Source organism: Mycobacterium sp. 852002-10029_SCH5224772 (assembly GCF_001667315.1).
Taxonomy (GTDB): Bacteria; Actinomycetota; Actinomycetes; order Mycobacteriales; family Mycobacteriaceae; genus Mycobacterium.
Genome location: NZ_LZHT01000094.1, coordinates 56,986 through 113,673, shown reverse-complemented (window position 1 = coordinate 113,673; position 56,688 = coordinate 56,986). Strand labels below are relative to the sequence as shown.

Below are 56,688 nucleotides of genomic sequence, written 5' to 3'. Positions count from 1 at the left end.
GATCCGGGCCGGGGGGTTACAACCTGCTGGAACAGCAGGAGCCCCTGCCGTACGTCCAGCCGAATTCGGCCGCGCGGCACGCGGCGCCGGAGTCCACCGAGATCGACGAGGACGAGCACGACGACCGGTTGCACGACGTCGGCCGGCGCGGAACGCAGCATCTGGGTTTGCTGGTGTTGCGGGTCGGGCTGGGAGTGGTGCTCGGCGCCCACGGGCTGCAGAAGCTGTTCGGTTGGTGGGGCGGCTCGGGAGTGACCGGATTCAGGAATTCGCTGACCGACGTCGGCTACCAGCACGCCGACATCCTGGCCTACGTGAGCGCCGGCGGCGAGCTCGTCGCGGGTGTGCTGCTGATCCTGGGCTTGTTCACGCCGCTGGCCGCGGCCGGCGCGCTGGCGTTCCTGATCAACGGCCTGCTGGCCAGCGTCTCGGTGCGGCCACACACACACAACTTCTCGTTCTTCCTGCCCGAGGGGCACGAATACCAGATCAGCCTCATCGCCATGGCCGCCGCGGTCATCTTGTGCGGACCCGGCCGCTACGGTCTCGACGCGCGCCGGGGCTGGGCCCATCGACCCTTCATCGGGTCCTTCGTCGCCCTGGTGGCCGGGATCGCCGCCGGTATCGGGGTGTGGGTGGCGCTCAACGGCGTGAACCCGATCGGCTGAACCGCGCCCGTTTCACTGGTAGGGGTTGGGAACCCGCCCCGAGCTGGCCTCGGTCAGCTCCGGCAGCGTCGCGAAGGTGACTGCCGGTAACCGCAGCTCGGCGCCGCTCTTGAGGCGCGCACGTGCCCAGGAACCGCGGTGGAAACGCAGCCCGTCGATGTCGTCCCAGTCCACGGTCTGGCTGCCCAGCAGTGTCCGGACGGTGACGCCGTGGTCGTCGGCGACTGTGCGTAGCCGGATGATCATCGCCGACAGCACCACCGGAACGATCAGCAGCGGGGCGGACGGCGGCCACAGCATCACCGGGATCAGCAATCCCAGCACCAAGAATCCGACGGCCAGGTGCGCGATGGGGGACACCTTGATCACCAGAGGTGTGTGGGAAGACGAACCGGTAGCCACCCGACCATCATTTCATCCGGTGCGCCCCGGCGACTCCTCGAGCGCTCACGCGGCGGCGCTGCGGCAAACCCGGCTGGTGACGGTGACGGATTTGACTGCTGAGCTGTGCGAAGACTACCGTCGAGCGCTATGGATACCGCCGGAAAGCCCGGGATGCTCGTAGTAATTAGGCGCGTTGGTGCCTGACTTGCCCGTCAGCATTTGAAGCAATCCAGCACCAACGCGCAACCCTCGTGCAGCAGATGAGCTGTCGGGGGTTTTTTGTTGCCCCCGCGAGACTCCCAGAGTGAATAAGGACTGAACGACAGTGAGCGCTCCCACCAGGCGGCCCGCCCCCGACACACCGGGCGCGGCCGACATCGCCACCGACGCGGTGAAGCCGGCCGCGAAGTCTGCGAATGGCAAGCCGAAACGCATTGGGCCCGAGCAACTTACCGGCGCGCAGTCGGTGATCCGATCGCTGGAGGAACTGGACGTCGAAGTCATCTTCGGCATTCCCGGCGGCGCGGTGCTGCCGGTCTATGACCCGCTGTTCGACTCGCAGAAGCTGCGCCACGTGCTGGTCCGCCACGAGCAGGGTGCCGGTCACGCCGCCAGCGGTTACGCGCACGCCACCGGCAAGGTCGGTGTCTGCATGGCGACGTCCGGGCCCGGGGCCACCAACCTGGTCACCGCGCTGGCCGACGCCCAGATGGACTCGATCCCGGTGGTCGCCGTCACCGGCCAGGTCGGGCGCGCGCTGATCGGCACCGACGCCTTCCAGGAAGCCGACATCTCGGGCATCACGATGCCGATCACCAAGCACAACTTCCTGGTCCGCTCCGGTAACGAGATCCCGCAGGTGCTCGCCGAGGCGTTCCACATCGCCTCCTCGGGCCGCCCCGGCGCGGTCCTCGTCGATATCCCCAAGGACGTGCTGCAGGGCCAGTGCACGTTCAGCTGGCCGCCGCGCATCGACCTGCCCGGATACAAGCCGAACACCAAACCGCACAACCGGCAGATCCGGGAGGCCGCCAAGCTGATCGCAGCCGCGCGCAAGCCGGTGCTGTACGTGGGTGGCGGCGTCATCCGCGGGGACGCGACCGAGCAGCTGGCCGAGCTGGCCGAGCTGACCGGCATCCCGGTGGTGACCACGCTGATGGCGCGCGGCGCGTTCCCGGACAGCCATCGTCAGCACATGGGCATGCCCGGCATGCACGGCACCGTCGCCGCGGTGGCGGCGCTGCAGCGCAGCGACCTGCTGATCGCGCTGGGTACCCGCTTCGATGACCGGGTGACCGGGAAGCTGGACACCTTCGCGCCCGAAGCCAAGGTCATCCACGCCGACATCGACCCGGCCGAGATCGGCAAGAACCGCCATGCTGACGTGCCGATCGTCGGCGACGTCAAAGCCGTGATCATCGAGCTGCTCGAGCAGCTGCGCCACGACGGCGTGCCCGGCAGGATCGACATGACCGAATGGTGGACCTACCTGGACGAGGTTCGGTCCACCTATCCGCTGAGCTACGGCCCGCAGAGCGACGGCAGCCTCGGCCCGGAATACGTCATCGAGAAGCTGGGCCAGATCGCCGGCCCGGACGCGGTGTACGTCGCCGGCGTCGGTCAGCACCAGATGTGGGCGGCCCAATTCATCTCCTACGAGAAGCCGCGCACCTGGCTCAACTCCGGCGGCCTGGGCACCATGGGGTTCGCCATCCCGGCCGCCATGGGTGCCAAGATGGCGCGCCCGGACGCGGAGGTGTGGGCGATCGACGGCGACGGCTGTTTCCAGATGACCAACCAGGAATTGGCCACCTGCGCAATCGAAGGCGTGCCGATCAAGGTGGCGCTGATCAACAACGGCAACCTGGGCATGGTCCGCCAGTGGCAGACGCTGTTCTACCAAGAGCGTTACTCGCAAACGGATCTGGCCACGCACTCACACCGCATCCCGGACTTCGTGAAGCTGGCCGAGGCGTTGGGCTGCGTCGGATTGCGTTGCGAGCGTGAGGAAGACGTCGCCGACGTGATCAAGGCGGCGCGTGCGATCAACGACCGCCCCGTGGTGATCGACTTCATCGTCGGCGCGGACGCGCAGGTGTGGCCGATGGTGGCCGCCGGCACCAGCAATGACGAGATCCAGGCGGCCCGCGGGATCCGCCCGCTGTTCGATGACGAGAGTGAAGGGCACGCCTGATGAGTCCGCAAACGCACACGCTCTCGGTGCTGGTCGAAGACACACCCGGTGTGCTCGCCCGCGTGGCCGCGCTGTTCTCGCGGCGCGGGTTCAACATCGAGTCGCTGGCGGTCGGCGCGACCGAGCAGAAGGACATGTCCCGGATGACGATCGTGGTCTCCGCCGAGGAGACCCCGCTCGAACAGATCACCAAACAGCTCAACAAGCTGATCAATGTCATCAAGATTGTCGAGCTGGACGACGGAAACTCGGTGTCGCGGGAATTGGCGATGATCAAGGTGCGCGCCGACGCCGGTACCCGCAGCCAGGTGATCGAAGCGGTGAACCTGTTCCGTGCCAAGGTGATTGATGTTTCAACGGAGGCGCTGACGATCGAGGCGACGGGCGACCGCGGCAAGATCGAGGCGCTGCTGCGGATCCTGGAACCATTCGGCATCCGTGAAATCGTCCAATCGGGAGTGGTGTCGTTGTCCCGCGGTTCGCGCGGGATCGGCACGGCCAAGTAAGTTTTCAGCGCAAAACAAGAAGGAGATAGTGAAGTGGCTAACCCGTCTGGGGAGACATTGCCGATGTTCTACGACGACGATGCGGACCTGACCATCATCCAGGGTCGCAAAGTCGGGGTCATCGGATACGGCAGCCAAGGGCACGCGCACTCGCTGAGCCTGCGCGACTCCGGCGTGCAGGTGAAGGTGGGTCTGAAGGAGGGTTCGAAGTCCCGCGCCAAGGTTTCCGAGCAGGGCCTGGACGTCGACACCCCGGCCGAAGTCGCCAAGTGGGCCGACGTGATCATGCTGCTGGCGCCCGACACCGCGCAGGCCGACATCTTCGCAGGCGACATCGAGCCCAACCTGAAGCCCGGTGACGCATTATTTTTCGGCCACGGCCTCAACATCCACTTCGACCTGATCAAGCCGCCCGCCGACGTCACCATCGCGATGGTCGCCCCCAAGGGCCCCGGCCACCTGGTGCGTCGCCAGTTCGTCGACGGCAAGGGCGTGCCCTGCCTGATCGCGGTCGACCAGGACCCGTCGGGCAAGGGTGAGGCGCTCGCCTTGTCCTACGCCAAGGCCATCGGCGGTACCCGCGCCGGCGTCATCAAGACCACCTTCAAGGACGAGACCGAAACCGACCTTTTCGGTGAGCAGGCCGTCTTATGCGGTGGCACAGAGGAATTGGTGAAGACCGGCTTCGACGTGATGGTCGAGGCGGGCTACCCGCCGGAGATGGCGTACTTCGAGGTGCTGCACGAGCTCAAGCTGATCGTCGACCTGATGTATGAAGGTGGTATCGCCCGGATGAACTACTCGGTGTCCGACACCGCGGAGTTCGGCGGGTACCTGTCGGGGCCGCGCGTCATCGACGCCGGCACCAAGGACCGGATGCGGGAGATCCTGCGCGACATCCAGAACGGCGACTTCGTCAAGAAGCTGGTCGCCAACGTCGAGGGCGGCAACAAGCAACTCGAGCAGCTGCGCAAGGAGAACGCCGAGCACCCCATCGAGGTCACCGGCAAGAAGCTGCGCGACCTGATGAGCTGGGTCGACCGGCCGATCACCGAGACGGCCTAGGTTCTTCGCGCCGAGCGTGCACTCAGGGCGAACTTTCGGCGATTTTTTCGCCGTGAGTGCACGCTCGGTGGTTCAGGACAGCAAGTGGTTCAGGACGCCGTGAGGCGGTCGGCCGTCGCGACCACCCGGCGGGCCAGGTGCTCCAGCGCGGCTGCAGTAGGCTCGTCGAATTCGTGGATGTTGTCGTGGGTGGCCACCAGACTGACCCCGTACGGATTGCCGTCGATGAACTTGCACGGATCGGTGTAGCCCGGGGGCACGATGATGCCGCCGAAATGGATCAGCGTGATGTACAGCGAGAGCAGGGTGGTTTCCTGACCGCCGTGCACGGTGTTGGACGACGTGAAGCCCGCGTACACCTTGTCGGCGAGCTTGCCCTGCGCCCACAGCCCGCCCAGCGAGTCGAGGAACGCGCGCAATTGCGCTGCCGGAGAGCCGAACCGGGTCGGTGAACCGAAGATCACCGCGTCGGCCCAGACGATGTCGTCGCCACTGGCCACCGGAAGGTCCTTGGTCGCCTCGTAGTTCGCCGTCCACGCCGGGTTGTGGGCGAATGAGGCGGGGTCCTGGGTTTCGGCGACGTGGCGCAGGCGGACGTCGGCCCCCGCGGATTCGGCCGCCGCGGCGACGCGCTGCGCCATCGTGGTGTTATGGCCGGTGGCCGAGTAGTAGATGATCGCAAGCTTGGTCACGGTGCCAGCTTAGGCATGCCGAGGCCGAATTCGCGGCGCAACAACGTACGCGCGGCGTAGTAGCCGGCCATGCCGTGCACGCCGCCGCCCGGCGGCGTGGCCGCCGAACACAGGTACACCTTGGGAATGGGTGTGCGCCAAGGGTTTAGCCGCGGCGTCGGTCCGGCGATCGCCCGCCAGGCCGAATTGCCGCCCATCCCGATGTCGCCGCCCACATAGTTGGCGTTGTGCTCGCACAACCGCGCGGCGGGTATCGCGCGCGCCGCCACCACGACGTCGCGGAAGCCGGGCGCGAACCGCTCCACGACCGCGGTCACCGCTTCCGTCGGATCGACGGTGGAGCCCGACGGCACGTGGGCGTAGCTCCAGAACGGGCGGCGTCCGGCGGCGTCGATGCGGCCCGGGTCCGCAATGTGCGGGGAGGCGGCCAGCACCATCGGCCACTGCGCGTGCCGGCCGGCGGCGATGTCGGCCTCGGCGCGAGCCATCTGCGCTCGGGTGCCCCCGAGGTGCAGGGTCGAGGCCTGCCGCAGCCGGGGATCCGACCACGGGATCTCGTCGCCCAGCACGAAGTCGACCTTGGCGACACCGGGCCCAAACGTGTAGCGCCGCAACGCTTTGGCATAGCGCGCCGGGAGGTGCTCGCCGTAGATCGGCAGCAGTGCGGTCGGCGCCGTGTCGAAAGCGACCACTCCGCTCGGCGGTTCGGTGACCTCGGTGCCCGCCGTCAGCTCACCGCCGTGCGCGCGCAGGTCGGCGATCAGCGCGTCGGTGATCGCCTGGCTGCCGCCCACCGGAATCGGCCAGCCCACCGAGTGCGCGAGAGTGGCCAGCATCATCCCGGCACCGGCCGCCGTCAATGACGGCATCCGCGAAATGATATGGGCGGCAACGCCGGTGAACAGGGCGCGGGCATCTTCGCCGGCCAGCGACCCCCATGCCGGGGTGCCTTGGGCCAGCATCCGCAGCCCGAGGTGCAGCGCCGACGGCACAGAGTTCGGCACCGACCGTTTGTCGCCCAGCAGCAGGCCCACCACTTCGTCGGAGCGCTCGACCAACGGGCCGAGCAGGCGTTTGAAGGAGGCGCCGCGCTCCAATTCGGCACAGGTGCGGTCCAGGTCGCGGTAGGCGATGGCCGCCGGGCGACCCGGTAGCGGGTTGGCGTAGGAAATGTCGGGCACCGCCAATCGCACGCCGCGCGCGGGCAGGTCGAATTCGGCGAAGAACGGCGACGCCAGCGCCAACGGGTGCACCGCCGAGCAGATGTCGTGCAAGACTCCCGCAGAATCCGGGTCGGGTGCGGTGCGCGCACCCCCGCCAAACGTCGGTTGAGCTTCGACGACCTGCACTTTCAGGCCGGCCCGGGCGCAGATTACGGCAGCGGTCAGCCCGTTGGGTCCGCTGCCGACGATGGTGACGTCCACCCGTCAATTACAGCCGATAGGCTGGCCGGGTGAATCTGCCTGTTGTACTTATTGCCGACAAGCTCGCTGAATCAACCGTCGCGGCCCTGGGCGACCAGGTCGAGGTGCGCTGGGTAGACGGGCCCGATCGGGAGAAGCTGCTGGCGGCCGTGCCGGAGGCTGACGCGCTGCTGGTGCGCTCGGCCACCACCGTCGACGCCGAGGTCCTGGCGGCGGCGCCCAAGCTGAAGATCGTCGCCCGCGCCGGGGTAGGCCTGGACAACGTCGACGTGAACGCCGCCACCGAGCGCGGCGTGCTGGTGGTCAACGCGCCGACGTCGAACATCCACAGTGCCGCCGAACACGCGCTGGCGCTGATGCTGTCCGCGGCCCGCCAGATCCCGGCCGCCGATGCCTCGCTACACGAGCGCACCTGGAAGCGGTCGTCGTTCTCGGGCACCGAGATTTTCGGCAAGACGGTCGGCGTCGTCGGGCTGGGCAGGATCGGGCAGCTGGTTGCCCAGCGGCTCAGCGCCTTCGGCACGCACCTGGTCGCCTACGACCCCTACGTGTCGCCGGCCCGCGCCGCACAGCTGGGCATCGAGTTGTTGACATTGGACGAACTGCTGGCCCGCGCCGATTTCATCTCGGTGCACCTGCCGAAGACGCCCGAAACGGCCGGGCTGATCGGCAAGGACGCGCTGGCGAAGACCAAGCCGGGCGTCATCATCGTCAACGCCGCCCGCGGGGGCCTGGTGGACGAGGCGGCGCTGGCCGACGCGGTGCGCAGCGGCCATGTGCGTGCGGCCGGCCTCGACGTGTTCTCCAAAGAGCCCTGCACCGACAGCCCGCTGTTCGAGCTGCCGCAGGTGGTGGTCACACCCCACCTGGGGGCGTCCACCGAGGAGGCCCAGGATCGGGCCGGCACCGACGTCGCGGCGAGCGTGAAGCTGGCGCTGGCCGGGGAATTCGTTCCCGATGCCGTCAACGTCGGCGGCGGGGTGGTCAACGAAGAGGTGGCGCCGTGGCTGGATTTGGTGCGCAAGCTGGGGGTGCTGGCCGCCACGCTGTCCGACGGCCCGCCGGTGTCGTTGTCCGTGCAGGTGCGCGGCGAGCTGGCCTCCGAAGACGTTGAGGTGCTGAAGCTTTCGGCTCTGCGCGGTTTGTTCTCGGCCGTCGTCGAGGGCCCGGTGACGTTCGTCAACGCACCCGCGCTGGCCGAAGAACGCGGCATCACCGCCGAACTCGGCACGGCTTCGGAAAGCCCGAATCACCGCAGCGTGGTCGACGTGCGCGCGGTGGCGCCCGACGGCTCCGCGGTCAACGTCGCCGGCACGTTGTCCGGGCCGCAGCTGGTGGAGAAGATCGTGCAGATCAACGGCCGCAACTTCGATTTGCGCGCCCGGGGCATCAATCTGGTGATCAACTATGCCGACCAGCCCGGCGCGCTGGGCAAGATCGGTACCCTGCTGGGCTCGGCCGGGGTGAATATCCAAGCCGCGCAACTCTCCGAGGATGCCGAGGGCCCGGGTGCGACGATCCTGCTGCGGCTGGACCGCGACGTGCCGGGTGACGTGCGGTCGGAGATCGGCGCTGCCGTCGGCGCGAACAAGCTTGAGGTGGTTGACCTCTCGTGACCGCCGGCGCACACCGAAACAACGAGGAGCGGCGCCGATGAAGCTGGCGGTGATCGAGGGCGACGGTATCGGGCCGGAGGTCGTGTCCGAGGCCATCAAGATCCTGGACGCGGTGCTGCCCGGGGTGGAGAAGACCAGCTACGACCTGGGTGCGCGGCGCTACCACGCCACCGGTGAGCTACTGCCAGACTCGGCGATCGACGAGCTGCGCGCACACGATGCCATCCTGCTCGGTGCCATCGGTGACCCGTCGGTGCCCAGCGGCGTGCTGGAGCGAGGTTTGTTGCTGCGCTTGCGTTTCGAGCTCGATCATCACGTCAACCTGCGGCCCGGGCGGCTGTATCCGGGCGTCAACAGCCCGCTGGCCGGCAACCCTGACATCGATTTCGTGGTGGTGCGCGAGGGAACCGAAGGTCCCTACACCGGCACCGGCGGCGCCATCCGGGTCGGTACGCCCAACGAGGTCGCCACCGAGGTAAGCCAGAACACCGCCTTCGGTGTGCGCCGCGTCGTCGCCGACGCGTTCGAGCGCGCGCAGCGGCGCCGAAAGCACTTGACCCTGGTGCACAAAACCAACGTGCTGACGTTCGCCGGCAGGTTGTGGTCGCGCATCGTGGCCGAGGTCGGTCGGGACTATCCCGACGTCGAGGTGGCGTATCAACACATCGACGCGGCCACCATCTTCATGGTCACCGACCCAGGGCGCTTCGACGTGATCGTCACCGACAACCTGTTCGGCGACATCATCACCGACCTGTCGGCGGCGGTATGTGGCGGAATTGGCTTGGCCGCCAGTGGAAATATCGACGCCACCCGGACCAATCCCTCGATGTTCGAGCCCGTCCACGGCAGCGCGCCCGACATCGCCGGGCAGGGCATCGCCGATCCGACGGCGGCGATCATGTCGGTGGCGTTGCTGCTCGCCCATCTCGGCGAGGACGCCGCCGCCGCCCGGGTGGATCGGGCCGTGGAGCGGCACCTGGCAACCCGCGGCAACGAACGGCTCGCCACCCGCGAAGTCGGCGAACGGATTGCCGGCGGCCTCTAGCCTCCGGTGGCGACGCGCGAGCGCGCCTCCGACGGCACCACCGGCAAGGCCAGCAGCGCAAACAGCCCGCACACCGCGAAGGCCAGCGGGTACCCGGTCGCGTCGATCACCTCGCCGAATACCGGCGGCCCGACCGCGGCTGTGAGCCGCTGGCTGGTGTTCTGAGCGCCCATCGCGCGCCCGCTCCAAAAGCGCCCGGCCACTTCCGGAATGGCGGTGAACGCCAAACCATTGTCCAGCACGGTGATTACCGACGCGGTGACCATCAGCGTCACCGCCAATGTCGAGTGCGCGTGATCGGCGATCGCCAGCAACATCATCACCGCGGCGGCGGCCACCGCGATGATGCGGATCGGGCGCATTCGCGATCCCAGGCGGTCGGACCATCTGCCGACGGCGATGCGACCCAGTGCGCTCAACAGTTGCGAGAAGCTCACCAAGATGCCGGCCGTGCCGATCGACCAATGCTGGCTCTTCATCAACCAGACCAGCATGAACGTCAAGACCACGGTCTGCGGCACCATCAGAAGCGCCGACGCGAAGTGAATTCGCCACAGCACCGCCGTACCGCGGTACGGGCTGGCCAACTCACTCTTGTCGGCACTCGACCGTTCGGGGCGTGCGGGGTCGCGCACCCAAACGGCGCAGAGCACCGCCGACACCGCGCACACCGTCGCCGGGAACAACATCGCAACCGAGATGCTGCGTTCGCCGAGCTCGGGAAGTACCAAGGCGGCCAACGCGATTCCCAGCGGTTGTGCCGTCTGTCGAATCCCCATCGCCAGGCCGCGCTGCTGCGCGGGAAACCACCCGGTTACCAGCCGGCCGCTGGCGGTATTGGCGCTCGCCGCGGCCATGCCGCCACCGAACAGGGCCGCCCCTTCCATCAGCATGGATTCGGGCACGGCCGCCGCGGCAAGTGCTGCCGTCGCGGTGAGGGCTAAGCCCGCCGTGAGCACGATTCGCTCACCGACGATGTCGAGTATGTATCCCCAGGCGATCAGCGTGACCACCATGCCGAAGCTGGGCATGGCTGAGAGCAGCGCCGCTTCGGCCAGGTTGATGCCGCGTACGTCGTTGAGGGCCGGGATCAGAAAGGCGATGCCGTTGATCAAGACTGTCGCGCTCAGCGTCGCGATCAGCCCCGTTCCCAGCATCAACCATCGTCGCGTCGATGTCGTCCGCACCTATTGATAGTTCTCACCGGATCGTTGCGGCAAACCTCGCTCCGCCTTGTTGGGCAATCCGTGGGATCGAACGGCCCGCCACCAACGAACTCGACGAACGGTTTGCCGCCGGGCCCGCGTCTCCAAACCGGGCGGAAGCAACCGCGTCGGCACCAGCGGCACCGCCGCCAACGGGAACAAAGCGCACAACATCCATGCCGGTGGATATTTCGCGGCCGAGATCAAGGCACCGAACAACGGGGGGCCGGCGGCCGCCATCATGCGCTGGGTGGTGTTCTGAATGCCCAGGGCGCGTCCGCTCCAGTACGGCCCTGCGAATTCCGTGATGGCAGTGGCCTCCAGCCCGTTGTCGAGGACGGCGATCACCGCGACGACCACCATCAGTCCCGCCTGCCACCGCGAATTCATGTAGTCGGCCCACGCCAGCAGGAGAAGCGTCAACACCGCGACCGCCGCGATGTAGCGGACGGGTCGCATCCGTGAGCCGACCCGATCGGACAAGCGGCCCACGGCAACCCGGCCGAGCGCGCCCAGCAGCTGGGCCAGCGTGACCAATGCGCCGGCGCCCGCAACTGACCAATGCAGATTTCTGATCAGCCACACCAGCATGAACGTCACCGTCACCGTTTGGGGCATCATCATCAGGCCCGCCACTGCGTGAATCCGCCATAGCGTGAACGACTTTCGATACGGGCTGGCGAGCTCTTGATGGCTCGCGCTCGCGCGCGGTTTCCGCGGCGGGTCGACGATTCCGACCACGCTCGCTATCGCCCCGACCGCGCATGCCAGCGCGGTGAACCTGAGGCCGTGCTGCGGTCCGTGCTCGGCGAGTTCGGGGATTACCATCGCGCCCAAGGCGATTCCCAAGGGCTGCGCGGTCTGGCGGATACCCATTGCCAGGCCGCGCTGATGCGGCGGAAACCAGGCGGACACCAGTCGCCCGCCAGCGGTGTTGCAACTGGCGGCGGCCATGCCGCCGAGAAACAGATACACGGAAATCAGCACCATTGAATCCGCGGATGCCGCGGCGTAGGCCGCTGCTGCGGTCAGCGCCGAGCCTGTGGCCATCACCACCCGTTCGCCCACCCGGTCCAGCACATAACCCCACATCAAAAGCGTCACCACCATGCCCCAGCTCGGCATCGAGGCCAGCAGCGCCGCTTCGTCCAGCCGGATTCCGCGCGAGGCTCTCAGCGACGGGATCAAAAACGCGACGCCGTTGATGAAGAGGAACGAACTCGCCGTTGCCAGCAGCGAAACGATCATGATCGACCAACGCGCGCCCGCCCCGATTTCGGGCGTTGCGGTCGAGTCGGTCTGCATCCCCCATGCTCGCATACCGCCGGGAAATTTAGTGGCAGGACCTGTGCCGTTGCTGGATATCGAAGCCTCCTCTTCGGGCCGTCCCGGCCCGAATCGTCGCCAGAGGGGGTTGGAGCGTGACGGCCCGCCACGCCCGGCTACGCCGCGCTCGCGACCGTCACGGGGGTGGAGCGTGACGGCCCGCCACGCCCGGCTACGCCGCGCTCGCGGCCGTCACTAGGCTCAACCAAATGCGCCTTGGTCGAATCGCCAGCCCGGACGGTGTCGCCTTCGTCAGTATCGAAGGCCCACTCGACGACCCAGCCGAGATGATCGCCCGTGAGATCGCCGAGCATCCGTTCGGCACGCCGAACTTCACCGGCCGGTCCTGGCCGTTGGCCGATGTCCGGCTGCTCGCCCCGATACTCGCCAGCAAGGTGGTGTGCGTCGGGAAGAACTACGCCGATCACATCGCCGAGATGAAAGACATGACGGGCCCCGCGCCGGCGGAGCCGGTGATATTTCTCAAGCCGAATACCGCCATCATCGGGCCCAACGTACCGATTCGCTTGCCGGCCAACGCATCACCGGTGCATTTCGAGGGTGAGCTGGCGGTGGTGATCGGCCGGCCCTGCAAGGACATCTCGGCCGCTCAGGCGGTGGAGAACATCCTCGGCTACACCGTCGGCAACGACGTGTCGGCGCGCGATCAACAAAAATCCGACGGCCAATGGACCAGGGCCAAGGGGCATGACACCTTCTGCCCGGTCGGGCCGTGGATCGTCACCGACCTCAAGCCGCTGGACCCGGGCGATCTCGAATTGCGCACCGAGGTCAACGGTGACGTCAAGCAACGCAGCCGCACGTCGTTGCTGATCCACGACATCGGCTCGATCGTCGAGTTCATTTCGGCAGTGATGACCTTGCTGCCCGGCGATATCATCCTCACCGGAACCCCGGCGGGCGTCGGTCCCATCGAGGACGGCGACACCGTGTCCATCACCATCGAGGGCATCGGCACCCTCACCAATCCCGTGGTCCGCAAAGGAAAATCGTGACTGCACCAGCCAAAGTCCGCGTCCGATTCTGCCCGTCGCCCACCGGCACTCCGCACGTCGGAATGGTCCGCACCGCCCTGTTCAACTGGGCCTACGCCCGACACACCGGCGGCACCTTCGTCTTTCGCATCGAGGACACCGACGCGCAGCGCGACAGCGAGGAAAGCTATCTGGCGCTGCTGGACGCGCTGCGCTGGCTCGGCCTGGACTGGGACGAGGGGCCCGAGGTGGGCGGGCCCTACGAACCGTACCGCCAGTCACAACGCAGCGAGATCTACCGCGACGTGGTGGCCAAGCTGGTCGAGGCGGGCGAGGCCTACTACGCCTTCTCGACGCCGGAGGAGGTCGAGGCGCGCCACGTGGCCGCGGGGCGTAATCCCAAGCTGGGATACGACAATTTCGACCGGCAGCTGACCGACTCCCAGCGCGCCGCGTTCCTCGCGGAGGGCCGTCAGCCGGTGGTGCGACTGCGGATGCCCGACCACGATCTCGGCTGGGACGATCTGGTGCGCGGCACCACCACCTTCACGGCCGGGTCCGTGCCCGACTTCGCGTTGACCCGCGCCAACGGAGATCCGTTGTACACCTTGGTCAACCCCTGTGACGACGCGCTGATGAAGATCACCCATGTGCTGCGCGGCGAAGACCTGCTGCCGTCGACACCGCGCCAGCTCGCGCTGTATCAGGCCCTGATCCGGATCGGTGTCGCCGAGCGCGTTCCGCAGTTCGCGCACCTTCCAACGGTATTGGGCGAGGGCACCAAAAAGCTGTCCAAGCGTGACCCGCAGTCGAATCTGTTCGCCCACCGTGACCGCGGCTTCATCCCCGAAGGGCTGCTCAATTACCTGGCGTTGTTGGGCTGGGCTATCGCCGACGACCACGATGTGTTCAGCCTCGAGGAGATGGTGGCCGCGTTCGACGTGGTCGACGTCAACTCCAATCCGGCCCGCTTCGACCAGAAGAAGGCCGATGCGCTCAACGCCGAGCACATTCGGATGCTGACCGTCGAGGACTTCACCACCCGACTGCGCGACTATTTCGGCGTCCACGGTCATCGCCTCGAATTGGATGACGCCAGATTCGCCACCGCCGCCGATTTGGTGCAGACCCGGATCGTGGTGCTCGGTGACGCCTGGGACCTGCTGAAGTTCCTCAACGACGACGAGTACGCGATCGACCCCAAGGCCGCCGCCAAGGAGCTGCGACCGGACGGGGCGACGGTGCTCGACGCGGCGCTGGCCGCGCTGGACGGCGTCGCGGACTGGACGGCGCCCCAGATCGAGGCCGCCCTCAAGGCCGCGCTGATCGACAAGCTGGGCCTCAAACCGCGCAAGGCGTTCGGTCCGATCCGGGTGGGGGCCACCGGGACGACAATCAGCCCGCCGTTGTTCGAGTCGCTGGAGCTGCTGGGCCGGGACCGCAGCGTGCAGCGGCTGCGGGCGGCGCGCGCGACGGCCGGCTAGTGCAAGACCACGTGTGCGGACTGCCCCGCCAGACTTTGGTAGTCTGCACTGCGGTTTACCAACGCCGACAACGACTGGCAGCGGCGGTCCCCAAAGAGCTTGTAAAGGCCCGCAATCGACGCTGACCAGCAGTTTTAGGCAGCCAATGGGGTATGGTGTAATTGGCAACACAGCTGATTCTGGTTCAGCCATTCTAGGTTCGAGTCCTGGTACCCCAGCAAAACTCTCGCCGCCTCAAGCGATTAGGTGGGCCTAGCGCGGTGAGCTATGCTGACTGCTCGGATCGTGTCTGGCCCCGTCGTCTAGCGGCCTAGGACGCCGCCCTCTCACGGCGGTAGCGTGGGTTCGAATCCCATCGGGGCTACAAACTAAAACCGCAGTTACTGGTCGGTCCCCAGGACGGTCGGCGCTGTCGATCCGCCCACCGGCATGTGCGTCAAGCCGAGTTTGCGGTGATCCCACGAACGAGCCCGGCGGGCCACGATGCGAACGCAGACCCGCTTGTTCATCATCTGCTCGACGAAGGGCAACATGTCGTCGGTGTAAGGGCCGGTGTAGCGCTCCCAAACGCTGACCCCCACCCGGTGTGCGACGTCGGGATCGTCCACGATCTCCGCGACCCCTTCGAAGGACACCCCGCGAAGCGTGTCGTAGGTGTGGCCGTCCTCGATCAGGAAGCTCACCCGCGGGTCCCGCTTGAGGTTGACGGCCTTCTGCGACTTGGCCTTGGTCTCCAGCCAGATCTCGCCGTCGACCACGGCGTACCACATGGCGGTCAGATGAGGATGCCCGTCGGGGCCGATGGTGGCCAGCGTTCCGGTTCGGCTCTTGACCACGAAATCCGCGATCTCGTCTTCCGACATGACGATGCTCGCGCGCTGATTGGTTCCCATGCCGGTCAGTCTGTCAGGCCCGTTGCCGCGCCTTGCTGCAACACCCCGCCCAGGAACTAGAGCCGACGGGCGAGTGCGTCGGCGGCGGACAGAAGATCGGCGGCCCAACGCGCTCCGGGCCGCCGGCCGATCCGATCAATCGGGCCCGACACCGAGATGGCCGCGACGACGGCGCCGCGGCTGTCGCGCACCGGCGCGGACACACTCGCCACTCCTGGCTCACGCTCGGCCACGCTTTGGGCCCAGCCACGCCGGCGCACTTCGGCCAGCGTTCGCTCGGTGAATTTCGCGGTCGCCAGCACCGCCTTCTGGGTGGCCGCGTCGCTATGGGCCAGTAGCACTTTGGCGCCCGATCCGGCCGTCATCGGCAGCCGCGCCCCGACCGGAACCGTATCGCGAAGGCCCGCAGCGGGTTCCAGGGCGGCCACACAGACCCGGTCGGTGCCCTCCCGGCGGTACAGCTGCACGCTTTCGCCGGTGGTCTCGCGTAACAGGGGCAGCACCGCGCTGCCGGCCGCCAGCAGCGGATCGTTGACGTGGGCCGCGAGTTCGGTAACGGCCGGGCCGAGCCGCCAGCGCCCTTCGTCATCGCGCGCCAGCAGGCGATGGACTTCGAGGGCGGCCGCCAACCGGTATGCGGTGGCTCGGGGCAGTGCGGTCCGTTCACACAGTTCGGCTAACCCACAGGGGGATTGGGCGACGGTGTGCAGGACACCCACGGCTTTGTCCAGGACGCCGATACCGCTATGCTGTCTCACAAGGACATACTAGCGTCTCGTATTCTGAGATCACAGCCCGAATGATCAGCGAGCCGCAGATGACGCGAATTGAGGCGAGTTCGATATGGGGATCGACACAGAGGCGGTCGCCAAGCCGCGCACTCTGGCCGAAAAAGTCTGGGCCGACCATGTTGTGGTGTCCGGGGGTGCCTCGGGGCAGGCGGCGGCACCTGACTTGATCTACATCGATTTGCACCTGGTGCATGAAGTCACCAGCCCGCAGGCGTTTGACGGCCTGCGCCTGGCCGGCCGGCCGGTGCGGCGCCCCGATTTGACGCTGGCCACCGAGGACCACAACGTCCCGACCATCGACATCGACAAGCCGATCGCCGACCCCGTGTCACGCACGCAGGTCGAGACATTGCGGCGAAATTGTGCCGAATTCGGTGTGCGGCTATATCCAATGGGCAACCTCGAGCAGGGCATCGTCCACGTCGTCGGCCCGCAGCTGGGTCTCACCCAGCCGGGCATGACCATCGTCTGTGGGGACAGTCACACCTCGACGCACGGCGCATTCGGCGCGCTGGCCATGGGAATTGGCACCTCGGAGGTCGAGCACGTGCTGGCGACTCAGACGTTGCCGCTGCGGCCGTTCAAGACGATGGCGGTCAATGTCGATGGGCCGTTGCCCCCGGGCGTGACGTCCAAGGACATCATCCTCGCGCTGATCGCCAAGATCGGCACCGGCGGCGGGCAGGGGCACGTCATCGAATACCGCGGCAGCGCCATCGAATCGCTGTCGATGGAAGGACGGATGACGGTCTGCAACATGAGCATCGAAGCCGGTGCCCGAGCGGGGATGGTGGCTCCCGACGAAATCACTTACGAGTTCCTGCGCGACCGCCCGCACGCCCCGAAAGGGGCGCAATGGGATGCGGCCATGCATTATTGGCAGCAGTTGCGTACCGACCCGGGCGCCGAATTCGACACCGAGGTCTACCTCGACGCGGAGTCGCTGAGCCCGTTCGTGACGTGGGGCACAAACCCCGCCCAGGGCGTGCCGCTGGCCGCCGCCGTTCCCGATCCCGAGCTGATGACCGACGACGGGCAGCGCGAGGCCGCCGAGAAAGCGTTGGCATACATGGACCTTCGACCGGGTACGCCGATGCGTGACGTCGCCGTTGACGCGGTATTCGTGGGCTCTTGTACCAACGGTCGTATCGAAGATCTGCGGGTCGTGGCCGACATTCTGCGCGGCCGCAAGGTCGCTCCGGGGGTGCGGATGCTCGTCGTGCCGGGATCCATGCGGGTGCGCGCGCAGGCCGAAGCCGAAGGGCTGGGCGAGGTTTTCACCGCTGCCGGCGCCGAATGGCGCCAGGCGGGCTGCTCGATGTGCCTGGGGATGAATCCCGACCAGCTGGCACCGGGCGAGCGCTGCGCGGCGACATCCAACCGCAACTTCGAAGGGCGCCAGGGGAAAGGCGGCCGCACGCATTTGGTGTCTCCGGCCGTTGCCGCGGCGACAGCAGTTCGCGGCACATTGTCCGCTCAGGCCGATTTGAGCTGACGCATTCGACGTCTGAAGGGATGAGCATGGAAGCATTTCACACCCACACCGGTATCGGTGTGCCGCTGCGGCGCTCGAACGTCGACACCGATCAGATCATTCCGGCGGTGTATTTGAAGCGTGTCACCCGAACCGGTTTCGAGGATGGCTTGTTCGCGAGCTGGAGGTCAGATCCGTCATTCGTGCTCAACCTCAGCCCCTTTGACCGGGGGTCGGTCCTCGTCGCCGGCCCCGATTTCGGGACGGGTTCGTCCCGCGAGCACGCGGTGTGGGCACTGATGGACTACGGGTTCCGAGTAGTCATCTCGTCTCGATTCGGCGACATTTTCCGGGGCAACGCCGGCAAGGCCGGTCTGTTGGCGGCCGAAGTTTCCCAAGACGGGGTGGAGCTGCTCTGGAAGCTGATCGAGCAGAGCCCCGGCTTGGAAATCACTGCCAATCTTCAAGATCGAAATATCACCGCGGGAACGACGGTGCTGCCGTTCAAGATTGACGACCACACCGCGTGGCGATTGCTCGAAGGCCTTGACGATATAGCCCTTACGCTGCGGAAACTCGACGAAATCGAGTCTTTCGAGGCGGCCTATCCGGACTGGAAACCGCGCACTCTGTCCACTTCCTGAACGGTCGAACGGAGCCGAATTTCTGCTCGATCGGCTAACTAAACCGGGCCGATTTCAAGATCCTCCACCGGTCAAGGGCGGCAACCGGATTGCGAAATCGCCGTACGCTTTGCCGTGAAATTGCGCGTGGCTCTTGGAAATTTGCTGGGTGAGGGTTTACCGTGTCCACTAGTTGGTTCAAATCGAGGACCACTAGTGTCGGAGGGATTGATGAATAAGGCAGAGCTCATTGATGTGCTCACACAGAAATTGAACACGGACCGTCGGCAGGCGACCGCAGCGGTCGAGAATGTTGTCGACACCATCGTGCGTGCGGTACACAAGGGCGACAGCGTCACGATTACCGGGTTCGGTGTGTTCGAGCAGCGGCGCCGCGCAGCGCGTGTGGCCCGCAACCCGCGTACCGGTGAGACGGTGAAGGTGAAGCCGACTTCCGTCCCCGCGTTCCGTCCCGGTGCCCAATTCAAAGCGGTTGTGGCTGGCGCACAGCGTCTCCCGTCTGACGGCCCGGCCGTCAAGCGTGGCGTGGTAGGCGGCACTGCCGCCAAGAAGACCGCGGCCAAGAAGTCTCCCGCCAAGAAGGCCGCGGCCAAGAAGGCTCCGGCCAAGAAGGCCGCGGCCAAGAAGGCTCCGGCCAAGAAAGCCGCGGCCAAGAAGGCTCCGGCCAAGAAAGCCGCAGTGAAGAAGGCTCCGGCCCGCAAGACCGCGGCGAAGAAGGCTCCGGCCAAGAAGACCGCGGCCAAGAAGGCTCCGGCCCGCAAGGCCGCGGCCAAGAAGGCTCCGGCCAAGAAGGCCCCGAGCAAGTCGACGGCCCGCAAGGCTCCTGCCAAGAAGACGACCGCACGTCGCGGCCGCCGCTAGGCAGAGCACGTTCTAGACACGAATACCCTTCGGGCGGCAGCGATGCCCCCGGAGGGTTTTCGTGCTAGCGGCGGTCGCAAGCGCGGCGAAGCCGGGCGTAGCGGGCCGTCGCCATCGTGCTACGCGCGTACGTTGGCGGCCAGCGCGGCGCCGATGTGGTCGGCGGCCACCAGCCGGCCGCCTGACAACGACAGCACCCAGGTGCTGCCTTTGTGGTTGCGTGATTTGTCCGGTCGCACTCCATCGCGAGCACACCACCACGCGATCAGGTCCGGAATCACCTTGCCCTGCGTGCAGACAACCGGTGTGCCTTGCTCCTTGGCGATATCCAGCATCCGGTGGCGGGCGCGTTTGGCGTTCTTGGCGTAGGCCTCTTCGGTGAGGGTGGGCTCGTTGTGCACGGCCAAGCCGAGATACTCGGCGAGTGGTTCCACGGTCTGGTGGCAGCGGACCCGGTCGGCCGCATACACCCGCGAGCCGCCGAACGCCAGCAGCTGCGGAACCAGCGCCTCGGCCTGCCCACGTCCGCGTTTGTCCAGCGGCCGCTTGGTGTCATCGCCGGAGAAGCGCGATTTGCGCCCGGCGGTGGCGTGCCGGACGACCAGCACTGTGCTTGTGTCAGCCGGCTTTTTGTTGAAGCGACGCAACACTTTTCGGTCTTGCGGATAGCCAAGTTTGCGCATGGCCTCGGCAACCGGCAACCAGAGCAACCGGTCGACCTCGTCGCCGGGGACGAATTCGCCGCCCATGGCGCGCGCGGCCCAGTAGAAGACTTTTTTGACGCCCCCCTCGATTGGATAGCTCACCGTGTTGAGCCGCCTGCCGAGGACGGCGTGCTGACCGGTCTCCTCGCACACCTCCCGCACCGCGGCCACGGGCGCGGTCTCGCCGGGGTCCACTTTGCCTTTGGGCAGTGACCAGTCGTCATAGCGGGGGCGGTGGATGACAGCGATCTCGACGCCGGGATCGGCGGTGTCGGCGTTGACCGGTCGCCACAGGACCGCTCCGGCGGCATGGACGATTCGGCTTCCAGAGCGCCGAGCGGTAGACGAGTTCGGGGGCGGCACCTCAACTCCTGCAGGTCAATTCGGTCAGAGTCGCACGTCGGATCACGCTGCGGCCCGGAAACAACCGGAAATCACCGCACAGGCCTAGGGACTGCGATGCCGCTCCATCAACGATACTTGGTGGTCGCGCACGGTATGTCCCTCCTGTGGCGACGCGGTCCACTGCCCGTCGGACCCGAGTTCCCAGCAGCGCGTGGACGGATCCAGTGCGGACTCGAACAATTCATCCAGCTGCGCGGTGAGCTTGGGGTCCTTGACCTGAGCCATCACCTCCACGCGCCGATCGAGGTTGCGGTGCATCATGTCGGCGCTGCCGATCCAGAATTCGTTGATGTTGCGGAAATGGATGATCCGCGAGTGTTCCAGGAAACGCCCGAGAATCGAGCGCACAACGATGTTTTCGGAGTAGCCCTGGGCACCAGGGCGCAGCGCGCAGATGCCGCGCACCACGACCTCGACCCGCACGCCCGCCTGTGACGCCCGGTACAGCGCGTCGATGACCTGCTCGTCCACCAGCGCATTCATCTTGAGACGAATTCGGCCCTGCCCGTTTTGGGGGCCGGGTTCGCGGTGCGCGGCGATCTCGCGGTCGACGCGTTCGATGAGGCCAGAGCGAATTCCGTGCGGCGCCACCAGCAGATTGCGGTAGGAGACCTTACGCGAATAGCCGGTAAGCGAATTGAACAGATCGGTGACGTCCGCGCCGATGTCGGGGGCCGCCGTCAGCAGACCGACATCCTCATAGAGACGGGCGGTCTTGCTGTTGTAGTTGCCGGTCCCGATGTGGCAGTACCGCCGGATCGCCGAGCCTTCGCGGCGCACCACCAGGCACGTCTTGCAGTGCGTCTTGAGTCCGACAAGGCCGTAAACCACGTGCACGCCCGCTTGTTCGAGGGCGCGCGCCCAGCGGATGTTGGCCTGTTCGTCGAAGCGCGCCTTGATCTCGACGAGCGCCACGGCCTGCTTTCCGGCCTCGGCCGCTTCGATCAGCGCACGCACGATCGGCGAATCACCGGACGTGCGGTACAGCGTCTGTTTGATCGCCAGCACATTGGGGTCGGCGGCGGCCTGCTGGATGAATCGCTGCACGCTGGTGGAAAAGGAGTCGTACGGGTGGTGCACCAGCACGTCGCCCTCACGCAGCGTCGCGAAGATGCTCTTGGGAGATTCGCGGTCGACGAAGGCGGGATGGGTGTCCGGGACGAACGCGCGATCCTTCAGCGCCGGGCGGTCCAGGTCGTAGATCTGCCACAAGGACGAAAGGTCGAGAAGGCCGGGGACTTCGATGACGTCACCGGGATGCACGTCGAGCTCGCGCAGCAGCAATTCCAGCATGCCATCGGTCATGTCGTCGGCGATCTCGAGTCGCACCGGCGGACCGAACCTCCGGCGTGCCAATTCCCGTTCCAGCGCCTGCAGCAGGTCTTCGTCGCGGTCCTCTTCGACCTCCATGTCGGCGTTGCGGGTAATGCGGAAGGCGTGATGTTCGACGATTTCCATGCCCGGGAAGAGAAGAGGAAGGAACGCCGCGATCAGTTCTTCGAGCGGCAGATAGCGCGCGATGGACCGTGTTTCGCCCGCGGCGGTGTCCCGGCCCGACTTGGGGGCGGCGAGTTCGACGAAGCGATCGACGTTGTTGGGCACCTTGACTCGGGCGAAGTGCTGGCCGCCATCCTCGGGCTGCCGCACCATGACCGCGAGATTGAGGCTCAGCCCGCTGACGAACGGGAACGGGTGCGCGGGGTCGACGGCCAGCGGTGTCAGGACGGGAAAGACCTGTTCGGCGAAATAGGTCGAGAGTTCGTCGCGCTCGGCCTGATCGAGATCGGCCCACGTGACGATGTGGATGCCCTCTTCGGCGAGCGCGGGCCGCACCGAATCGAGGAACACCCGCGCGTGCCGGGTGGCGATCCGCTGGGTCTGTTCCCCGATGAGGGCCAGTTGCTTGCGCGGCGTCAAGCCGTCGGCCGAGCGCACCGAAAGGCCCATCTCGTCGCGGCGCTTGAGGCCGGCGACCCGCACCATGTAGAACTCGTCGAGGTTGGAGGCGAAGATCGCCAGGAACTTGGCCCGTTCCAGCAGCGGCAACGAGTTGTCGTCGGCCAGGGCCAGCACGCGGGCGTTGAAGTCCAGCCAGCTCAGTTCCCGGTTGAGGTAGCGCTCCTCCGGCAGATCGGTCATCGCGGTGGGGGTCGCAGCCGGGGGTGCCGCCACGGCTGAGTCGCCTGGATGCCACAAATTCTCGTCCGGTCGCGCCTCAGCTTCGATTTCAGTCACCCTGCGATCATCGCTCATCACGCGCGGGTGCTGCTAGTGGTGATCGCGAGCACCGCGGAGCCGGGCGAAGCGGGTCGCCACCATCGGGGCCGGCGCTCGCGGGATTTCCATTCGCCATCGGGCCGACGTTCACTTTCCGGACAGGACCGAAATCAGTGCGCGCCGATGGCACGGGCCGTCGCGGCCCCCACCCCGAGGCGGCGGGCGGCAGCCAGGTCGGTCGGCGTGTCGACGTCACAGCGCAGACCGGGCCACGCGCCGGTCAGCTCGATGGCACCCGAACTGCGGTGCCGCGCCGACGAATCGGAACCGAACCGGGGATCGAGCGGGCTCCCGAACGCGAAGAGCGCCGCGGTTCCCGTCGCCAGCCGGTCGGCGACGAAGCTGCGCCGGTGCTGGCGCGCGGCGGCGACGGCCTCGCTCAGCTCCTGCGTTTGCAGCGCCGGCAGATCTCCTTGCAGCGCAACGACATTGGAAAAAGAAGCCCCCACCGCGCGCTCCGCGGTGGTGATCGCGTTGTTCAGTGGATCGGGATGGCCCTCGGGTGTCGGATCGGCCAGCACATCGGCACCCAGCTCGGCGGCCGCGGCAGCCGCCGCGTCGTCGGGGGTGATCACGGTGATCGAGCCCAGGGAACCGACGCGGCTCGCGGCGCCCAGGGTGTCCATCAACATGGCCAGCACCACGCTCTCGCGAGTGCGCGCCGAGAAAACCGGCGCCAGTCGGGTCTTGGCCGCGGCCAACCTCTTGACCGCGATGATCAACGCGACATCGCCCGCATTGCCCGCGCCGCTGTGTGCGCCGTCGGCTCGTATGCCGCTCATGAGATGTCATCCTGCCAGCGACGCCGCGCGCGGGGACACGCTGGCGCGCGTGACGCCTGGTCCGTCGCTGATCTAGGGTGTAGCGGCTGCACGCGCCGCGTGAGCAACACCGACCACCGGCAGGGGGTGACACATGACCGGCACGCATGCCGCGTCGACGGGCGCCGTCACGGTCATGGGCGCGGGGGCGTGGGGCACGGCGCTGGCCAAGGTGCTCATCGAGGCAGGGGGTCCGCAAACAGAGGTCACGCTGTGGGCCCGCAGGCCCGAGCTCGCCGAGCGGATCAACGCCACCCGGTCTAACCCGGACTATCTGCCGGGGACGTCGCTGCCGTCGGGCATCCGCGCCACCGCCGACGCCGCCGAAGCGCTGCGGGACGCGTCGACGGTGCTGCTCGGCGTGCCGGCGCAGACGATGCGGAGCAACCTCGAGCGCTGGGCGCCGCTGCTGCGCCAGGGCGCGACGCTGGTCAGCCTGGCCAAGGGCATCGAACTGGGCACCCTGATGCGGATGAGTCAGGTGATCGTCTCGGTGACCGGCGTCGACCCGGCCCAGGTCGCGGTGATCTCGGGACCGAATCTGGCCAGCGAGATCGCCGCATCCCAGCCGGCCGCGACCGTGGTCGCGTGCAATGACTCGGGCCGGGCCGTCGCCCTGCAGCGCATGCTGAACAGTGCATACTTTCGTCCCTACACCAACAGCGATGTGGTCGGCACCGAGGTCGGCGGGGCGTGCAAGAACGTGATCGCATTGGCCTGCGGGATGGCCGCCGGTGTGGGGCTCGGCGAAAACACCGCGGCGGCGATCATCACCCGGGGACTGGCCGAGATCATGCGGCTGGGGATCGCGCTCGGCGCCAAGGGCGCGACGCTGGCCGGGCTGGCCGGGGTGGGCGACCTGGTGGCCACCTGCAGCTCGCCGCACTCGCGCAACCGGTCGTTCGGTGAACGGCTCGGGCGCGGAGCACCCATCGAGTCGGTGCTTTCCGGCACGCCCGACGGCGGCGACGGCCACGTCGTGGAGGGCGTGACGTCCTGCGAGTCGGTGCTGGCGCTGGCGGCCAGTTACGACGTCGAAATGCCGCTGACCGACGCCGTGCACCGGGTCTGCCACAGGGGACTGTCGGTCGACGAGGCGATGGCGCTGCTGCTGGGCCGCCGCACCAAGCCCGAATGAGTCGCCACTTACCCGGTAGCCTCTTGTGATTGTGAATGCCAGCGATCGGTCGACGCCGCACCCCGGCTCAGGGGGTGGCCAGCGGGCGCGGGTGGCCGTCGTCTTCGGCGGTCGCAGCAACGAGCACGCCATCTCGTGCGTCTCGGCGGGCAGCATTCTGCGCAACCTCGACCCTGGGCGTTTCGAGGTCGTCGCGATCGGCATCACCCCGGAAGGTTCCTGGGTGCTCACCGCCGGTGACCCGGCCGCGCTGGCGATCACCGACCGGCGACTGCCCGAAGTCACCGTCGAATCGGGAACCGAGCTGGCGCTGCCGGCCGATCCGCGGCGCAGTGGCCAATTGATTTCCCTGCCACCCGGTGCGAGTGAGGTGTTGGCGTCGGTCGACGTGGTATTCCCCGTGCTGCACGGCCCCTACGGTGAGGACGGCACGATCCAGGGTCTGCTCGAACTCGCCGGTGTGCCCTATGTGGGGGCCGGGGTGTTGGCCAGCGCCGCCGGCATGGACAAGGAGTTCACCAAGAAGCTGTTCGCCGCCGAGGGATTGCCGATCGGTGACTACGCGGTGCTGCGGCCGTCGCGCGCGAGGCTGCGGCCCGAGGAATGCCAGCGGCTGGGGTTGCCGGTGTTCGTCAAACCGGCCCGAGGTGGTTCCTCGATCGGAGTGAGCCGGGTATCGAGCTGGGACCAGCTGGACGTCGCCGTCGCCGATGCGCGCCGCCACGATCCCAAAGTCATCGTCGAGGCCGCGATCGTTGGCCGTGAGCTGGAGTGCGGTGTGCTCGAAATGCCCGACGGCACAGTCGAAGCCAGCGCGTTGGGCGAGATACGGGTGGCCGGCGTGCGGGGCCGCGAGGATGCGTTCTACGACTTCGCCACCAAATACCTCGACGACGCGGCCGAATTGGATGTGCCCGCAAAGGTCGACGACGAGATCGCCGACGCCGTGCGCCAATTGGCGATCCGTGCGTTCAAGGCCATCGACTGCCAGGGGCTGGCCCGGGTGGATTTCTTCCTCACCGACGACGGGCCCGTACTCAACGAGATCAACACGATGCCGGGATTCACCACCATCTCGATGTATCCGCGGATGTGGGCGGCCAGCGGCGTGGACTACGCGACCTTGCTGGCCACGATGGTCGAGACGGCGTTGGCCCGCGGGGTGGGTCTGCGCTAACGGGGCTGCCCGGGGTTGATGGGCGCGGCCGCGATGTGCTGATCGATGACATCGGAAAGCTGCTGGATCGGTGCCGGGCCCGACCCGGTCGGCAGCGTGAGCGCCACATAGACCCCGCGATCCACCGCGTACCAGGTGGACCTGCCGGCGTCGCCGGCGGATTGCTGATCCGAGCGCACCTGGAACCACTGCACCCGATCGACCACCTGGATCGGAGCGCCCAGGACGAACTCGGCCGGGCGGTCCAGCCCGCAGCGCAGCACCACCGGGCTGCCCCGGCCCGTCCGCCACGCCGCCGCGCCCACCGGTTCCGGTTGCTCGAGGGTCGCGCGCTGGTAGTCGCCCAGGCGCTGCGGCAGCGCGTCCATCAGTGCCCGGCATTCGGCGCTGTCGGCCTGCGGCGCCGGGACGCCCGCAATGGCGACCGGCGGCGGTGGCGCCTCGCGGGTCGCCGCGATGGCCAGGATCACGCCGATCGTCGCGACCGCCAGCGCGACCGCGACCATGATCACCGCACGCGGCGGCCCGCCGTCGGCGTCCGATTCGGTTGCCACCGCGCGCACCTCCTGTCTGCTCATCACTATCCCTTCGCCCCACCCGGTTGGCTAATTATTCCTACGCCGTGGGCCCTATCGTGGGTTGCGTGCGGGACGAATCGACGCTGCAACAACTCGGCGAGTTCGCCGTCATCGACCGCCTGGTGGCCGGTCGCCGGCAGCCGGCCGCGGTCATGCTCGGGCCGGGTGACGACGCGGCGCTGGTGGCGGCCGGCGACGGCCGCGCCGTGGTGTCGACCGACATGCTGGTGCAGGACCGGCACTTCCGGCTGGACTGGTCGTCGCCCCACGACATCGGCCGCAAGGCGATCGCCCAGAATGCCGCGGATGTCGAGGCGATGGGCGCGCGGCCGACGGCGTTCGTGGTTGCCTTCGGCGCGCCCGGTCAGACGCCGGCGGCGGCGGTGGACGCGTTGGTCGACGGGATGTGGGACGAGGCACAGCGCGTCGGTGCCGGCATCGCCGGCGGTGATCTGGTCAGCTGCCCGCAGTGGGTGATCTCGGTGACGGTACTGGGCGACCTCGGCGGGCGCGAGCCGGTGCGGCGATCGGGCGCCAAGCCCGGCTCGCTGATCGCCGTCGCCGGGGACCTGGGCCGCTCGGCGGCAGGGTTTGCCTTGTGGCACAACGGGGTTAGTGGATTCGATGAGCTGCGGCGCCGGCATGTGGTGCCCGAGCCGCCGTACGGTCAGGGCGCGGTGGCGGCGGCCGGGGGAGCGCAGGCGATGATCGACGTGTCCGACGGCCTCATCGCCGACCTACGGCATGTCGCCGACGCGTCGGGGGTGGGCATCGACCTGTCCACGGCGGCGCTGGCCGCGGACCGCGACGCGCTGGCCGCGGCGGCGGCCGCCGTGGGCGCCGACCCCTGGCCGTGGGTGCTGGGCGGCGGCGAAGACCACGCCCTGGTGGCGTCTTTCGCCGGACCCGCGCCGGCCGGATGGCGCATCATCGGGCGGGTTCTCGACGGCCCGGCCCGGGTGCTCGTCGACGATCAGGAGTGGAGCGGCCACGCCGGCTGGCAGTCGTACTAGGGTGACGCGGTGACCGTTTACCCGATCGCGAAGGGCCGATGATGACCGCGCGGCCGCTGAGTGAACTGGTCGAGCCGGGCTGGGCGAGCGCGCTGGAGCCGGTGGCCGGGCAGGTCGCCCAGATGGGGCAGTTCCTGCGGGACGAGATCGCGGCCGGGCGCAGGTATCTGCCCGCCGGACCGAATGTGTTGCGCGCCTTCACCTACCCCTTCGACCAGGTCAGGGTGTTGATCGTCGGGCAGGATCCCTACCCGACGCCCGGACACGCTGTGGGGCTGAGCTTTTCGGTGGCACCCGAGGTGCGGCCGCTGCCCCGCAGCCTGGCCAACATCTTTCAGGAGTACGCCGCGGACCTGGGCCACCCCCCGCCGTCGTGCGGTGACCTGACGCCCTGGGCGCAGCGCGGCGTGCTGCTGCTGAACAGGGTGCTCACGGTGCGTCCCAGCAATCCGGCGTCGCATCGTGGCAGGGGCTGGGAAGCGGTGACCGAGTGCGCCATCCGGGCGCTGACCGCACGGTCGCTGCCCCTGGTGGCCATCCTGTGGGGCCGTGACGCGTCAACGCTCAAACCGATTCTCGCCCAAGGGAACTGCGTGGCCATCGAGTCACCCCACCCCTCGCCACTGTCCGCCTCGCGGGGCTTCTTCGGCTCCCGTCCGTTCAGCCGTGCCAACGAGCTGCTGGCCGAAATGGGCGCGGACGCGATCGATTGGCGGCTGCCGTGAACGAGATGACCGCGCTGCGGGCGCACCGGCGCGGCGGCCCCGAACAGCTGGTGATCGAGCGGGCGCCCGTGCCGGTGGCGGCCGCCGGCGAGGCCTTGGTGGCCGTACATGCGGCTGCCATCACCTTCGACGAGCTGACGTGGGAGGAAACCTGGACCCGCGGCGGCGTCAGCCGGACCCCGGTGATCCCGTCGCACGAGGTTTCCGGCGTGGTGTCCGCGGTGGCCGACGGCGTCACGGATTTCGTGCCCGGCGACGAGGTCTATGGGCTGATCGCGTTCGACCGCGACGGCGCGGCGGCCGATTTCGTCGCCGTGCCCGCGACCGACCTGGCCGCCAAGCCGTCGACGGTCTCCCACACCGTCGCCGCGGCGCTGCCGCTGGCCGGCCTGACGGCGCTGCAGGCTCTGGTCGATCACGCCGCGGTGCAACCGGGAGAGGCCGTGCTGGTGCACGGCGGCGCCGGGGGAGTGGGCCTGTTGACCGTCCAGCTGGCCGCCCTGCTCGGCGCGCAGGTGGCCGCGACCGTGCGCAGCGACACCGCCAACCTTCTTCGTGGTTGCGGCGCGCAGCGGGTGATCGACACGCGCACCGAGGCATTCGACGAAACCGGCGCCGCCTACGACGTCGTCGTCGACACCGTCGGCGGCCAGACGCTGGAAAGGTCATACGGCGTGCTGCGCCGCGGTGGCCGGCTGGTCACGTTGTCGGCACCGCCACCGGATGGCAAGGCCGACGAATTCGGTATCAGCGCAACCTTCTTCGTCGTCACGCCGAATCGCGATCAGCTGACCGAGCTCGCCGCGCTTGTCGACGGCGACCGGTTGCACGTCGCGATCGCCCAGACGTTCCCGCTCGACGAGGGTCGGGAGGCGTTCGAAAGCCGCGAGCGCGGCGGCCGCGCCGGCAAGACCGTCCTCATCGTGCGGGACTGAGGGCCATGCACCCCGTCGGCGGCACAGCTTCACCAAGCGCCTACGAAGCGCCTATGAAGCGGGGAAGTTCACGTCCTTGGTGACGGCTTCCCACTCGTCGATCGACGCCGACAGCGCCGCGATCTTGTCCCGCATGGCCTTGAGCACGTCGCGGCCCAGCAGCAGCCGCAGCGGCGGATCGTCGAGTTTGGCCACCATCAGCACCGCCTCGGCCACCTTGCGCGGGTCGCCGGGCAGGTGATCGGCGAACTGCTTGATCAGGTCCTTGCGCGCCGCCACGTCGCCGTAATCGGCTATCGGAGCATCGGATTCCTTCATGGACCGGGTCGCCCAATCGGTGCGGAACGCACCGGGTTCGATGGCGGTCACCTTGATGCCCAGCGGGCGGACCTCGGTGGCCAGCGCTTCGGTCACGGCCTCGAGCGCGAACTTGGTCGACGAGTAGTAGGCGTTGGGTGGGTTGGCCACCAGGCCGGTCATCGAGGAGATGTTGATGATGTGGCCCGACCCGCGGTCGCGCATGCCCGGCAGCACCGCCTTGATCATGTCGACGGCGCCGAAGTAGTTGACGTCGAACAGCTTTCGGACTTCGGCGTCCTCACCCTCTTCCACCGCGGACAGGTAGCCGTGTCCGGCGTTGTTGACCAGCACATCGATTCCGCCGAAAGCCTTTTCGGTCGCCGCCACCGCGGCGGCGACCTGGCCGGTGTCGGTCACATCGAGCGCGGCGGCCAGCGCCCGGTCGCCGAACTGGTCGGCGAAGTCCTGCACGGCCTCGGCCCGCCGCGCCGTCACCACCACGCTGTGGCCGGCTTCCAGGGCCGCGCGGGCGATTTCGCGGCCGAAGCCGGTGGAGCATCCCGTGATCAGCCAGCGTGACATCGCTAGATCGTCCCTTCCGGTAGGCGCCGCAGATAGCCCTTTCGCCGGTCGGCGAGCTGGGCCGCCCGCTGCTGCGGGCTCACCCGCGCCAGGTGCGGCACCTCGGCGTCGAGCTGGTCCAGCTTGATGACGCGGCCCCGCGCACCGAGGTCTTCGCGGGGACCGTTGTCGCCGAATTCCGCCATGCGCAGCGTCAGGATGGCTTCGCGCAGGCCGTCGGAGTCGATCCAATTGGCTACGCCGGGGTCGACCGGTGAGATCACGTAGGTGTGGCTGCCGTCCTCGTTGGCGACGGACTGCGCCTTGTTGAGGCTGCCGGTGCGGTCGACGAGTTCGAGCGTGGTGCCCCAGATATTGCTGAGCGGAACGGTGAAATATTCGGCGCCACCGTCGTTCAGGTCGACGACGAACGCCTCGCCGGGGGCGAGATCGAACCGGCCCATCACGTACACCTGGTTGCGCATGGCGCCGGCCTTGTCGGCGGACCAGGCCAGGTTGAAATGGTTGGCCGGCATCTTGTACACGCCATGACTGAGCTTGCCGGTGAAGTTGGCGAAGTAGTCCATCATCGCCGCGGTCGCCTCGGCCTGCTCGTCGAGCGTGCGCGCCGGCGTCTGCGGGGGGCCGCCGAGCCGTTGCACCTCAAGGTGATTGGGGTCGTCGCGGCCCCAGTCCAGCAGCACGTCGCGAATGTAGAACTCGTGGGCGGCCGGGGAGGTCCGCACGTGATTGGGCCGGCCGTTGGCGGGGTCGGAGTCGACGGTGATGGTGAAGCTGCCGTCGGAGTCGACCCGCATGGTGCGACCGTTGAGCACGTCGACCGTGCCCATGTTCGCGTCCCAGAGGGTGAAGTAGTTTTCGGTCATCCGGTGTTCACCGACCCGGCCGTGGATCTCGTAACGCTCGTCGCCGGAGATTGGGATCACCCGGTACACGCTGTCGGGATTGTCGATGCCCCAACGTGATCCAGGAATCCGGCGGCCGTCCACCGGGTGCGCCAGCCGGGTGATGCAACTGACCTTCGGTCGCAGCTTGTCCTGGTTGGACGACCACACCGCCGCCGAGAACATCACCTCGGCGAACGCGTCGTCGAACCGTTCGCGCATCGCCTCCGACGCCTTGGCCCGGCCCAGCCAGGTCTGCGCCACGCTCCGGTAGGCGGCCTTGACGGTGGGATGCTCGATCAGGTCGAGGGCCGCCAGTTCCTGTTCGTGCTGGGATACCGTCGCGACCGGGTCATCAGGCATGTGCTGTTCCTCCGATGAATTGTGCAAAACGCTTGTTGTACACCCTGAATCGCTCGTCAACCTGCTCGGGAAGCAGGCCGTAGTTCTCCAGCCCGTACGGCGCGCGCGCCACCTCGCGCGGACGCTCACGCAGCCAGCGCCGCATCGCGTCCTCGGCCTGGGCGGTCAGCGGCAGCCCGATCGCGTCGTAGACGCGGGCCACCTGTCCGATCGGGTCGGCCACCGCCTCGTCGAACCCGATGTCGGTGACGCGGGCACCGTCGTCGGACCAGCCGTCGCGGGTCGCCATCGCGCGGTCATTGGTCCAGCCCATCCGCTCCAGCCACTGCGCGCCCACCCGGTGCGCGTCCACGGTATCGGCGTGCATCGCGTGCAGGGTGGCGTTCAGACTGGCCCCCGACGCGATCGTGGTGCGTGGATCACGATGCAGGTGCACGAGGTGCAGATCGGGGAACTGTGCGCGCAGCAGGCCCAAATACCCCAGGTGCGCCGGCGATTTGAGCACCCATCGCCGGCCCCGCTGGCCCCGCCGGTGTTTTTGCCATTGCAGGAACTGCAGCATGCGGTGCAGGTAGGCATAGGCGGGGGAGAAGTCCTGATCGTCGAGCCACGACCGGTAGTGCGGCAGGTGCGCGCCCGACTCGGGGACGTGCGACAAGAACGCGTCGGCCAAAAAGACGATCTCCTCCTCGGCTTCGGTGGCGTACATCGGGTGGATGGCGAACAGCTCGGGCGCCAGTTCGCGCGATTTCGCTTCTCGCGCTTGGCTGATGGCGATGCGCGGATCGACCCCGGTGAACCCGTGATTCAACTTCGGCGCGACCTCGACGACCTCCCACCCGTGCGCGCAGGCGAAGCGCGGGTCGGCCGCCAGCAGCCGCTGCAACAACGTGGTCCCGCTGCGCATCATCCCGACGACGACGATCGGGGCGGCCACGCGCTCGTCGAGGATCTCCGGATGGCGGCGGATCCACTCCTGCGTGCGCAGCCGCATCCGCAGGCTGTGCACGATCCCCGAGCGCAGGATGTGGGCGCCGATAGCGTTGAGGTCGGCGCCCGCATAGTCGCGTAGCAGCACGGCCAGCGGCTCTGCGAACTCGCCCGGGCCCCAGTCGGTGAGATCTTCCTTGCGTTGCGCGTCGGCCAGGACGCCGGCCGGCTCGAAGACGCTGGCGAATGTCACGGGGTCAGAACTTCAGGTGCTGGCTGACGTCGCCGACCTGGTCGACGAACATGGTGCGGCTGTCGAAACACCACACGCCGTCCACCCGGTGAAAGGTGTCCTTGTAGTGCCCGGTCACGATGACCTGCAGCGGCAGGTCGGGGGTGGCCTGCGTGACGCAGTAGTAGGACGTGCTCGTCGCGGTGCCAACCGCCTCGTCGATGTGCAGCTGCACGTTGGTGGTGTTGTGCTTGGTCTTCGGGGTGCCGTCTTCGTAGATGCGCGTGGCCATGTCGTACATCTCGCGGACCCGGGCCGAGCCGGCGAACACGGTCTCCGGCGGGCCGTCCTCCACGCCGCAGATGCGGCCGTGCTCGAAAAGCCGGGCCACCCCGTCCAGGTCGCCGCCGTCGAGGAGCTGTGCATAGGTGTAGATGAGGTTGGTGATCTCGGTGGCGCTGTCACTCATGTCGAACCGCCTCGGGAAAGTCCGTCCGCTGTGCTTCCGCGACCAATGTTGGCAGAACCGGCCCAACTTACATAGAAGCGACGATTACTCTTAGTCGCCGTGACCTTACCGTGGACGCCGAGCCGGCTCGGCAACCTGACCGGCAAGCGCGTGATCGTGACCGGCGCGACCAACGGGGTGGGCCTGGGCACGGCCCGCGCGCTCGCCAAGGCCGGCGCGCACGTGATCCTCGCGGTGCGCAACACCGAACTCGGCGAGCGACGCGCAGCGGAGATTTCTGCGATGGGTGGCGCCACCACATCGGTAGTCAAGCTCGACCTGGCTGACCTGTCGTCGGTGCGGGCGTTCTGCGACCTGATCGACGGGCCGGTCGACATCCTGATCAACAACGCCGGCGCCCTGACCGACCGCCGCACCGACACGGTCGACGGATTCGAGATGACGCTGGGCACCAACCTGCTCGGACCGTTCGCCCTGACCAACCTGCTGCTGCCCACGGTGCGTGCGCAGATCATCAACGTCGGCTCCGACGCGCACCGGTCGGCGACGTTGCACCTCGACGACCTGCACCTGCGCCGGCACAAGTGGACGAGGCTGGGCGCCTACGCGCAGTCCAAGCTCGCGGTCATGCTGTGGGGCCTCGAGCTGGACCGCAGGCTGCGCGCGGCCGGCTCGCCGCTCATCACCCACCTCACGCACCCGGGGTGGGTGGCCTCGAACCTGTCGAACGTGGGCGACTCGCCCCTGATGTCGCTGGCCCACAAGGCGGTCAAGATGGTGGCCGACCGGCTGGCCAACGGCATCGACGAGGGCGCGGCGCCCACGCTCTACTGCATCAGCGAACCCGTGCCGCCGGGCAGCTACGTCGGGGTCAGCGGCAGGTTCGGGCTGCGCGGCGGGCCGGTGCTCATCGGCCGGACGCCGCTGGCGTGCGATTACGACGCCGCCGCCCAGCTGGTGGCCTTCGCTGAACGCGAGACCGGCACGAAACTGGAGGTCTGACCATGGGTGAATTCGACAACATGATCGCCGTCGTGACCGGCGCCGCGCGCGGCCAGGGCCGCAGCCACGCCGTCGCACTGGCCGAACAGGGCGCCGACATCATCGCCGTCGACATCTGCGCCGACCTCGAGGCGATTCCCTACGCCCTGGGCACCGAAGCCGAGCTCGCCGAAACCGTGCAGCTGGTCGGGTCCGCGGGACGCAAAGCGGTTTCGGTGATCGCCGACGTCCGCGACCTCGCGGGCCTGCAAGCCGGGGTGCAGGCGGGTATCGACGAACTCGGCGATGTCGACGTCGTCATCGCCAACGCCGGGGTGGTGGCGATCGGCGTCACCGAGCCCGAGTCCGAACCGGTGTTCGACACGATCGTCGACACCAACCTCAAGGGCGTGTGGCACACGCTGCTGGCGACGGTTCCCTCGATCGTGCGCAAGGGCAGGGGCGGCTCGGTCGTCCTGGTCAGTTCGTCGCAGGGCCTGACCGGCCGCGGCGGTGACGGCAGCGCCGCGATGTTCGCCTACGCCGCATCCAAGCACGGTGTCGTGGGTCTGATGCGCTCGGCAGCGAATGCCTATGCGCCGCACAAGATTCGAGTCAACTCGGTACACCCCAGCGGGGTCGCGACGCCGATGATTCTGAACGACTTCGTGGTGACGCGGATGACGGAGAATCCGAACCCGGCCGTCTCACAGATGCTGCTGCCCGGGGTGCCGTTGGTGGAGGCGCAGGACGTCACCGAGGCGGTGCTGTGGCTGGCCGGCGCGCGATCGCGCTACGTGACCGGCGTGTCGATACCGGTCGACGCCGGCCACGTCGTCATGTAGAGGGCGGGCCAACGATGTACGACCTCGACGAGACAATCCGGCAGCGGCGCTCGACGCGCATGTACCTGCCCACCCCGGTGCCGCGGCACCTGGTCGACGAATCGCTGGAGCTGGCCATGCGGGCGCCGTCGAACTCCAACGTCCAGCCGTGGCGCGTGGTGTTCGCCTCCGGAGCGGCGCGCGAGCGGCTGGTGGCGGCCATGCTGGCGAAGGCGGGGGCCGAATCGCCGAACGTGCCGCAGCTGCCCGAAGCGTTCGCTCACCTGCGGCGCCAACTGGGCGCGCAGGTGTACGGCTCGATGGGCATCGTGCGCAGCGATACCGAGGCCCGGCGCGTCGCGGTGCTGCGCAACTGGGAATTCTTCCGCGCCCCGCTGGGTGGCGTGGTGTCGATGCATCAGGACTTCGGCCTGGTTGACAGCCTGGGCGTCGGGATGTTCCTGCAGACGCTGCTACTGGCGTTGACCGCCCGCGGTCTGAGCACCTGCGTGCAGGTATCGATAGCAGGCTATCCCGACATCGTGCGGGAGCAACTCGGCATCCCATCCGAGATGACGTTGTTGTGTGGCCTTGCCGTCGGCTACCCCGACCCCGATTTTCCCGGCAACTCGCTGCGCGTCGGCCGCGAGAGCGTGGACAAGCACGTGGTGTTTTTGGACGACTGACGACGCCGAAAAGCCCGGGGCCGCTGACCGAGCCGCTACACCCGCGACGCGTCGCTAGCCGCGAACGACCTTGCCGGCCTTGATGCAGGACGTGCAGACGTTGAGGCGCTGCTTGTTGCCGCCCGGACGCGTGACGACGTGCACGGTCTGGACGTTGGGATCCCACCGGCGGCTGGTGCGGCGGTGGGAGTGCGACACCGACTTGCCGAAGCCGGGGCCTTTCCCGCAGATCTCGCACACAGCGGCCATTGTTCAAGCTCCTCAGTTCTCGGGGGTCCGGCTCGGGCGGTCTGAACGCGGCCGGGACAGCCCGGGTTCACCCGGGCCCCACTGAGGATACCGATTGTCATGGCAACCACCAAAACAGTCACCCTCTCTGTCGCCCCCTCTGGCTAGGCTCAATGGGCCGGTTCGGCCCGCCGGCGGGTGGTGGTCACCGGCGGCCGTGGCGCGTGTCGCCCGGCTACGCTGGCGCCCACCGGGTGCCGGGCACCGAAGACATCGACGAGGCACCGACGGGCGCAGAGGAGGTGGGTAACCCTGGCCACTTCGTGGACATCGCCGGACCGTCAATTAGACGCGATGACACTGCGGGATTGGGCGCACACGGCCGTCAGCGACCTGATCACCCACATCGACGAGATCAACCGGCTCAACGTCTTCCCCGTCGCCGACTCCGATACCGGCGCCAACATGCTGTTCACCATGCGTTCGGCGCTGGCGGAGCTGAACGCGCAGGGCGGCTCGGCCTGCGCCGCGCGGGCCGCTGCGGCGCTGTCGGCCGGCGCGCTGAACGGCGCCCGCGGCAACTCCGGGGTGATCTTGTCGCAGATCCTGCGCGGCGTCGCCGACGTCACCGCGACCGCCGCAACGGACGTCGGCGGCGACCTGTCCCACATCGAGGCCGCCGTGCTGGGCGCCGCGCTGCAGCGCGGCGTCGAACTGGTCATCACCTCGATGGGCGGCGAGGAAGTCCCGGGGACCATCGTCTCGGTGTTGCGGGCCGCCGCCACCGCCGTCCAGCAGTGCGCCCGGGCCGGGGACGGGCTCGCGCCCGCGATCATCGCCGCCGGTGACGCGGCGGTGGTCGCCCTGGAAAAGACCCCCGAGCAGCTCGCCGTGCTCGCCGACGCCGGAGCCGTGGACGCCGGCGGGCGGGGTCTGCTGGTCCTGTTGGACGCGTTGCGGACCACCATCACGGGGCAGGCGCCCGCCCGGACGGTCTACGAGCTCTCGCCGCGGGCGCAGCAACCCGAAGCCTCCGCGCCACGCCCCGCACCCCAATTCGAGGTGATGTACCGGCTGGACGGCTGCGAACCCGCGGCGGCGGACGCGCTGCGCGACCGGCTGGCGGACCTGGGCGATTCGGTGGGCATCGCCTCCGCGCCGTCGTCGGCCCGGCGCACCTACTCCGTGCACGTGCACACCGATGACGCCGGCGCCGCCGTCGAGGCAGGGTTGGCGGCCGGGCGGCTCAGCCGCATCGTCATCTCGGCCCTGAGCTCCGGCGCGCCCGGGTTGCCTGCGGGCGGCTGGACGCGGGAACGGGCGGTGCTGGCCGTCGTCGACGGCGGCGGCGCCGCCGACCTGTTCGCCGGGGAAGGCGCCTGCGTGCTGCAACGCGACCCCGCCGCGCACGATCCCGTAACCAACATCAGCGCGCACCAGCTGATGCGGGCCGTCGTCGACACCGGCGCCGCGCAGGTGATGCTGCTGCCCAACGGCTACGTGGCCGCCGAGGAGCTGGTTGCCGGATGCACCGCGGCCATCGGCTGGGGGATCGACGTGGTGCCGATTCCGACCGGGTCGATGGTGCAGGGGCTGGCCGCGCTGGCCGTGCACGAAATTGGCAGGCAGGCCGTCGACGACGGCTACACGATGGCCCGGGCCGCCGGCGCGGCGCGGCACGGATCGGTGCGCATCGCCACCGAGAGCGCGTTGACCTGGGCGGGTCGCTGCCACCCGGGGGACGGCCTGGGGATCGCGGGCGACGAGGTGCTGATCGTGGCCGCCGACGCGGTCGGGGCCGCGATCGGTCTGCTCGATCTGCTGCTGGCCTCCGGCGGCGACCTGGTCACGGTGCTGCTGGGCGTCGGCATCGATACGGACGGCGACGCCGGCGCGGTCGGCGACATCCTGGAAGAGCACATGCACGACCACCACCCCGGAACCGAACTGGTCACCTACCGCACCGGCCACCACGGTGACGCGCTGCTGATCGGGGTCGAATAGCGATGGTGTCGCTGAGCGACCGGCTGGACTACGCCGTTGGTGGCAAGGTGGTGGAGCTCCTCGACGAGGTGTTCGGCATCCGGACCGTCGACGACCTGTTGCGCCACTACCCCCGCAGCTACACCGAGGGCGCCAGCCGGTGGGACGCCGACGACGAACGGCCGCCGGCCGGTGAGCACATCACCATCATCGACACGATCGCCGACACCGAGACGTTTCCGATGAAGAAGACCCCGAAGAAGGTGTGCCACCGCATCACGCTCGGCTCCGGGCGCGCCAAGGTGACCGCCACATTCTTCAACGCGAACTACATCAAAAAGGACCTGACCAAGGGCGCCAAGGTGATGCTTTCGGGTGAGGTCGGGTTCTTCAGGAATGTCATGCAGCTCACCCATCCCGCGTTTCTCCTTCTCGACACGCCGGACGGGAAGAACCGTGGCACCGTGTCCCTCAAGAGCATCGCCAACGCCTCGCACGCCACCACCGGCGAAGATATCGCGGACGCGTACCAGCGCCACTTCTTCCCGATCTATGCCGCCAGCGCCAAGCTGCAGAGCTGGAACATCTTCGCCGCGGTGCGCCAGGTGCTCGACGTCCTCGACCCGGTGCCCGATCCGTTGCCCGAGGACCTGCGCGCGAAATTCGGCCTGGTCTCCGAAGATCAGGCGTTGCGCGACATCCACCTCGCCGAAAGCGAGTCTCGCCGCCAGCGGGCGCGCGAACGGCTGACCTTCGACGAGGCCGTCGGGCTGCAGTGGGCCCTGGTGGCCCGCCGGCACGGCGAGCTTTCGGAATCGGGGCCCCCGGCACCGCCGCGCACGGACGGTTTGGCCGCGGAACTGTTGGGGCGGTTGCCTTTCGAGCTGACGGCAGGGCAGCGTGACGTGCTCGGCGTGCTGTCCGGCGGGCTGGCGTCGAATCGCCCGTTGAACCGCCTGCTGCAGGGGGAGGTGGGCTCGGGTAAGACGATCGTGTCGGTGCTGGCGATGCTGCAGATGGTGGATGCCGGTTATCAGTGCGCACTGCTGGCGCCAACGGAAGTGCTTGCTGCGCAACATCTTCGGTCGATCCGCGATGTGCTCGGCCCGCTGGCGATGGCGGGCCAGCTGGGCGGCGCCGATCATGGCACCCGGCTCGCGCTGCTCAGCGGTTCCATGACCGCTGCGCAGAAGAAGCAGATCCGGGCCGAGATCGCCGGCGGTGAAGTCGGCATTGTCGTCGGCACCCACGCGCTACTACAGGACGCGGTGGAGTTCGACAATCTCGGCATGGTGGTCGTCGACGAGCAACACCGCTTCGGTGTCGAGCAGCGAGATCAATTGCGGGCCAAGGCCCGTCCCGGCGTAACCCCGCACCTGCTGGTGATGACGGCGACGCCGATTCCACGCACCGTCGCGCTCACCTTCTACGGGGACCTGGAAACCTCGACGCTGCGCGAACTTCCGCGCGGCCGCCAGCCGATCACCAGCAACGTCATCTTCGTCAAGGACAACCCCACGTGGCTCGGCCGCGCCTGGCAGCGCATCAGCGAAGAGGTCGCCGCCGGCCGGCAGGCCTACGTCGTGGCGCCCCGCATCGACGAGGACGACGATCCGGGCACCCAAGAGCAGAATGCCAAGGCCCCCGAGACCGCCGAAGGTCTTTACGCCCGACTGCGTTCCGGCGAGCTGGCGAACCTGCGGCTGGGGCTGATGCACGGGCGGCTGTCCGGCGACGAGAAGGACGCGGCGATGGCGGCCTTCCGCGCCGGCGAAATCGACGTGCTGGTGTGCACCACCGTCATCGAGGTGGGCGTCGATGTCCCCAACGCCACCGTGATGCTGGTGATGGACGCCGACCGGTTCGGCATCAGCCAGCTGCACCAGCTGCGCGGGCGGATCGGCCGTGGTGCGCATCCGAGCCTGTGCCTGTTCGCCAGCTGGGCCTCGCCGGACTCGTCAGCCGGACGGCGGCTGCGTGCGGTGGCCGGAACGCTGGACGGCTTCGCCCTCGCCGACCTCGATCTCAAGGAGCGACGCGAGGGAGATGTGTTGGGCCGCAACCAGTCCGGCCGGGCGATCACGCTGCGATTGCTGTCCCTGGCGGACCACCTGGAGTACATCGAGGCCGCCCGGGACTTCGCCGTCCAGGCCTACGCCGAGGACCGCTTCGATCCCGGGTTGGCCGTGCTGGCCGCACGATTCACCGGCACCGACCGCATCGAATACCTGGACAAATCGTGACCGCGAACCGCAAGGTGCTGTTGTGGCTGGCCGCGGCCGCGCTGGCCGCGGTGGTGGTGGCCTACCAGACGGTCGGGTCCTTGGCCAGCAGGCATTCCGCCGAATACGCTGCGCGCGCTGATGTTCCGACGGTGTTGCCCGGCGCCGACGTGCTCGCGGGCATTGCGGTCGTGCCGGTGCGGTTGCACCGCTACGACTACCTGCGGGCCGCGTTCGGCGACGCGTGGGATGACGACAACGACGCCCCGATGGGGCACAACGGGTGCGACACCCGCGACGACATCCTCGACCGCGATCTCGTCGGCAAAACGTATGTGTCGATCAAGCGGTGCCCGGACGCCGTGGCCACGGGCACGCTGCACGACCCGTACACCAACAAGACCATCGCCTTTCAGCGCGGTCCCAAGGTCGGCGAATCGGTCCAGATCGACCACATCGTCCCGCTCGCATACGCCTGGGACATGGGGGCCTACGGCTGGCCGGCGCCCGAGCGGCTGCGCTTCGCCAACGACCCGGCCAACCTGCTGGCCGTCGACGGGCCGGCCAACCAGGACAAGGGCGATTCGCCGCCGGCGCAGTGGATGCCGCCGAACGCGGCGTTCGCCTGCCAGTACGCGATGCAATTCCTCGCCGTGCTGCGCGGCTATTCGCTGACGGTGGATCAGGCGTCGACCGGCGTCCTGCGCCACGCCGCCGCGACCTGCCCCGCGGGATAAGGTCCGCTAGGAGCCCGAGTACGTGTCCGGGTCCGGGCGCAGCCGGGTGCCGTCGTTGAGCCCGTTGATCGCATCCATGTGCTCGGCGCCCAACTCGAAGTCGAACACGTCCATGTTGGTCGCGATGTGCTCGGCCTTGGCCGACCGGAACACGACCGCGTTGCCCAGCTGCAAATTCCACCGCAGCAGCACCTGCGACGCGGTCTTGCCGTATTCGGCGGCGACCGAATTCACCGCCGGGTTGTCGATCAACTTGCCCAGCGCCAGCGGCGTGTAGGACTGGGTGGCCACGTTGTGCTCGGCGTTGGTCTTGCGCAGCGCTTCCTGGTTGAGCAGCGGGTGCAGCTCGATCTGGTTGACCGCGGGTGTGACGAACGTGAGGTCGATGACCGTCGTCAGGTACTCCTCGGTGAAGTTGGAGACGCCGATCGAGCGGGCCTGACCTTCCGCGCGGGACTGGATCATGCCGCCGAAGGAGTTCACGTAGTTGCCCAGCGACGGGGCCGGCCAGTGGATCAGGTACAGGTCGACGTAATCCAGCCCGAGCCGCTCCAGGCTGGCGTTGCAGGCGTCCATCGCCGCCTTGAAACCCTGGTCGGGGGTGGCGAGCTTGGTGGTGACGAACAGCTCGGCGCGTGGAATCCCGGAGGCGGCGATGGCCCGCCCGACGGCGGCTTCATTGCCGTAGGCCGCGGCGGTGTCAATCAGCCGGCAGCCGACTTCCAGCGCCGCCGACACCGCGCGTTCGGTCTCGTCGTCCGACAATTCCGCGACGCCCAGGCCCAGGGCCGGCATCGTGTTTTCGTCGTTGAGAGCAATTGAGGGTGCGGCGGAGCCCGACTCGCCAGTCAATTCATTCACCTGCCTGTGAAATTAAAGGTTCGAGATTGTGCACTGAGCCGGGTTCCGTCATCGGGCGAGGAAATCAACGGCGTTCGGCGCCGAGTTCGAGGCGCTGAGTTCGAAATCGAACACGTCGAAGTTGCTCGCAATCCATAACGGCTCACCGGCTTGGGGACCACGATATTACCGAGGGAGCAAATGCAACCTAGTCAACACCTGGGCAGGTGTCCATCCGTGCCCCTCGGTACCGAGTGCGCCACCACGTACAGTGAGTCGCGCGGCACACCGGACTCGGCGGCCGCTCGGCCGGTCTTCCGCTCGATGCGGCGGGTGGAATAAGCGTCGTCGTCGAGGGGTATCACGTTTGTTGCTAAGGGGGTTGTCCGTGACCAAGCCTCTGTCTGCCGCGCCAGGCGTCCACACCGAAGCGCTGCGCGCGTCTGTGCCCCTGGCCAGTCGCATCCAGGGCGCCGTCACCAGCGTCGGGGTCAAGGTCATCCCGTGGATCCCGACCGCGGTGCGACGAGGGCTGGTCCGCGGCCGTTCCGTCATCATCGACGGCAACACCCTTGACCCGACCCTGCAGCTGATGCTGTCGGGCCTGCGCGCCGTCGGCATCGACGGGCTGGTCGTCGACGACGACCCCGAGGTGTCCCGCGCCCAGATGCACGAGTCGACCGTGGGGTTCCCCGGTCCGCAGATCCATGTCGACGTCACCGAGTTGTCGCTGCCCGGCCCGGCCGGTGACATTCCGGCGCGGCATTACCGTCCGGCCGACGGCGCGGCCGCGCCCCTGCTGGTCTTCTACCACGGCGGCGGCTGGTCGATCGGCGACCTGGACACCCATGACACGCTGTGCAGGCTGACCTGCCGTGATGCCGGCGTGCACGTGTTGTCGATCGACTACCGGCTGGCTCCCGAGCACCCGGCGCCGGCCGCGATCGAGGACGCGTACGCGGCGTTCACATGGGCATACGAGCACGCCGGCGAGTTGGGCGCCGCGCCCGGGCGGGTCGCGGTCGGCGGCGACAGCGCCGGCGGCAACCTCGCCGCGGTCGTCAGCCAACTGGCACGCGACGAGGGCGGCCCCGCGCCGGTGCTGCAGTGGCTGCTTTATCCGCGGACCGACTTCACCGCGCAGACTCGGTCGCTGAGCCTTTTCTCGCGCGGCTTCCTGCTGACCAAGCGCGACATCGACTGGTTCGAATCCCAGTACCTGCGGCGTTCGGATCTGGACCGGACGGATCCGCGCGTGTCGCCGGCGCTGGCCGAATCGCTGGCCGGACTGGCCCCCGCGCTGATCGCGGTCGCGGGCTTCGACCCGTTGCGCGACGAAGGCGAGAGCTACGCCGAGGCGCTGCGGGCCGCCGGGACCGCGGTCGACCTGCGCTACCTGGGCTCGCTGACCCACGGCTTCGCCAATCTGTTCCAGCTCGGCGGCGACAGCATGGTCGCGACCACCGAGTTGATCTCGGCCCTGCGCGCGCACCTGAGTCGGGTCTGAATTGTTGAGCGGCCGGCGCCGGTAATCTAGAGGCGCCTTGTCCGATCGCGTTGTCGGCAGACCGACAATTCGAGTACCGAAAGATCAGAGAACCTGTGGCCGACACTCCCAAACGCCCCCCACGATTCGACATGAAGTCGGCCTCCGGCGGTAAATCCGGCCGGCTCGTCCAGATCGGCGGCACCGCGTTCGTCGTGATCTTCGCGGTCGTCCTCGTCTTCTACATCGTGACGTCGAACCACAAGAAACCCGCCACCACCGGCGCGGGCGACACGGTGCGGGTGACGTCGAGCAAGCTTGTCACCCAGCCCGGCAGCAACGACCCCAAGGCCGTGGTGACGTTCTACGAGGACTTCCTGTGCCCGGCCTGCGGTAACTTCGAGCGCACCTTCGGGCCGACGGTGTCTCGGCTCATCGACGTCGGGGCCATCGCGGCCGATTACTCCATGGTGTCGATCCTGGACAGCTCGCGGAACCAGAACTATTCGTCGCGCGCGGCGGCCGCGGCACGCTGCGTCGCCGACGAATCCCTCGACGCGTTCCGCCGCTTCCACACCGCGTTGTTCAGCACCGACATTCAGCCCAGCGAAACCGGCAAGAGCTTCCCGGACAACGCGCGACTGATCGAGCTTGCGCGTGAGGCCGGCGTGGTGGGCAAGGTGCCGGACTGCATCAACAGCGGCAAGTACCTTGACAAGGTCACCGGCGAAGCGGCGGCCGCGCACATCAACGCCACGCCGACGGTCAAGATCAACGGCGAGGACTACGACCCGTCGACACCCGAGGCGCTGGTCAGCAAGATCAAAGAGATCGTGGGCAACATTCCCGGCCTCGACGGCGCGGTCGCGCCGGCCGCCATGTGACCGGTGCGGTGTCGACAGAATCCGCCGATCCCAGCGGCGATCTGACGCGCGCCCGGGTGCCGGCGCTCAGCGCCTGGTGGCTGCTGATCGCCGGGGCGATCGGCTTGGTTGCGTCGATGACGCTGACGGTCGAGAAGATCGACATCCTGCTCAACCCGGCCTACGTCCCGTCCTGCAACATCAACCCGATCCTGTCGTGCGGCTCGGTGATGATCACGCCGCAGGCGTCGCTGCTGGGATTTCCCAATCCGTTGCTCGGTCTGGTGGCCTTCACCGTGGTGGTCGTCACCGGGCTGCTGGCGCTGGCGAAAGTGGCTCTGCCCCAATGGTATTGGCTGGGTCTGACGGTCGGGATGCTGGTCGGCGCGGTGTTCGTGCACTGGTTGATCTTCCAGAGCCTGTATCGCATCGGCGCGTTGTGCCCGTACTGCATGGTGGTGTGGGCGGTCACCATGTCGCTGCTGGTGGTGGTCGCCTCGATCGCGTACCGCCCGGCGTTGCAGGCCCGCCCCTTCGGCCTGGCGTGGGTGCTGTACCAATGGCGGTGGTCGATCGCCGCGCTGTGGTTCACCGCGGTGTTCCTCCTGTGCTTGGCGCGGTTCTGGGACTATTGGTCGACGCTGCTGTAAGTATCTGGACGTGACCCGGATCATCGGCGGTGTGGCGGGGGGCCGGCGCATCGCGGTCCCGCCGCGAGGCACCCGGCCCACCACCGACCGGGTCCGCGAGTCGCTGTTCAACATCCTGACCGCGCGCCGCGAGTTGAGCGGCCTTGCGGTGCTGGACCTGTACGCGGGCTCGGGCGCCCTGGGACTCGAGGCGCTCTCCCGCGGGGCCGCCACCGCGCTCTTCGTGGAGTCCGACCCGCGCAGCGCGTCCGTCATCGCGCGCAACATCGACACCCTGGGGCTGGCAGGGGCAACGCTGCGCCGCGGGGCGGTGGCCGCCGTCCTGGCGGCCGGGGTCGCGGCCGCCGAGGTCGAAGCCGTGCTGGCCGCGTTGACCGCGCATGGCTGGGTGCGCGAGGACGCCGTCGCGGTGGTCGAGCGCGCGGCCGGCGGCGCACCGCTCACCTGGCCGGCCGGCTGGTCCGTGTGGCCGCAACGTGTATACGGCGACACCCGTTTGGAGCTCGCCGAGCGGCTGTGAGTCGGCGTGTACCGTCATTCGTCATGGCGCCGCTCCTCCGCATCGCTTGTTCTGCATCGTCGACGGCGCGCGTCATGGCGCCGCTCCTCCGCATCGCTTGCTCTGCATCGTCACCGGCGCGCGCGTCATGAGCGGCGCCGTATGTCCGGGCTCGTTTGACCCCGTGACGTTGGGCCACATCGACGTCTTCGAGCGCGCGTCGGCCCAGTTCGACGAGGTGGTGGTGGCGATCCTGAGCAATCCCGCCAAGAAGGGCATGTTCGACCTCGATGAGCGGATCGCGATGATCAACGAATCGACGACGCACCTGCCCAATCTGCGGGTGGAGGCCGGGCAAGGCCTGGTCGTCGACTTCGTCCGGTCGCGGGGGATGACCGCCATCGTCAAGGGGCTGCGCACCGGCGCCGACTTCGAATACGAGCTGCACATGGCGCAGATGAACAAACACGTCGCCGGGGTCGACACCTTTTTCGTCGCGACCGCGCCGCGGTATTCGTTCGTGTCCTCGTCGTTGGCCAAAGAGGTCGCGTTGCTCGGTGGTGACGTCTCGGAGCTGCTGCCCGAACCGGTCAACCGCCGGTTGCGCGAAAAGCGTTCCGGGCGGTCCTGAGCGCCGCCGCTCGATGCGTAAAGCGCTCGTCTGCAATGGATTTGGTCCACCGGTTGGGGTATACGTACGCGGCAACGCAGCGGCTACGGATTCCAAGAGCGACGGGTTTGGTCGAATGGCCGGCCGGCGGCGCCCAGCCTAATTGGTTGTTGGTGGTGGTTGGGGTTGGAAGGGTTCGTACCACCACCAGTCGGCGCGTTCGCCGGTAGGTCCGGGACATGGTGGGACGGCGGGTGGAGGTTGGGTTGGTGGGCGTGCCAGCGATCCCGGGTCCAGTGGTCGGCCGGCGTCGTCGGTGACGATGAGAGCCTCGGCGGGTCCGGTGATGGTGATACCGCCGCGATGGTGCAACCGGTGATGATACGGGCAGACCAGGACCAGGTTGGACAACTCGGTGGGGCCGCCGTCTTCCCAGTGCCGGATGTGGTGGGCGTGCAGGCCGCGGGCGGCGCCACAGCCGGGTATCGCGCACGTGGGGTCGCGATACTCCAGCGCGCGGCGAAGCCGCCGGCTGATCACCCGGGTGGTCCGCCCGGCGCCGATAGGCTCGCCGTGACGCTCGAACCAGACTTCACAGGTGGCATCGCAGCTCAGGTATTGGCGTTCGGCGTCGGTGAGCAGTGGACCCAGATGCAGTGCCGCAACACGCTGGGCAACGTCGAGGTGCATTATCACGGTGGTGTGCTGCCCGTGTGGGCGACGGGTGGCCTCGGCGTCCCAGCCGGCCTCGATCAGGCGCATGAACGCCTCAACCGCGCCCGGCAACGGCGGCATCTGATCTGAAACGCCGTGGCCCTCGCCGTGGTCGCGTTTCCATTCGCCGATCAGCGCCTCACGGTGAGACGCCAAGGCGGCGTCGAACTTCGCCGCATCATGGTGCGCAAGCTTGATCCGATAGCAGCTGCCGTCGTCGTCGGAGGTCTTGGTGATCGAGGGATGTGGTGCTGGCCGAGGGTCGGGTCGGGTTCGGGGTTCGAGTTTGATCGCGGTGCGCAGCTGGTTGACCGTGGCGACCGCGGCGAGTTGGGCGTAGCGCGCATCGGATCCCTTGCCCGCGTGTGCGGCGATCACCCCGACCTGATCCAGTGACAGCCGGCCCTCGCCCATGCCCGCCGCACACCGCGGGAACTCGTCGAGCCGGTGGGCGACCGTGGCGATGGTGTGGGCGTTGCCCGAAGAGCAACCCAGCTTCCAGGCCACCAACGCCGGCACCGACCGAGCCCCGGTGATCCCGCCCAGCCCGTCGCGGTCGATCTCGGCGATGATCTGCACGATGCGCGCATCGATCGCGTTGCGCTGACCGGCCAACTCCGCCAACTCCTCGAACAACACCCCCACACGCTGGGCAGGACTCAACGCCACCGGAGGCGATGCGATCGAGGACATAACGACATCATGGCAGCGGGGTACGACAAGTTTCGGCCGTCGATCCGCGCCGGTGCTCGACCGCTCGCCATCCACCCTGCGAAAAGCTCTTCCGCCGGCACTGAGGCCCCGCCGCTGGACGTCCAAAGACGTTGGATAGCAACGTCGTTGACGAGCCGGCGATGGTTTGGAGTAGCCGACCGCTGCGTGGGTACCCCATGGCTTCGAGCGCGCAACGTGAGGCCCGGTCGACCGGAAAAGAATCAATTACGCCAAGGCGGAACGTATCTTGAAAATCTGATCGGAGAAGAGGGGGTTTCGCGAGGTCGCCGACGTCGATAGGAGAACGGCAGCCATGACGGTAGACAATCTATTCGACGTTCCCGAGGCCGCGACCGATCTGATCGCGCTGCTCGCCGACGAGGGAGTCGCGCACTTCTTCATCAACCCCGGAACCGATTCCGCCCCGATCCAGGAGGCGCTGGCGGCGGCGCGCGCGGCCGACAAACCGAGTCCGCGGGCGGTGTTGTGCGTCCACGAGAGCATCGCCTTGGCGGCGGCGATCGGCCATCACATGGCCAGCGGCCGACCGCAGGCGGTCATGGTGCACGTCGATGCCGGGACGCTGAACCTGGGCGCTCAGCTGCACAACGCTCAGCGCAACGGGACTCCGGTCGTGGTGTTCGCCGGGCGCACCCCCTACAGTTGCGCGCCGGAGGTTCGCGGCCACCGCGACACCTACATCCATTGGCAGCAGGAGCAACTCGACCAGCCAGGCGTCGTGCGCAATTACGCCAAGTGGCACATGGAGGTCCCGCGTGGCCGGGAGCTGGCCCCGATCGTCCGGCGGGCATTCCAGGTCGCCCAATCCAGCCCGTCCGGACCTGCCTACGTCATGCTGCCCCGAGAAGCCTTGATGGAGCCCGGCGGCCGCGCGTTGCCGCGGCGGCTACCACCGGCCATACCGCCCGGCCCGGACCCGGGCGCGCTGGGCCGGCTGGCGGGGATCCTGGTCGCCGGGCAGCGGGTCGTCATCGTCACGTCCAGGACCGCCGCGGAACCCAACGCCGCGACCGTGCTGGCCCGCATCGCCGAATTGCTCGGTGCCCCGGTGATCGATCAGGGCGACCGCGCCAACCTGCCGCTCGGGCATCCCCTGCACGTGGTGGGCGACGCGGCCCCGCTGGAAACCGCCGACACCGTGCTGCTGCTGGACTGCGAAGTGCCCTGGGTGCCCGCGCAGCTGGCCCCGCCCGCGGATGCCCGCGTGGTGCAGATCGACGCGGACCCGGTCAAGGCGAGCATGCCGCTGTGGTCCTATCCGGTCGAGATCGCGCTGACCGCCGACACCCGGGTGACGCTGCTGCTGCTCGAGCAGACCCTGCTGCGGCTGGCCACCGACGAGCGACGCGAGAAGTGGAGCGCGCGGCGGCAGCGGGCCGAATTCGACATCGCGCAACGCCGCCGGGAGGCGATTCGCCGGGCCGCATCCGATCGCCCGGCGGACGCGCCCGACGCGATGCTGGCCGCGCTGGGCGGCGCGCTGCCGGAAAGCGCCGTGGTAGTCCAGGAGGCAGTGACCAACCGGCCCGCCGTGGCCCGCCAGATCCGGCGGCCGCCGGGGCACTTCTTCGACACGGGCGCGCCGGCATTGGGCTGGGCGCTCGGGGGCGCCTTCGGCGTCAAACTGGCCCGGCCGGAGGCGCCCGTCGTCGCGATATGCGGTGACGGGTCGTTCAACTTCGGCGTGCCCACCGCGGCGTTGTGGTCGGCGCACCGCCACGGCGCCCCCTTCGTGACGGTCGTCTTGAACAACCACTCGTACCTGGCCTCCAAATTGCCCGTGACGGAGCTGTACCGGGATGGAATATCGGTGCGGGAGAACGATTTCCCCGAGACTCGGCTCACACCGGACACCGATTACGCCGCCCTGGCGCGGGCCTGCGGAGGTAGCGGAGCAAGCGTGACCACGCAGGCGGAGATGCGTGAGGGCATCGGCTGGGCGCTCGCCGAGGCCGACCAGGGCCGGTGCACGGTGCTCGACGTGCGGTTGCCGCAACCCTGACGCGCCTCAGTGATGATGCCCGGGACGGTCGGGGTCGGGGGAGCCGCCCATCATGCGCAGCATCGGCACGCCCCCGGAGGAGATGAACCGGACGACCAGCATGCCCGCGAGCGCCAGGAAGGCGATGTTGAGGAAGGTCGTGTAGTTCCACGAGATCGACGCCTCCAGCACGGTCGCGTTGCGCTGCGCGGGGATGAGATTGGCTGTGCCGAAGATCAATTCGACCAAATATCCGGCGACGACCATCGCGGCGTAAAACGTGCCGAGCAATGTCAGCATCATCTTGGTGCCGTAGTACTTGCGGTAGATGTTCAGGATCGGAACGATCAACAGGTCGGCGTAGATGAACGCGATGACACCGCCGAAGCTGATGCCCCCGTTCCACAACACCGCGGCCAGCGGGACGTTGCCGATCGAGCACACAAAGGACACGATCGCCACGACGGGGCCCACGATCGGACCCCACAGCGCCGACCAGACCGGATGATCCACCAAAAAGAAGCTCTGCCAGAACTTTTCGGGAACCCACGCCGCGACGGCGCCGGCGATCAGCAAGCCCAGAACCAGGTCGCGCAGGATCGCGAGCCACTCCATCACGAACACGTGGGAGACCGAGGTGAAGCCCGCCGGGGAGAACAGCCGTCGCCAGAACGAGCCGTCCCCCTTGATTGACATGTCCATGGCGGCATGGCCTTCCATCGACCCGGCGATTCCCCGCTCGGCCTGCTCGCGGGCGGCGTCGACAAGTCGCGAACGCACGAACAGCCGGAACAGGACGGCGAGCGCCACGATCATCAACGGGCCGCCGACGAACTCTGCGGCGGTGAACTGCCAGCCCATCAGCAGCGCCAGGATGATGCCCAACTCCACCACGAAGTTGGTGGACCCGATCTCGAACGCCATCGCGGCGGTGAAGTCGGCGCCCTTGCGGAACAGCGATCGCGCCAACGCCACCGCGGCGTACGAGCACGACGACGACGCCGCCCCCAGCCCGGCGGACACCGCCAGGGTGCGCGGGCGATCGTCACCCATCAGGGCCACGATCGTCGAGCGCCGCACGACGGCCTGCACCACCGCCGAGAGGGCAAAGCCCACGATCAGCGCCCACAGAATTTCCCAGGTCATCGATCCGGCAAGCGTCAGGGCGTGCCCGATCGCCGATAGCACCGTCATCACTGAACCTCCTGCGGTGAGCCGCTGGCGCGAGGTGTGTCCGTTCCGGCGCGTCGGAGTATACCCCTTGGGGGTATTTTGGCGCGGGCCGCGATGGTGCGGCGGCTTCTCCCACCCTAGAATCGCTGGCAAACAGCCGGGCCCGGGTGCGTCGACGCAAAACCCACACCTGGGCAAACGCCGCGGCGGCGGGGCCCGGCGCGTCCAGGCGTTTAGGGCGCCGGGAACGGGCAAATACCCGACACACCGGTGTCGCCACCGCTGTCACAGAGACAACACCAGGCACACTGGTAACAACAGGAGTTTTGCAGACGCCAGGAGGGTACGGCCGTGTATCGAGTGTTTGAAGCGCTGGATGAATTGAGCGCCATCGTCGAAGAAGCCCGCGGCGTCCCGATGACGGCCGGCTGCGTGGTGCCCCGCGGCGACGTGCTGGAGCTGATCGACGACATCAAGGACGCCATTCCGGGCGAACTGGACGACGCCCAGGACGTGCTGGACGCGCGCGATTCCATGCTGTCCGACGCCAAGACGCACTCCGAGTCCATGGTTTCCTCGGCGACCACCGAGTCCGAGGCGATGCTCAACCACGCGCGTGCGGAGGCGGACCGGGTGCTGTCCGACGCGAAGGCGCAGGCCGACCGCATGGTGGGCGAAGCGCGCCAGCACAGCGAACGCATGGTCGGCGAGGCCCGCGAGGAGTCGGTTCGCATCGCCACCGCGGCCAAACGCGAGTACGAGGCCAGCGTCGGTCGCGCCCAGGCCGAAGCCGACCGGCTGCTCGAAAACGGCAACATCTCCTACGAGAAGGCCGTGCAAGAGGGCATCAAAGAACAGCAGCGCCTGGTATCGCAGAACAGCGTGGTGGAGGCCGCCAACGCCGAGGCGACCCGGCTCATCGACTCGGCGCACGCCGAGGCCGACCGGTTGCGGGGCGAATGCGACATCTACGTCGACAACAAGCTCGCCGAGTTCGAGGAATTCCTCAACGGCACCCTTCGCTCGGTGGGGCGTGGCCGCCACCAACTGCGGACCGCGGCCGGGACGCACGACTACGCCGTGCGCTAGCGTTTCGCGGCCGGTTCACCCGGCGGGCGAGCGCGCTGGAATTGTGCGGCCGGCGCCGTAGGATTTCCGATATGACGCGCCAGCACAGCAGATCGTCGACTCGCGGCGCAGGGCCACGGCTATCCGGGCCGCTGACGTTCGACATCACCCGGCTGGGGCGGCGCCCCGGCGCGATGGTGACCCTGCGGAAAACCGTGCCCAGCCACGCGCGCATCGGCCTGGACATGATCGCGATCGAGGCCGGCGCCCCCCTGGAGCTGGACCTTCAGGTTCAGTCGGTGTCCGAGGGCGTGCTGGTGACCGGGACGGTGACCGCGCCCACCGCCGGCGAATGTGCGCGGTGCCTGACCCCGGTCGACGGCCGGGTGCAAGTGCGGCTGACCGAACTGTTCGCCTACCCGGACAGCACTACCGAGGCGACCACCGAGAAAGACGAGGTCGGCCATATCGTGGACGACACCATCGACCTCGAGCAGTCCATCGTCGACGCGGTGGGGCTGGAACTCCCGTTCTCGCCCGTGTGCACGCCGGATTGCCCGGGCCTGTGCCCCGAATGCGGGGTCGCGCTGGCCGCCGAGCCCGGCCATCAGCACGACCGCATCGACCCGCGGTGGGCCAAGCTGGCGGGCATGGTCACGCCCGAGGCGGACGAGTCGCGGGGTGAGCGGTGAGTTCTCGGCAGGCTCTGCTCGACGCCCTCGGGGTTGAGCTGCCCGACGAACTGCTGTCCCTGGCACTGACGCATCGCAGCTACGCCTACGAACACGGCGGGCTGCCGACCAACGAGCGGCTGGAATTTCTTGGCGACGCCGTGCTGGGCCTGACCGTCACCGACGAGCTCTACCACCGCCATCCGGACCGCAGCGAGGGGGACCTGGCCAAGCTGCGGGCCAGCGTCGTCAACACCCACGCGCTGGCCGGCGTCGGGCGAAAGCTGTGCGAGGGCGGCCTCGGGGCGCACCTGTTGCTGGGGCGCGGGGAGGCGAACACGGGTGGCGCGGACAAGTCGAGCATCCTGGCCGACGGCATGGAATCGCTACTGGGCGCGATCTACCTCGCGCACGGGATCGACGTGGCGCGCGAGGTGATTCTGAGGCTGTTCGGCCCGCTGCTGGACGCCGCGCCGACGCTGGGGGCCGGGCTGGACTGGAAGACCAGCCTGCAGGAGCTGACCGCGGCCCGCAGCATGGGCGCGCCGTCCTACATCGTCACCTCCACCGGCCCCGATCACGACAAGGAGTTCACCGCGGTGGTCGTGGTGGCGGACATCGAATACGGCTCGGGCGTGGGCCGATCCAAGAAGGAAGCCGAGCAGAAGGCCGCGGCGGCGACCTGGAAAGCGCTGGAAGCGCTGGACACCGCGGGGACGACGTCCATCTAGATGGTGCCCGTCTAAATGCCCGAACTGCCCGAAGTCGAGGTGGTGCGCCGCGGCTTGCACGCCCACGTCGTCGGCAAGACGATCACGGCCGTCCGGGTGCATCACCCGCGCGCGGTGCGCCGCCACGAGGCGGGGCCCGCGGACCTCACCGCGCGGCTGATGGATGATCGGATCACCGGCACCGACCGGCGCGGCAAGTACCTGTGGCTGCTGCTGGACAGCGACGCGGCGCTCGTCGTCCACCTCGGCATGAGCGGGCAGATGCTGCTCGGTACGGTGCCGCGCGCCGACCATGTGCGGATCTCCGCACTGCTCGACGACGGGACCGTGCTGAGCTTCGCCGACCAACGCACCTTCGGCGGGTGGATGCTCGCCGACCTGGTCGAGGTGGACGGCAGCGTGGTGCCCGAGCCCGTCGCGCACCTGGCGCGGGACCCGCTGGATCCCCGGTTCGATGCCGAAGCGGTGGTGAAAGTGTTGCGGCGCAAGCACTCCGAGATCAAGCGGCAGCTGCTCGATCAGCAGGTGGTGTCGGGCATCGGCAACATCTACGCCGACGAGGCGCTGTGGCGGGCCAAGGTGCACGGGGCGCGGATCGCCGACACGCTGAGCCGCGCGACGTTGACCGCCGTGCTGGACGCGGCGGCCGACGTGATGCGCGATGCGCTGGCCAAGGGCGGGACCTCGTTCGATTCGCTGTACGTCAACGTCAACGGCGAATCCGGGTACTTCGACCGCTCACTGGACGCCTACGGCCGCGAAGGCGAAAGCTGCCGCCGCTGTGGCGCGGTGATGCGCAGGGAGAAGTTCATGAACCGCTCGTCGTTCTATTGCCCGAAATGTCAGCCGCGTCCGCGAGGTTGAGCGGCCTTCGGCGACGCGGGATCACTCGAAGATGTCGCGGCGGCGCCGGGTCCCGGTGGGCAACGCCGGGTCCACGAACCACTCGTGGCTGAACAGCGCGCCGAACACCTGGGGCGGCAACCGCAGCAGCAGCCCGTACGCGCGCGCGGCCGGACCGGAACTGCCGATCTGGGAACGGTGGGCGGCAAAAGCGTCTCGCTTCTGGCGTGCGAAGCGAAAGACGTTGACCCGGTGGGTGATTGTCGCGCGTGGAGCGTACGCGCCGCGGACGATGTCACGTTCGTACGGTCCGGGAAGCCGCAACAGGTGCGCGAGATCGCTGACACGAAGCAGCATTTCGCGTGGCATCGTCACCTCGAGCACCCGGGGGATCGCGGCGAGTTCGGCGGCGCGCTTGCCGACGTGATGCACCTGCACATGATCACGGTGGCCGTAGCCGCCGTTGGGCTGATAGCTGAGCAGCAGATCGGCGTCCTCGTCGCGAAGGATGGTGGCCAGCCGCCCCGCCGCCTCGTCGAGATCCGCCCGCCCGAATCGGGTGCGCCCGGGTGGATCCGGGTAGAACAGGGGGCCATAACCGCTATCGGCGTAGCCGAGACACTCCACCCGCTGCGCTCCGAGAATACTTGCGCTCGAACGTAATTCGCCCAACCGGTTGTCGTCCTCGTTGTGGACCCGCCCGTCGGTCGCGGTGACCACGACGACGCGGTGTCCGGCCGCCGCCGCGCGCGCGAGGGTGCCGCCGGTGAGGACGGCCTCGTCGTCCGGGTGGGCGTGGAACGCGACGACGGTGGCCATGCCAAGCAGTATGCCCGCGTGTCACGACACGGGTGCCCGGTAGAAATGAGCCATGGCCGAACTATGGGTGGAACGCACCGGAACTCGCCGCTACACGGGATACAGCTCGCGGGGAGCGCAGGTGCTCGTCGGCTCCGAGGACGTCGACGGCGTGTTCACGCCCGGCGAGCTGCTCAAGATCGCGCTCGCGGCCTGCAGCGGGATGTCCAGCGATATGCCGCTGGCCCGCCGGCTCGGCGACGACTACAAGGCGGTCATCAAGGTGTCCGGCGCCGCCGACCGCGAGCAGGAACGTTATCCGCTGCTCGAGGAGACGCTGGAGCTGGACCTCTCGGCGTTGACCCCCGACGAGAAGGAGCGCCTGCTGGTCGTGGTCAACCGGGCCGTCGACCAGGTGTGCACGGTCGGGCGCACCCTGAAGTCCGGCACCACGGTCAACTTCGAGATCACTTCCGGGGCCACCGATGTCGGAGCCTGACGCCCGGCTGACCGCCCGGGTACACGGCAACGTCCAGGGGGTCGGTTTCCGCTGGTGGACGCGCTGCCGGGCGCTGGAGCTCGGCCTCACCGGATACGCCGCCAACCAGGCCGACGGCTCCGTGCTGGTGGTCGCCCAGGGGCCACGCGAGGCCGGCGAAAAACTGCTGGACCTGCTGCAAGGCGGCACGTCGTGGCCCGCCCAGCCCGGGCGCGTCGACAGGGTCGTCGCCGACTGGTCGCCGCCCCGGGAGCGTTTCGAGGGGTTCGTCGAGCGGTGACGCGGCTCGGGCGCGTCACACCAGCCACAGCCACACCGGGGAGGTCTCCCATGTTCGACGCGCCAACGTGCTGGCGCCGGCCGCTAGCACGTTTCAGAAGGGGCAATCCGCCGCGTCCTCGTGGCTGATGTGACCACTGTGACCAGTGCGCCGCCCGGCGAAACCGCCGGCATATTTCGGGCCGGCCGACACCCCTCGGTGAGCCTGCCCCGGGCGGTTTGAGCGGTAGTCTGGCTCGCCGTGTACCTCAAGAGTCTGACGCTGAAGGGCTTCAAGTCCTTCGCCTCGCCGACGACTCTGCGTTTCGAGCCGGGCATCACCGCGGTGGTCGGGCCCAACGGTTCGGGCAAATCCAACGTCGTCGACGCCCTGGCCTGGGTGATGGGGGAGCAGGGCGCCAAGACCCTGCGCGGCGGCAAGATGGAGGACGTCATCTTCGCCGGGACGTCGTCGCGCGCCCCGCTGGGCCGCGCCGAAGTCACGGTCACCATCGACAATTCCGACAACGCGCTGCCCATCGAATACTCCGAGGTCTCGATCACCCGGCGGATGTTCCGCGACGGCGCCAGCGAATACGAAATCAACGGCAGCAGTTGCCGTTTGATGGATGTTCAGGAACTGCTGAGCGACTCCGGGATCGGCCGGGAGATGCACGTGATCGTCGGACAGGGCAAGCTCGACGAGATCCTGCAATCGCGGCCCGAGGATCGCCGCGCGTTCATCGAAGAGGCCGCCGGTGTGCTCAAGCACCGCAAGCGCAAGGAAAAGGCCCTCCGCAAGCTGGACGCGATGTCGGCGAACCTGGCCCGCCTGTCCGACCTGACCACCGAGCTGCGCCGTCAGCTCAAACCGCTGGGCCGCCAGGCCGAGGTGGCCCGTCGCGCCCAGACCATCCAGGCCGACCTGCGCGACGCCCGGCTGCGGCTGGCCGCCGACGACCTGGTCAACCGCCACGGCGAGCGCGAGGCCATCTTCGAGGCCGAGGCCGCCATGCGGCGCGACCACGACGAGGCCGCTTCGCGGCTGGCCGTCGCGTCCGAGGAGCTGACCGCACACGAAACCGCCGTGGGCGAGCTCTCCGGTCGCGCCGAGTCGGTGCAACACACCTGGTTCGCGCTGTCCGCGCTGGCCGAACGGGTGGCCGCCACCGTGCGCATCGCCAGCGAGCGGGCCCAGCACCTCGACGTCGGGCCGGTCGCGGCCAGCGACACCGACCCCGACGCGTTGGACGCCGAGGCCGAGCAGGTCGCGGTCGCCGAGCAGCGACTGCTGGCGGAATTGGCCACGGCGCGCACCCGGCTCGACGGCGCCCGCGCCGAGTTGGCCGAACGCGAGCGCGAAGCCGCCGAGGCCGACCGGGCCCACATGGCGGCGGTGCGTGCCGAGGCGGATCGGCGTGAAGGCCTGGCGCGGTTGGCCGGTCAGGTGGAGACGATGCGGGCGCGCGTCGAGTCGATCGACGACAGCGTCGCGCGGCTGTCCGAACGCATTGAACAGGCCGCCGCCCGCGCCCAGCAGGCCAAGGCCGAATTCGAAACCGTGCAGGGCCGCGTCGGTGAACTCGATCAGGGCGAGATGGGCCTCGACGAGCACCACGAACGCACCGTGGCCGCAATGCGGTTGGCCGACGCGCGGGTCGCCGAACTGCAGTCCGCCGAGCGGGACGCCGAACGCCAGGTCGCGTCGCTGCGGGCCCGCATCGACGCGCTCGCCGTCGGGCTCGAACGCAAGGACGGCGCCGCCTGGCTTACCCAAAACCATCCCGGCACAGGGCTTTTGGGTC

55 protein-coding genes and 2 tRNA genes (2 of these 57 cut by a window edge) are annotated in these 56,688 nt (G+C 68.3%); 37 read left to right on the top strand and 20 right to left on the bottom strand.

Annotated elements, in window-relative coordinates; genetic code table 11:
- Positions 1–668, top strand: the 3' portion of a protein-coding gene (locus tag A5775_RS17285; protein ID WP_067255000.1) for a DoxX family protein. Its footprint begins 193 nt before the window's first position; the window shows 668 of its 861 coding nt (coding positions 194–861); the start codon falls outside the window, past its left edge; the stop codon is at positions 666–668.
- Between the two features lie 12 nt (positions 669–680).
- Here A5775_RS17285 and A5775_RS17280 read toward each other — a convergent pair whose 3' ends face one another.
- A complete protein-coding gene (locus A5775_RS17280; protein ID WP_197512670.1) occupies positions 681–1,040 on the bottom strand; it encodes a PH domain-containing protein in 360 nt (119 codons plus the stop codon).
- Between the two features lie 403 nt (positions 1,041–1,443).
- Between A5775_RS17280 and A5775_RS17275 the strand changes: the two genes are divergently transcribed.
- From A5775_RS17275 to ilvC, 3 genes are all read left to right on the top strand, one after another.
- Complete coding sequence (locus A5775_RS17275) at positions 1,444–3,246, top strand: acetolactate synthase large subunit (protein ID WP_231995206.1); 1,803 nt, start codon at positions 1,444–1,446, stop codon at positions 3,244–3,246.
- The gene (ilvN, locus tag A5775_RS17270) at positions 3,246–3,752 is read left to right on the top strand and encodes an acetolactate synthase small subunit (protein ID WP_067254990.1); all 507 of its coding nucleotides are present in this window, start codon (positions 3,246–3,248) and stop codon (positions 3,750–3,752) included. Before A5775_RS17275 ends, ilvN begins: the two co-directional genes overlap by 1 nt.
- Before the next feature lie 63 nt (positions 3,753–3,815).
- Positions 3,816–4,817 (top strand): ketol-acid reductoisomerase, encoded by a 1,002-nt coding sequence (gene ilvC, locus A5775_RS17265; RefSeq protein ID WP_067254987.1) that lies wholly within the window; start codon positions 3,816–3,818, stop codon positions 4,815–4,817.
- 89 nt (positions 4,818–4,906) lie between these two features.
- Here ilvC and wrbA read toward each other — a convergent pair whose 3' ends face one another.
- Together wrbA and A5775_RS17255 are read right to left on the bottom strand one after the other, a co-directional pair.
- A complete protein-coding gene (gene wrbA / locus A5775_RS17260; RefSeq protein ID WP_067254985.1) occupies positions 4,907–5,509 on the bottom strand; it encodes an NAD(P)H:quinone oxidoreductase in 603 nt (200 codons plus the stop codon).
- A complete protein-coding gene (locus A5775_RS17255) occupies positions 5,506–6,933 on the bottom strand; it encodes an NAD(P)/FAD-dependent oxidoreductase (RefSeq protein ID WP_067254982.1) in 1,428 nt (475 codons plus the stop codon). Before A5775_RS17255 ends, wrbA begins: the two co-directional genes overlap by 4 nt.
- 29 nt (positions 6,934–6,962) lie before the next feature.
- Between A5775_RS17255 and serA the strand changes: the two genes are divergently transcribed.
- Together serA and A5775_RS17245 are read left to right on the top strand one after the other, a co-directional pair.
- Positions 6,963–8,549 carry a phosphoglycerate dehydrogenase gene (serA, locus tag A5775_RS17250; protein WP_067254979.1) on the top strand — a complete coding sequence of 529 codons (1,587 nt, stop codon included), beginning with the start codon at positions 6,963–6,965 and terminating at the stop codon, positions 8,547–8,549.
- A 37-nt stretch (positions 8,550–8,586) separates the two neighbouring features.
- Entirely contained in the window at positions 8,587–9,597 is a 1,011-nt protein-coding gene (locus tag A5775_RS17245) for a 3-isopropylmalate dehydrogenase (protein ID WP_067254976.1), read from the top strand.
- On the opposite strand, the gene A5775_RS17240 is transcribed toward A5775_RS17245, so the two are convergent.
- Both A5775_RS17240 and A5775_RS17235 read right to left on the bottom strand, forming a co-directional pair.
- On the bottom strand, positions 9,594–10,784 hold the full coding sequence (locus tag A5775_RS17240) for an MFS transporter (RefSeq protein WP_197512664.1): 1,191 nt from the start codon (positions 10,782–10,784) through the stop codon (positions 9,594–9,596). The genes A5775_RS17245 and A5775_RS17240 overlap by 4 nt on opposite strands.
- Positions 10,785–12,107, bottom strand: coding sequence for an MFS transporter (locus A5775_RS17235; protein ID WP_067254969.1), 1,323 nt, complete (start codon positions 12,105–12,107; stop codon positions 10,785–10,787).
- 230 nt (positions 12,108–12,337) lie between these two features.
- On the opposite strand from A5775_RS17235, the gene A5775_RS17230 reads away from it, so the two are divergent.
- From A5775_RS17230 to A5775_RS17215, 4 genes are all read left to right on the top strand, one after another.
- Complete coding sequence (locus A5775_RS17230) at positions 12,338–13,144, top strand: fumarylacetoacetate hydrolase family protein (protein ID WP_067254967.1); 807 nt, start codon at positions 12,338–12,340, stop codon at positions 13,142–13,144.
- On the top strand, positions 13,141–14,607 hold the full coding sequence (gene gltX, locus A5775_RS17225; RefSeq protein WP_082953061.1) for a glutamate--tRNA ligase: 1,467 nt from the start codon (positions 13,141–13,143) through the stop codon (positions 14,605–14,607). Before A5775_RS17230 ends, gltX begins: the two co-directional genes overlap by 4 nt.
- Before the next feature lie 146 nt (positions 14,608–14,753).
- Positions 14,754–14,825, top strand: a tRNA-Gln gene (locus A5775_RS17220).
- Between the two features lie 73 nt (positions 14,826–14,898).
- Positions 14,899–14,971: transfer RNA gene (locus tag A5775_RS17215), tRNA-Glu, on the top strand.
- A gap of 16 nt (positions 14,972–14,987) precedes the next feature.
- Here A5775_RS17215 and A5775_RS17210 read toward each other — a convergent pair.
- Both A5775_RS17210 and A5775_RS17205 read right to left on the bottom strand, forming a co-directional pair.
- Positions 14,988–15,500, bottom strand: a complete 513-nt coding sequence (locus A5775_RS17210) for a pyridoxamine 5'-phosphate oxidase family protein (protein ID WP_067254960.1) — start codon at positions 15,498–15,500, stop codon at positions 14,988–14,990.
- 56 nt (positions 15,501–15,556) lie between these two features.
- Complete coding sequence (locus A5775_RS17205) at positions 15,557–16,258, bottom strand: IclR family transcriptional regulator (protein WP_067254957.1); 702 nt, start codon at positions 16,256–16,258, stop codon at positions 15,557–15,559.
- Positions 16,259–16,343: 85 nt separating this feature from the next.
- Between A5775_RS17205 and leuC the strand changes: the two genes are divergently transcribed.
- The 3 genes from leuC to A5775_RS17190 all read left to right on the top strand — a co-directional run bounded on the left by leuC (position 16,344) and on the right by A5775_RS17190 (position 19,270).
- On the top strand, positions 16,344–17,786 hold the full coding sequence (gene leuC, locus A5775_RS17200) for a 3-isopropylmalate dehydratase large subunit (RefSeq protein ID WP_067254955.1): 1,443 nt from the start codon (positions 16,344–16,346) through the stop codon (positions 17,784–17,786).
- A 26-nt stretch (positions 17,787–17,812) separates the two neighbouring features.
- On the top strand, positions 17,813–18,409 hold the full coding sequence (leuD, locus tag A5775_RS17195; RefSeq protein WP_008259008.1) for a 3-isopropylmalate dehydratase small subunit: 597 nt from the start codon (positions 17,813–17,815) through the stop codon (positions 18,407–18,409).
- Between the two features lie 210 nt (positions 18,410–18,619).
- A complete protein-coding gene (locus tag A5775_RS17190; RefSeq protein ID WP_067254952.1) occupies positions 18,620–19,270 on the top strand; it encodes an HU family DNA-binding protein in 651 nt (216 codons plus the stop codon).
- Between the two features lie 119 nt (positions 19,271–19,389).
- Here A5775_RS17190 and A5775_RS17185 read toward each other — a convergent pair whose 3' ends face one another.
- From A5775_RS17185 to cofC, 3 genes are all read right to left on the bottom strand, one after another.
- Positions 19,390–20,337, bottom strand: a complete 948-nt coding sequence (locus A5775_RS17185) for an NUDIX hydrolase (RefSeq protein ID WP_067254949.1) — start codon at positions 20,335–20,337, stop codon at positions 19,390–19,392.
- A gap of 84 nt (positions 20,338–20,421) precedes the next feature.
- Positions 20,422–22,635, bottom strand: coding sequence for an RNA degradosome polyphosphate kinase (locus tag A5775_RS17180; protein WP_067254944.1), 2,214 nt, complete (start codon positions 22,633–22,635; stop codon positions 20,422–20,424).
- A 131-nt stretch (positions 22,636–22,766) separates the two neighbouring features.
- Entirely contained in the window at positions 22,767–23,438 is a 672-nt protein-coding gene (gene cofC / locus A5775_RS17175; protein WP_067254942.1) for a 2-phospho-L-lactate guanylyltransferase, read from the bottom strand.
- A 133-nt stretch (positions 23,439–23,571) separates the two neighbouring features.
- Here cofC and A5775_RS17170 point away from each other — a divergent pair, with 133 nt between their 5' ends.
- Complete coding sequence (locus tag A5775_RS17170) at positions 23,572–24,615, top strand: NAD(P)H-dependent glycerol-3-phosphate dehydrogenase (RefSeq protein WP_067254939.1); 1,044 nt, start codon at positions 23,572–23,574, stop codon at positions 24,613–24,615.
- A gap of 31 nt (positions 24,616–24,646) precedes the next feature.
- On the top strand, positions 24,647–25,792 hold the full coding sequence (locus A5775_RS17165; RefSeq protein ID WP_067255055.1) for a D-alanine--D-alanine ligase family protein: 1,146 nt from the start codon (positions 24,647–24,649) through the stop codon (positions 25,790–25,792).
- Here the strand turns inward: A5775_RS17165 and A5775_RS17160 are convergent.
- Complete coding sequence (locus tag A5775_RS17160; protein ID WP_067254936.1) at positions 25,789–26,370, bottom strand: DUF3515 domain-containing protein; 582 nt, start codon at positions 26,368–26,370, stop codon at positions 25,789–25,791. The two genes, A5775_RS17165 and A5775_RS17160, sit on opposite strands and share 4 nt — an antisense overlap.
- A gap of 65 nt (positions 26,371–26,435) precedes the next feature.
- Here A5775_RS17160 and A5775_RS17155 point away from each other — a divergent pair, with 65 nt between their 5' ends.
- Genes A5775_RS17155 through A5775_RS17145 form a run of 3 tightly spaced genes read left to right on the top strand, consistent with a single transcriptional unit; the run spans position 26,436 to position 29,043 of the window.
- On the top strand, positions 26,436–27,383 hold the full coding sequence (locus A5775_RS17155; RefSeq protein WP_197512662.1) for a thiamine-phosphate kinase: 948 nt from the start codon (positions 26,436–26,438) through the stop codon (positions 27,381–27,383).
- A gap of 41 nt (positions 27,384–27,424) precedes the next feature.
- Positions 27,425–28,108, top strand: a complete 684-nt coding sequence (locus A5775_RS17150) for a uracil-DNA glycosylase (RefSeq protein WP_067255048.1) — start codon at positions 27,425–27,427, stop codon at positions 28,106–28,108.
- A gap of 5 nt (positions 28,109–28,113) precedes the next feature.
- Positions 28,114–29,043, top strand: a complete 930-nt coding sequence (locus A5775_RS17145; RefSeq protein ID WP_067255052.1) for an NADP-dependent oxidoreductase — start codon at positions 28,114–28,116, stop codon at positions 29,041–29,043.
- Positions 29,044–29,094: 51 nt separating this feature from the next.
- Here A5775_RS17145 and A5775_RS17140 read toward each other — a convergent pair whose 3' ends face one another.
- Genes A5775_RS17140 through A5775_RS17125 form a run of 4 tightly spaced genes read right to left on the bottom strand, consistent with a single transcriptional unit; the run spans position 29,095 to position 32,803 of the window.
- A complete protein-coding gene (locus A5775_RS17140) occupies positions 29,095–29,925 on the bottom strand; it encodes an oxidoreductase (RefSeq protein WP_067254928.1) in 831 nt (276 codons plus the stop codon).
- 2 nt (positions 29,926–29,927) lie between these two features.
- Positions 29,928–31,172 (bottom strand): hypothetical protein, encoded by a 1,245-nt coding sequence (locus tag A5775_RS17135; protein WP_067254923.1) that lies wholly within the window; start codon positions 31,170–31,172, stop codon positions 29,928–29,930.
- On the bottom strand, positions 31,165–32,355 hold the full coding sequence (locus tag A5775_RS17130; protein ID WP_067254920.1) for a sulfotransferase: 1,191 nt from the start codon (positions 32,353–32,355) through the stop codon (positions 31,165–31,167). The genes A5775_RS17135 and A5775_RS17130 overlap by 8 nt, the downstream gene beginning before the upstream one ends.
- Before the next feature lie 4 nt (positions 32,356–32,359).
- On the bottom strand, positions 32,360–32,803 hold the full coding sequence (locus A5775_RS17125; protein WP_067254917.1) for a nuclear transport factor 2 family protein: 444 nt from the start codon (positions 32,801–32,803) through the stop codon (positions 32,360–32,362).
- Positions 32,804–32,902: 99 nt separating this feature from the next.
- Here A5775_RS17125 and A5775_RS17120 point away from each other — a divergent pair, with 99 nt between their 5' ends.
- The 3 genes from A5775_RS17120 to A5775_RS17110 are packed head-to-tail and all read left to right on the top strand — an operon-like array spanning position 32,903 to position 35,294.
- Entirely contained in the window at positions 32,903–33,805 is a 903-nt protein-coding gene (locus A5775_RS17120) for an SDR family NAD(P)-dependent oxidoreductase (protein WP_067254913.1), read from the top strand.
- Positions 33,806–33,807: 2 nt separating this feature from the next.
- Complete coding sequence (locus A5775_RS17115) at positions 33,808–34,629, top strand: mycofactocin-coupled SDR family oxidoreductase (protein WP_067254909.1); 822 nt, start codon at positions 33,808–33,810, stop codon at positions 34,627–34,629.
- 14 nt (positions 34,630–34,643) lie between these two features.
- A complete protein-coding gene (locus A5775_RS17110) occupies positions 34,644–35,294 on the top strand; it encodes a nitroreductase (RefSeq protein ID WP_067254907.1) in 651 nt (216 codons plus the stop codon).
- 54 nt (positions 35,295–35,348) lie between these two features.
- Here the strand turns inward: A5775_RS17110 and rpmB are convergent, their stop codons facing one another.
- Positions 35,349–35,543 carry a 50S ribosomal protein L28 gene (gene rpmB / locus A5775_RS17105; RefSeq protein WP_007775450.1) on the bottom strand — a complete coding sequence of 65 codons (195 nt, stop codon included), beginning with the start codon at positions 35,541–35,543 and terminating at the stop codon, positions 35,349–35,351.
- 333 nt (positions 35,544–35,876) lie between these two features.
- Here rpmB and A5775_RS17100 point away from each other — a divergent pair, with 333 nt between their 5' ends.
- From A5775_RS17100 to A5775_RS17090, 3 genes are read left to right on the top strand one after another with little or no spacing between them, the layout of a single operon-like run.
- On the top strand, positions 35,877–37,526 hold the full coding sequence (locus A5775_RS17100) for a DAK2 domain-containing protein (RefSeq protein ID WP_067254904.1): 1,650 nt from the start codon (positions 35,877–35,879) through the stop codon (positions 37,524–37,526).
- Positions 37,527–37,528: 2 nt separating this feature from the next.
- Positions 37,529–39,748 (top strand): ATP-dependent DNA helicase RecG, encoded by a 2,220-nt coding sequence (gene recG / locus A5775_RS17095; RefSeq protein WP_067254901.1) that lies wholly within the window; start codon positions 37,529–37,531, stop codon positions 39,746–39,748.
- The gene (locus A5775_RS17090; protein ID WP_067254898.1) at positions 39,745–40,464 is read left to right on the top strand and encodes an HNH endonuclease family protein; all 720 of its coding nucleotides are present in this window, start codon (positions 39,745–39,747) and stop codon (positions 40,462–40,464) included. Before recG ends, A5775_RS17090 begins: the two co-directional genes overlap by 4 nt.
- Before the next feature lie 6 nt (positions 40,465–40,470).
- Here the strand turns inward: A5775_RS17090 and A5775_RS17085 are convergent, their stop codons facing one another.
- On the bottom strand, positions 40,471–41,316 hold the full coding sequence (locus A5775_RS17085; RefSeq protein WP_197512668.1) for an aldo/keto reductase: 846 nt from the start codon (positions 41,314–41,316) through the stop codon (positions 40,471–40,473).
- Between the two features lie 376 nt (positions 41,317–41,692).
- On the opposite strand from A5775_RS17085, the gene A5775_RS17080 reads away from it, so the two are divergent.
- The 5 genes from A5775_RS17080 (at position 41,693) to coaD (ending at position 45,433) form a co-directional block, all read left to right on the top strand.
- Positions 41,693–42,811 (top strand): alpha/beta hydrolase, encoded by a 1,119-nt coding sequence (locus A5775_RS17080; RefSeq protein WP_067254895.1) that lies wholly within the window; start codon positions 41,693–41,695, stop codon positions 42,809–42,811.
- Between the two features lie 95 nt (positions 42,812–42,906).
- Entirely contained in the window at positions 42,907–43,674 is a 768-nt protein-coding gene (locus A5775_RS17075) for a DsbA family protein (RefSeq protein WP_067254892.1), read from the top strand.
- A complete protein-coding gene (locus A5775_RS17070; protein WP_067254888.1) occupies positions 43,671–44,303 on the top strand; it encodes a vitamin K epoxide reductase family protein in 633 nt (210 codons plus the stop codon). The genes A5775_RS17075 and A5775_RS17070 overlap by 4 nt, the downstream gene beginning before the upstream one ends.
- 10 nt (positions 44,304–44,313) lie before the next feature.
- A complete protein-coding gene (gene rsmD, locus A5775_RS17065) occupies positions 44,314–44,823 on the top strand; it encodes a 16S rRNA (guanine(966)-N(2))-methyltransferase RsmD (protein ID WP_067254885.1) in 510 nt (169 codons plus the stop codon).
- Positions 44,824–44,950: 127 nt separating this feature from the next.
- Positions 44,951–45,433 (top strand): pantetheine-phosphate adenylyltransferase, encoded by a 483-nt coding sequence (gene coaD / locus A5775_RS17060; protein WP_067255041.1) that lies wholly within the window; start codon positions 44,951–44,953, stop codon positions 45,431–45,433.
- A gap of 138 nt (positions 45,434–45,571) precedes the next feature.
- Here coaD and A5775_RS17055 read toward each other — a convergent pair whose 3' ends face one another.
- Positions 45,572–46,819, bottom strand: coding sequence for an HNH endonuclease signature motif containing protein (locus A5775_RS17055; RefSeq protein WP_067254881.1), 1,248 nt, complete (start codon positions 46,817–46,819; stop codon positions 45,572–45,574).
- A 334-nt stretch (positions 46,820–47,153) separates the two neighbouring features.
- Here A5775_RS17055 and A5775_RS17050 point away from each other — a divergent pair, with 334 nt between their 5' ends.
- On the top strand, positions 47,154–48,863 hold the full coding sequence (locus A5775_RS17050) for a thiamine pyrophosphate-requiring protein (RefSeq protein WP_067254878.1): 1,710 nt from the start codon (positions 47,154–47,156) through the stop codon (positions 48,861–48,863).
- A gap of 6 nt (positions 48,864–48,869) precedes the next feature.
- On the opposite strand, the gene A5775_RS17045 is transcribed toward A5775_RS17050, so the two are convergent.
- Complete coding sequence (locus A5775_RS17045; RefSeq protein ID WP_067254875.1) at positions 48,870–50,036, bottom strand: permease; 1,167 nt, start codon at positions 50,034–50,036, stop codon at positions 48,870–48,872.
- Positions 50,037–50,366: 330 nt separating this feature from the next.
- On the opposite strand from A5775_RS17045, the gene sepIVA reads away from it, so the two are divergent.
- The 4 genes from sepIVA to mutM all read left to right on the top strand — a co-directional run bounded on the left by sepIVA (position 50,367) and on the right by mutM (position 53,349).
- Positions 50,367–51,104 carry a cell division protein SepIVA gene (gene sepIVA / locus A5775_RS17040; RefSeq protein WP_067254872.1) on the top strand — a complete coding sequence of 246 codons (738 nt, stop codon included), beginning with the start codon at positions 50,367–50,369 and terminating at the stop codon, positions 51,102–51,104.
- Positions 51,105–51,175: 71 nt separating this feature from the next.
- Positions 51,176–51,775 (top strand): DUF177 domain-containing protein, encoded by a 600-nt coding sequence (locus A5775_RS17035; RefSeq protein WP_197512660.1) that lies wholly within the window; start codon positions 51,176–51,178, stop codon positions 51,773–51,775.
- Positions 51,772–52,485, top strand: a complete 714-nt coding sequence (rnc, locus tag A5775_RS17030; RefSeq protein WP_067254868.1) for a ribonuclease III — start codon at positions 51,772–51,774, stop codon at positions 52,483–52,485. The genes A5775_RS17035 and rnc overlap by 4 nt, the downstream gene beginning before the upstream one ends.
- Positions 52,486–52,500: 15 nt before the next feature.
- The gene (mutM, locus tag A5775_RS17025; protein WP_067254865.1) at positions 52,501–53,349 is read left to right on the top strand and encodes a DNA-formamidopyrimidine glycosylase; all 849 of its coding nucleotides are present in this window, start codon (positions 52,501–52,503) and stop codon (positions 53,347–53,349) included.
- A 21-nt stretch (positions 53,350–53,370) separates the two neighbouring features.
- Here the strand turns inward: mutM and A5775_RS17020 are convergent, their stop codons facing one another.
- Positions 53,371–54,147, bottom strand: coding sequence for a PIG-L deacetylase family protein (locus A5775_RS17020; protein WP_067254862.1), 777 nt, complete (start codon positions 54,145–54,147; stop codon positions 53,371–53,373).
- Positions 54,148–54,199: 52 nt separating this feature from the next.
- Between A5775_RS17020 and A5775_RS17015 the strand changes: the two genes are divergently transcribed.
- The 3 genes from A5775_RS17015 to smc all read left to right on the top strand — a co-directional run.
- Complete coding sequence (locus A5775_RS17015) at positions 54,200–54,625, top strand: OsmC family protein (RefSeq protein ID WP_067254859.1); 426 nt, start codon at positions 54,200–54,202, stop codon at positions 54,623–54,625.
- The gene (locus A5775_RS17010) at positions 54,612–54,905 is read left to right on the top strand and encodes an acylphosphatase (RefSeq protein WP_067254856.1); all 294 of its coding nucleotides are present in this window, start codon (positions 54,612–54,614) and stop codon (positions 54,903–54,905) included. The genes A5775_RS17015 and A5775_RS17010 overlap by 14 nt, the downstream gene beginning before the upstream one ends.
- Before the next feature lie 240 nt (positions 54,906–55,145).
- On the top strand, positions 55,146–56,688 hold the start of the coding sequence (gene smc, locus A5775_RS17005; RefSeq protein WP_067254854.1) for a chromosome segregation protein SMC. It continues 2,048 nt past the right edge of the window; 1,543 of the gene's 3,591 nt are visible here — the first part of the coding sequence; its start codon is at positions 55,146–55,148; its stop codon lies beyond the right edge, outside the window.

What these genes read in the sequence shown, in the direction of transcription:
- ilvN (WP_067254990.1), top strand. Translation starts at nt 3,246, where the DNA reads ATGAGTCCGCAAACGCACACGCTCTCGGTGCTGGTCGAAGACACACCC.
- ilvC (WP_067254987.1), top strand. Translation starts at nt 3,816, where the DNA reads ATGTTCTACGACGACGATGCGGACCTGACCATCATCCAGGGTCGCAAA.
- A5775_RS17245 (WP_067254976.1), top strand. Translation starts at nt 8,587, where the DNA reads ATGAAGCTGGCGGTGATCGAGGGCGACGGTATCGGGCCGGAGGTCGTG.
- A5775_RS17235 (WP_067254969.1), bottom strand. Translation starts at nt 12,107, where the DNA reads ATGCAGACCGACTCGACCGCAACGCCCGAAATCGGGGCGGGCGCGCGT.
- A5775_RS17230 (WP_067254967.1), top strand. Translation starts at nt 12,338, where the DNA reads ATGCGCCTTGGTCGAATCGCCAGCCCGGACGGTGTCGCCTTCGTCAGT.
- A5775_RS17210 (WP_067254960.1), bottom strand. Translation starts at nt 15,500, where the DNA reads ATGGGAACCAATCAGCGCGCGAGCATCGTCATGTCGGAAGACGAGATC.
- leuC (WP_067254955.1), top strand. Translation starts at nt 16,344, where the DNA reads ATGGGGATCGACACAGAGGCGGTCGCCAAGCCGCGCACTCTGGCCGAA.
- leuD (WP_008259008.1), top strand. Translation starts at nt 17,813, where the DNA reads ATGGAAGCATTTCACACCCACACCGGTATCGGTGTGCCGCTGCGGCGC.
- A5775_RS17190 (WP_067254952.1), top strand. Translation starts at nt 18,620, where the DNA reads ATGAATAAGGCAGAGCTCATTGATGTGCTCACACAGAAATTGAACACG.
- cofC (WP_067254942.1), bottom strand. Translation starts at nt 23,438, where the DNA reads ATGAGCGGCATACGAGCCGACGGCGCACACAGCGGCGCGGGCAATGCG.
- A5775_RS17170 (WP_067254939.1), top strand. Translation starts at nt 23,572, where the DNA reads ATGACCGGCACGCATGCCGCGTCGACGGGCGCCGTCACGGTCATGGGC.
- A5775_RS17160 (WP_067254936.1), bottom strand. Translation starts at nt 26,370, where the DNA reads ATGAGCAGACAGGAGGTGCGCGCGGTGGCAACCGAATCGGACGCCGAC.
- A5775_RS17150 (WP_067255048.1), top strand. Translation starts at nt 27,425, where the DNA reads ATGACCGCGCGGCCGCTGAGTGAACTGGTCGAGCCGGGCTGGGCGAGC.
- A5775_RS17145 (WP_067255052.1), top strand. Translation starts at nt 28,114, where the DNA reads ATGACCGCGCTGCGGGCGCACCGGCGCGGCGGCCCCGAACAGCTGGTG.
- A5775_RS17140 (WP_067254928.1), bottom strand. Translation starts at nt 29,925, where the DNA reads ATGTCACGCTGGCTGATCACGGGATGCTCCACCGGCTTCGGCCGCGAA.
- A5775_RS17135 (WP_067254923.1), bottom strand. Translation starts at nt 31,172, where the DNA reads ATGCCTGATGACCCGGTCGCGACGGTATCCCAGCACGAACAGGAACTG.
- A5775_RS17125 (WP_067254917.1), bottom strand. Translation starts at nt 32,803, where the DNA reads ATGAGTGACAGCGCCACCGAGATCACCAACCTCATCTACACCTATGCA.
- A5775_RS17115 (WP_067254909.1), top strand. Translation starts at nt 33,808, where the DNA reads ATGGGTGAATTCGACAACATGATCGCCGTCGTGACCGGCGCCGCGCGC.
- A5775_RS17110 (WP_067254907.1), top strand. Translation starts at nt 34,644, where the DNA reads ATGTACGACCTCGACGAGACAATCCGGCAGCGGCGCTCGACGCGCATG.
- rpmB (WP_007775450.1), bottom strand. Translation starts at nt 35,543, where the DNA reads ATGGCCGCTGTGTGCGAGATCTGCGGGAAAGGCCCCGGCTTCGGCAAG.
- A5775_RS17100 (WP_067254904.1), top strand. Translation starts at nt 35,877, where the DNA reads ATGACACTGCGGGATTGGGCGCACACGGCCGTCAGCGACCTGATCACC.
- recG (WP_067254901.1), top strand. Translation starts at nt 37,529, where the DNA reads ATGGTGTCGCTGAGCGACCGGCTGGACTACGCCGTTGGTGGCAAGGTG.
- coaD (WP_067255041.1), top strand. Translation starts at nt 44,951, where the DNA reads ATGAGCGGCGCCGTATGTCCGGGCTCGTTTGACCCCGTGACGTTGGGC.
- A5775_RS17055 (WP_067254881.1), bottom strand. Translation starts at nt 46,819, where the DNA reads ATGTCCTCGATCGCATCGCCTCCGGTGGCGTTGAGTCCTGCCCAGCGT.
- A5775_RS17050 (WP_067254878.1), top strand. Translation starts at nt 47,154, where the DNA reads ATGACGGTAGACAATCTATTCGACGTTCCCGAGGCCGCGACCGATCTG.
- A5775_RS17045 (WP_067254875.1), bottom strand. Translation starts at nt 50,036, where the DNA reads ATGACGGTGCTATCGGCGATCGGGCACGCCCTGACGCTTGCCGGATCG.
- A5775_RS17035 (WP_197512660.1), top strand. Translation starts at nt 51,176, where the DNA reads ATGACGCGCCAGCACAGCAGATCGTCGACTCGCGGCGCAGGGCCACGG.
- mutM (WP_067254865.1), top strand. Translation starts at nt 52,501, where the DNA reads ATGCCCGAACTGCCCGAAGTCGAGGTGGTGCGCCGCGGCTTGCACGCC.
- A5775_RS17020 (WP_067254862.1), bottom strand. Translation starts at nt 54,147, where the DNA reads ATGGCCACCGTCGTCGCGTTCCACGCCCACCCGGACGACGAGGCCGTC.
- A5775_RS17015 (WP_067254859.1), top strand. Translation starts at nt 54,200, where the DNA reads ATGGCCGAACTATGGGTGGAACGCACCGGAACTCGCCGCTACACGGGA.
- A5775_RS17010 (WP_067254856.1), top strand. Translation starts at nt 54,612, where the DNA reads ATGTCGGAGCCTGACGCCCGGCTGACCGCCCGGGTACACGGCAACGTC.